This window comes from Arthrobacter sp. MYb227 (assembly GCF_002975435.1).
GTDB lineage: Bacteria > Actinomycetota > Actinomycetes > Actinomycetales > Micrococcaceae > Paeniglutamicibacter.
This window is the reverse complement of the sequence record NZ_PCPT01000011.1, coordinates 57,028-105,603: the sequence shown is the minus strand read 5'-3', so window position 1 is coordinate 105,603 and position 48,576 is coordinate 57,028. Positions and strand designations below refer to the sequence as shown.

Annotated in this window: 41 protein-coding genes, 1 tRNA gene and 1 pseudogene (1 of these 43 only partly in view); 32 read left to right on the top strand and 11 right to left on the bottom strand. The window is 58.3% G+C overall.

Translation table 11 applies throughout. The features are described from left to right. Nucleotides 1-603: hypothetical protein (locus CQ018_RS20350; RefSeq protein WP_219844076.1), on the bottom strand; the 603-nt coding region annotated here is incomplete at its 3' end. A gap of 12 nt (nucleotides 604-615) precedes the next feature. Between CQ018_RS20350 and CQ018_RS20345 the strand changes: the two genes are divergently transcribed. The 16 genes from CQ018_RS20345 (at nucleotide 616) to CQ018_RS16715 (ending at nucleotide 17,845) form a co-directional block, all read left to right on the top strand. Then, the gene (locus CQ018_RS20345; RefSeq protein ID WP_219844075.1) at nucleotides 616-1,560 is read left to right on the top strand and encodes a hypothetical protein; all 945 of its coding nucleotides are present in this window, start codon (nucleotides 616-618) and stop codon (nucleotides 1,558-1,560) included. Nucleotides 1,561-1,575: 15 nt separating this feature from the next. Beyond that, on the top strand, nucleotides 1,576-2,562 hold the full coding sequence (locus CQ018_RS16785) for an HAD-IIA family hydrolase (protein WP_105551163.1): 987 nt from the start codon (nucleotides 1,576-1,578) through the stop codon (nucleotides 2,560-2,562). An 18-nt stretch (nucleotides 2,563-2,580) separates the two neighbouring features. Continuing rightward, complete coding sequence (locus CQ018_RS16780; RefSeq protein WP_146111941.1) at nucleotides 2,581-2,796, top strand: hypothetical protein; 216 nt, start codon at nucleotides 2,581-2,583, stop codon at nucleotides 2,794-2,796. Then, nucleotides 2,790-3,599, top strand: coding sequence for a TlyA family RNA methyltransferase (locus CQ018_RS16775; protein WP_105551161.1), 810 nt, complete (start codon nucleotides 2,790-2,792; stop codon nucleotides 3,597-3,599). The genes CQ018_RS16780 and CQ018_RS16775 overlap by 7 nt, the downstream gene beginning before the upstream one ends. A 57-nt stretch (nucleotides 3,600-3,656) precedes the next feature. Then, nucleotides 3,657-4,691 (top strand): NAD kinase, encoded by a 1,035-nt coding sequence (locus CQ018_RS16770; RefSeq protein WP_105551160.1) that lies wholly within the window; start codon nucleotides 3,657-3,659, stop codon nucleotides 4,689-4,691. Then, the gene (recN, locus tag CQ018_RS16765) at nucleotides 4,688-6,421 is read left to right on the top strand and encodes a DNA repair protein RecN (RefSeq protein ID WP_105551159.1); all 1,734 of its coding nucleotides are present in this window, start codon (nucleotides 4,688-4,690) and stop codon (nucleotides 6,419-6,421) included. The genes CQ018_RS16770 and recN overlap by 4 nt, the downstream gene beginning before the upstream one ends. Nucleotides 6,422-6,507: 86 nt before the next feature. Next, nucleotides 6,508-8,196: a CTP synthase gene (locus CQ018_RS16760; RefSeq protein ID WP_105551158.1), complete on the top strand. Its 1,689-nt coding sequence runs from the start codon at nucleotides 6,508-6,510 to the stop codon at nucleotides 8,194-8,196. 4 nt (nucleotides 8,197-8,200) lie between these two features. Beyond that, a complete protein-coding gene (locus tag CQ018_RS16755; RefSeq protein WP_105551157.1) occupies nucleotides 8,201-8,866 on the top strand; it encodes an NUDIX hydrolase in 666 nt (221 codons plus the stop codon). A 12-nt stretch (nucleotides 8,867-8,878) separates the two neighbouring features. Beyond that, entirely contained in the window at nucleotides 8,879-10,015 is a 1,137-nt protein-coding gene (gene xerD / locus CQ018_RS16750) for a site-specific tyrosine recombinase XerD (RefSeq protein ID WP_258142668.1), read from the top strand. A gap of 10 nt (nucleotides 10,016-10,025) precedes the next feature. Then, a complete protein-coding gene (locus CQ018_RS16745) occupies nucleotides 10,026-10,583 on the top strand; it encodes an 8-oxo-dGTP diphosphatase (protein ID WP_181149960.1) in 558 nt (185 codons plus the stop codon). A gap of 47 nt (nucleotides 10,584-10,630) precedes the next feature. Then, nucleotides 10,631-11,161 carry an RNA polymerase sigma factor gene (locus tag CQ018_RS16740; protein ID WP_105551155.1) on the top strand — a complete coding sequence of 177 codons (531 nt, stop codon included), beginning with the start codon at nucleotides 10,631-10,633 and terminating at the stop codon, nucleotides 11,159-11,161. Beyond that, nucleotides 11,161-12,501: a hypothetical protein gene (locus CQ018_RS16735; RefSeq protein WP_105551154.1), complete on the top strand. Its 1,341-nt coding sequence runs from the start codon at nucleotides 11,161-11,163 to the stop codon at nucleotides 12,499-12,501. Before CQ018_RS16740 ends, CQ018_RS16735 begins: the two co-directional genes overlap by 1 nt. 115 nt (nucleotides 12,502-12,616) lie before the next feature. After that, entirely contained in the window at nucleotides 12,617-13,039 is a 423-nt protein-coding gene (locus CQ018_RS16730) for a hypothetical protein (protein ID WP_146111940.1), read from the top strand. Nucleotides 13,040-13,282: 243 nt separating this feature from the next. Continuing rightward, complete coding sequence (locus tag CQ018_RS20620) at nucleotides 13,283-15,334, top strand: caspase family protein (protein ID WP_258142667.1); 2,052 nt, start codon at nucleotides 13,283-13,285, stop codon at nucleotides 15,332-15,334. Between the two features lie 5 nt (nucleotides 15,335-15,339). Then, on the top strand, nucleotides 15,340-16,965 hold the full coding sequence (locus CQ018_RS16720) for a hypothetical protein (protein WP_146111939.1): 1,626 nt from the start codon (nucleotides 15,340-15,342) through the stop codon (nucleotides 16,963-16,965). 88 nt (nucleotides 16,966-17,053) lie between these two features. Next, the gene (locus CQ018_RS16715) at nucleotides 17,054-17,845 is read left to right on the top strand and encodes a hypothetical protein (protein ID WP_146111938.1); all 792 of its coding nucleotides are present in this window, start codon (nucleotides 17,054-17,056) and stop codon (nucleotides 17,843-17,845) included. 131 nt (nucleotides 17,846-17,976) lie between these two features. Here the strand turns inward: CQ018_RS16715 and CQ018_RS16710 are convergent, their stop codons facing one another. From CQ018_RS16710 to CQ018_RS16695, 4 genes are read right to left on the bottom strand one after another with little or no spacing between them, the layout of a single operon-like run. Continuing rightward, the gene (locus CQ018_RS16710; protein ID WP_105551150.1) at nucleotides 17,977-19,116 is read right to left on the bottom strand and encodes a bifunctional 2-methylcitrate synthase/citrate synthase; all 1,140 of its coding nucleotides are present in this window, start codon (nucleotides 19,114-19,116) and stop codon (nucleotides 17,977-17,979) included. 16 nt (nucleotides 19,117-19,132) lie between these two features. Next, complete coding sequence (prpB, locus tag CQ018_RS16705) at nucleotides 19,133-20,062, bottom strand: methylisocitrate lyase (RefSeq protein ID WP_105551149.1); 930 nt, start codon at nucleotides 20,060-20,062, stop codon at nucleotides 19,133-19,135. Next, complete coding sequence (locus tag CQ018_RS16700) at nucleotides 20,062-21,579, bottom strand: MmgE/PrpD family protein (RefSeq protein WP_105551148.1); 1,518 nt, start codon at nucleotides 21,577-21,579, stop codon at nucleotides 20,062-20,064. Before CQ018_RS16700 ends, prpB begins: the two co-directional genes overlap by 1 nt. Beyond that, complete coding sequence (locus CQ018_RS16695) at nucleotides 21,576-22,232, bottom strand: GntR family transcriptional regulator (RefSeq protein ID WP_105551147.1); 657 nt, start codon at nucleotides 22,230-22,232, stop codon at nucleotides 21,576-21,578. The genes CQ018_RS16700 and CQ018_RS16695 overlap by 4 nt, the downstream gene beginning before the upstream one ends. Nucleotides 22,233-22,404: 172 nt before the next feature. Here CQ018_RS16695 and CQ018_RS16690 point away from each other — a divergent pair, with 172 nt between their 5' ends. Then, a complete protein-coding gene (locus CQ018_RS16690; protein WP_105551146.1) occupies nucleotides 22,405-24,309 on the top strand; it encodes an AMP-binding protein in 1,905 nt (634 codons plus the stop codon). A gap of 98 nt (nucleotides 24,310-24,407) precedes the next feature. Here the strand turns inward: CQ018_RS16690 and CQ018_RS16685 are convergent, their stop codons facing one another. Next, a complete protein-coding gene (locus CQ018_RS16685) occupies nucleotides 24,408-25,121 on the bottom strand; it encodes a response regulator (RefSeq protein ID WP_105551145.1) in 714 nt (237 codons plus the stop codon). A gap of 108 nt (nucleotides 25,122-25,229) precedes the next feature. Continuing rightward, nucleotides 25,230-26,924 carry a sensor histidine kinase gene (locus CQ018_RS16680; protein ID WP_258142666.1) on the bottom strand — a complete coding sequence of 565 codons (1,695 nt, stop codon included), beginning with the start codon at nucleotides 26,922-26,924 and terminating at the stop codon, nucleotides 25,230-25,232. A 178-nt stretch (nucleotides 26,925-27,102) separates the two neighbouring features. Here CQ018_RS16680 and CQ018_RS16675 point away from each other — a divergent pair, with 178 nt between their 5' ends. The 9 genes from CQ018_RS16675 (at nucleotide 27,103) to CQ018_RS16635 (ending at nucleotide 35,918) form a co-directional block, all read left to right on the top strand. Continuing rightward, nucleotides 27,103-28,419, top strand: a complete 1,317-nt coding sequence (locus CQ018_RS16675; RefSeq protein WP_181149956.1) for a cation:dicarboxylate symporter family transporter — start codon at nucleotides 27,103-27,105, stop codon at nucleotides 28,417-28,419. A gap of 340 nt (nucleotides 28,420-28,759) precedes the next feature. Then, the gene (locus CQ018_RS16670; RefSeq protein ID WP_374954215.1) at nucleotides 28,760-29,656 is read left to right on the top strand and encodes a ParA family protein; all 897 of its coding nucleotides are present in this window, start codon (nucleotides 28,760-28,762) and stop codon (nucleotides 29,654-29,656) included. Beyond that, nucleotides 29,656-30,579 carry a ScpA family protein gene (locus CQ018_RS16665; protein ID WP_105551143.1) on the top strand — a complete coding sequence of 308 codons (924 nt, stop codon included), beginning with the start codon at nucleotides 29,656-29,658 and terminating at the stop codon, nucleotides 30,577-30,579. Before CQ018_RS16670 ends, CQ018_RS16665 begins: the two co-directional genes overlap by 1 nt. Beyond that, nucleotides 30,576-31,190, top strand: coding sequence for an SMC-Scp complex subunit ScpB (gene scpB / locus CQ018_RS16660; RefSeq protein WP_105551142.1), 615 nt, complete (start codon nucleotides 30,576-30,578; stop codon nucleotides 31,188-31,190). Before CQ018_RS16665 ends, scpB begins: the two co-directional genes overlap by 4 nt. A 38-nt stretch (nucleotides 31,191-31,228) precedes the next feature. Then, nucleotides 31,229-32,287, top strand: a complete 1,059-nt coding sequence (locus tag CQ018_RS16655) for a pseudouridine synthase (RefSeq protein ID WP_105551141.1) — start codon at nucleotides 31,229-31,231, stop codon at nucleotides 32,285-32,287. A 6-nt stretch (nucleotides 32,288-32,293) separates the two neighbouring features. After that, nucleotides 32,294-33,397 carry a prephenate dehydrogenase gene (locus CQ018_RS16650; protein WP_105551140.1) on the top strand — a complete coding sequence of 368 codons (1,104 nt, stop codon included), beginning with the start codon at nucleotides 32,294-32,296 and terminating at the stop codon, nucleotides 33,395-33,397. Further along, nucleotides 33,397-34,068, top strand: a complete 672-nt coding sequence (cmk, locus tag CQ018_RS16645) for a (d)CMP kinase (RefSeq protein WP_181149955.1) — start codon at nucleotides 33,397-33,399, stop codon at nucleotides 34,066-34,068. The genes CQ018_RS16650 and cmk overlap by 1 nt, the downstream gene beginning before the upstream one ends. A gap of 154 nt (nucleotides 34,069-34,222) precedes the next feature. Then, complete coding sequence (gene der, locus CQ018_RS16640) at nucleotides 34,223-35,758, top strand: ribosome biogenesis GTPase Der (RefSeq protein ID WP_105551138.1); 1,536 nt, start codon at nucleotides 34,223-34,225, stop codon at nucleotides 35,756-35,758. 86 nt (nucleotides 35,759-35,844) lie between these two features. Beyond that, nucleotides 35,845-35,918, top strand: a tRNA-Pro gene (locus tag CQ018_RS16635). A 178-nt stretch (nucleotides 35,919-36,096) separates the two neighbouring features. Here CQ018_RS16635 and CQ018_RS16630 read toward each other — a convergent pair. Further along, nucleotides 36,097-37,259, bottom strand: a pseudogene (locus CQ018_RS16630) (IS1249 family transposase). Between the two features lie 409 nt (nucleotides 37,260-37,668). Further along, complete coding sequence (locus CQ018_RS16625) at nucleotides 37,669-38,337, bottom strand: hypothetical protein (RefSeq protein WP_105551137.1); 669 nt, start codon at nucleotides 38,335-38,337, stop codon at nucleotides 37,669-37,671. Nucleotides 38,338-38,512: 175 nt separating this feature from the next. Between CQ018_RS16625 and CQ018_RS16620 the strand changes: the two genes are divergently transcribed. The 4 genes from CQ018_RS16620 (at nucleotide 38,513) to CQ018_RS16605 (ending at nucleotide 41,027) form a co-directional block, all read left to right on the top strand. Next, nucleotides 38,513-38,968 (top strand): FHA domain-containing protein, encoded by a 456-nt coding sequence (locus CQ018_RS16620; protein ID WP_105551136.1) that lies wholly within the window; start codon nucleotides 38,513-38,515, stop codon nucleotides 38,966-38,968. 12 nt (nucleotides 38,969-38,980) lie between these two features. After that, entirely contained in the window at nucleotides 38,981-39,730 is a 750-nt protein-coding gene (locus tag CQ018_RS16615; protein WP_105551135.1) for a MerR family transcriptional regulator, read from the top strand. 41 nt (nucleotides 39,731-39,771) lie between these two features. Next, nucleotides 39,772-40,254: a bifunctional nuclease family protein gene (locus CQ018_RS16610; RefSeq protein ID WP_105551134.1), complete on the top strand. Its 483-nt coding sequence runs from the start codon at nucleotides 39,772-39,774 to the stop codon at nucleotides 40,252-40,254. A 191-nt stretch (nucleotides 40,255-40,445) separates the two neighbouring features. After that, nucleotides 40,446-41,027, top strand: a complete 582-nt coding sequence (locus tag CQ018_RS16605; RefSeq protein ID WP_105551133.1) for a MerR family transcriptional regulator — start codon at nucleotides 40,446-40,448, stop codon at nucleotides 41,025-41,027. A gap of 204 nt (nucleotides 41,028-41,231) precedes the next feature. Here the strand turns inward: CQ018_RS16605 and CQ018_RS16600 are convergent, their stop codons facing one another. Beyond that, nucleotides 41,232-42,047, bottom strand: coding sequence for a ParA family protein (locus CQ018_RS16600; protein ID WP_105551169.1), 816 nt, complete (start codon nucleotides 42,045-42,047; stop codon nucleotides 41,232-41,234). A 293-nt stretch (nucleotides 42,048-42,340) separates the two neighbouring features. Between CQ018_RS16600 and CQ018_RS16595 the strand changes: the two genes are divergently transcribed. Beyond that, entirely contained in the window at nucleotides 42,341-45,790 is a 3,450-nt protein-coding gene (locus tag CQ018_RS16595; RefSeq protein ID WP_105551132.1) for a pyruvate carboxylase, read from the top strand. Between the two features lie 181 nt (nucleotides 45,791-45,971). Beyond that, nucleotides 45,972-46,793 carry a hypothetical protein gene (locus tag CQ018_RS16590; RefSeq protein ID WP_105551131.1) on the top strand — a complete coding sequence of 274 codons (822 nt, stop codon included), beginning with the start codon at nucleotides 45,972-45,974 and terminating at the stop codon, nucleotides 46,791-46,793. A 247-nt stretch (nucleotides 46,794-47,040) separates the two neighbouring features. Here the strand turns inward: CQ018_RS16590 and CQ018_RS16585 are convergent, their stop codons facing one another. Next, nucleotides 47,041-48,576: the 3' portion of a long-chain fatty acid--CoA ligase gene (locus CQ018_RS16585; RefSeq protein ID WP_105551130.1), read on the bottom strand. The gene runs 279 nt beyond the window's last position; 1,536 of the gene's 1,815 nt are visible here — the last part of the coding sequence; its start codon lies off the right edge, out of view — the gene reads right to left on this strand; the stop codon is at nucleotides 47,041-47,043.

Sequence of the window (48,576 nt, the reverse complement as noted above, 5' to 3'; positions counted from 1 at the left end):
GGATTCCAGGGTGGAGACCGTCGCGAAGGTGGCTTTAAGCCGCGCGAAGATCGCGGTGGATTCCGTGGCAACGATGATCGCCGCGAAGGCGGTTTCAAGCCCCGTGAAGATCGTGGTGGATTCCAGGGTGGAGACCGTCGCGAAGGCGGTTTCAAGCCTCGTGAAGATCGTGGCGGTTTCCGTGGCGGCAACGACCGTGGTGGATTCCAGGGTGGAGACCGTCGCGAAGGTGGCTTTAAGCCGCGCGAAGATCGCGGTGGATTCCGTGGCAACGATGACCGCCGTGAAGGTGGCTTCAAGCCGCGTGAAGATCGCGGTGGATTCCGTGGCAACGATGACCGCCGTGAAGGTGGCTTCAAGCCTCGTGAAGATCGCGGTGGATTCCAGGGTGGAGACCGTCGCGAAGGTGGCTTCAAGCCCCGTGAAGATCGCGGTGGATTCCAGGGTGGAGACCGTCGCGAAGGTGGCTTTAAGCCCCGTGAAGACCGCGGCGGATCTCGTGGCGGTAACGATCGTCGTGAAGGAAACTTCAAGCCCCGTCGCGAGGCCAGCACCGCTGACCTTGAATCGTTGCGCGATGAAGAGCAGGCTCGCCGTGCACACAACCCGGCGGACTTGCGCAGCTCCAACAGCCCAGAGCGTGGCCGTTCACCGGAAATCGATGATGATGTCACAGGCAAGGAGCTAGATCGCATTACCCGTGCCGAACTGCGCTACTTGGATGACACCAACAACGAGTGGGTCTCCAAGCACCTCGTTATGGCCGGCCGCTTGATCGACATCGATCCACAGCTTGCCTACGAGCACACCATCGCAGCGTCCCGCCGTGGCGGACGTGTGGCTGTTGTCCGCGAGGCCGTCGGCCTAGCTGCATACGCCGCAGGCGAATGGGCCGAGGCGCTTCGCGAATTCCGTACGCACCGTCGCATCAGCGGCAACAACCTGCACCTTCCACTGATCGCTGATGCCGAACGCGGTATTGGCCGTCCGGAGAAGTCACTGGAAATCGCACACAGCGAGGTCGTCGAAACTCTCGATACCAATGGCAAGGTAGAGATGGCAATGGTCGCCTCCGGCGCCCAGAACGATCTTGGCAACCTTGAAGCAGCAGTGGCAGAGCTTGAAATCCCGCAGCTGGAACTCAACCGTGCCTTCAGCTACAGCCCTCGCCTGTTCTTGGCCTACGCCAATGCACTAGACAACGTTGGCCGCACCGAAGAAGCAAAAACCTGGCGCAACCAGATCTCCGTTGCAGAAGAAGCACTGGGCACCGGTCAGTTCGAAGAGCCAGAGATCATTGATTTCGGTGAAGACGACGAAACCGATGAGCGTCGCCCCCGTGCCCGCGACATCGTAGGCCCGGAAACCGACCTCGAGGACCAGCCTTCGGAAGAAGCAACAGAGCTTTCCGACGAAGACGCGGTTACCGAAGTTGCAGCCGAATCGTTGGCCGATGAAGCAGGAGAAGAAAACCCAGAACTCGATGAAGAGGCAGCAGAGCCGATCAACGAGTCAGGTGCTTCACCGGTCATCGACCAGGACGAAAACGACGAAAAGTAGGAATTCGACTCATCCATGCTGATCTCAGGTTTTGACGCGCTACTTTCCGATCTTGACGGCGTCGTCTATGCCGGCAACGGTGCAATACCCCAGGCCATCGAGGCCCTGAACGGACTGAACGAACACGGTGTTTCACTGGCTTATGTCACAAACAACGCCTCACGTTCACCCAAGGCCGTTGCCGCACACCTGAGTGAGCTGGGAGCTCCGGCATCCGCAGAGCAAGTATTTGGCTCTGCGGATGCCGGAGCCGAACTCCTCGCCCAAAAAATTTCGCAAGGATCCAAGGTCCTTGTTGTAGGCAGTGCCTACCTGCGTGAGTGCGTCATTTCGTACGGGATGGAGCTTGTAACCAGCCACAAAGATGCTCCGCAGGCAGTGATTCAAGGATTTGACCCGGCCATTGGCTGGAAGGACCTAGCAGAGGCAGCATTCGCAATAAACCGCGGTGCACTCTGGGTCGCCACCAACACCGACCAAACCATTCCACGCGCCGAGGGTATTGCTCCCGGGAACGGAATGCTGGTCGCCTCGGTCCAGGCCGCAACCACCACCAAAGCACTGGTCGCAGGCAAACCCGAACCCTTACTCTTTCAACGTGCAGCAGAAGCCTTCGAAGCCACCCGCCCACTCGTGGTTGGGGATCGGCTCGACACCGATATCCTCGGTGGCAACGCCGCCGGCTTTGCCACGGTCTTGGTACTGACCGGGGTAGATTCCTGTGCCACTGCCCTGAGGGCATGTACAGCCCAGCGCCCCGATTACCTGATCAATGATCTCTCGGGGCTCTATCAGAGCTACCCCATCATCCAAGTCACCGGATATGGAATTCTCTGCGGTGATGCTCTTGCTGCTGTCAACGGGCAAACCATCACGGTCTCCGGGGACGAATCGGATATCAACGCTTGGCGTGCGGCATGTGCCGCATGGTGGATGGCCCACCCGCATACGGATGAAGAAACAGCACCCAGAGTGCTCTTCAAGCAAACCATCGGCAACTAGGGCTAAGCTCGCAAGACGATGATGAGCTCCAATAACATTCCGCGCCCAGGTGCCACGCACGCACCGGTGCCATGCGCACCACAGACAGCCTCAGGATCCGAAGGCACACCAACGGATCTTGGCATCCTCGAAACCCTTGCAGAACTTCCTGTGGCAGAACATCTGGCCATATACGAGGAGCTACACACACAACTTTCGGCAGACCTCGGAACAACCTCACAGGAGCAATGGTGAGCAGGCTCGACCAAGAACTGGCAACCCGCGGGCTTGCCCGCTCCCGCACCGAGGGAGCACGCCTCATTGTAGAAGGCCGCGTGCTGATCAACGGGGTCATACAAACCAAAGCGGCAAAGAGTGTTGATGAAAAAACTTCAATCAACATTTTGGCCACCGATGGTGAAGAGTTTGTCAGCCGTGCCGGCCACAAGCTGGCAGGTGCCCTTGAAGTGTTTAACGCCATCACTGTCAGCGGCAAACGCTGCCTTGACGCAGGAGCTTCCACCGGTGGATTCACCGATGTATTGCTACGCCGCGGAGCCGATCACGTTGAAGCGGTAGACGTGGGGCATGATCAGCTGGTGCCGGAACTTCGCGCCGATCCCCGAGTGCATGTACATGAGGGAATGAACGTGCGTTACCTTGACCCAACACATATCGGGGGAGCGGTGCAACTAGTGGTTGCGGATCTTTCCTTCATTTCCCTGACACTGGTCATGCAGGCATTGGCCGGAGCAACAGAGCCCGGCGGAGACCTTGTCTTGATGGTCAAACCCCAATTTGAGATTGGCCGCGAGCAACTTTCCCGTACGGGAGTAGTCAACAGCCCGCTCATGCGCCGCAAGGCAGTTGATACAGTATTGGCTTCCGGGCTTGAAGCAGGATTAGTAGTTAAATCGCTGGCCCGAAGCCCCTTGCCCGGTCAAGACGGAAACGTTGAGTTCTTCCTCTGGTTGCATAAGAGTGCTTCACAAAGCGAAACGCCACCTACACAAGCCCGCGTCGACAGCGGTGCTTGGCCCGGGGTTGACTATTCTTAGATTCGTTGGCATCTGACCCGATGTCCCTAACCTTCGGGCAACCGAGGAAAGGAACGCATGCGTAGGATTCTAGTCCTCACCCATACCGGCCGTGAAGATGCTCTTTCGGCCGCTGTAGATACTTGTTCACGTTTGCGCGAGGCCGGTTTGATCCCGGTGATGCGACGACTTGAAATGCAGGCAGTACGTAACACTCCCGAGGGCGAAAAGCTCCAGGTCGAGGTACTCGATGAAGACTCGGACCTTTCTTCCATCGAATTAGGCGTTGTCCTTGGCGGCGATGGAAGCGTATTACGCGCCGCCGAATTAGTGCGTAACGCTGGTGTCCCATTGCTGGGAGTAAACCTGGGCCACGTTGGATTCCTTGCCGAATCCGAACGCACAGCCCTGCAAGAAACAGTTCAGGCAATAGTCGAACGCTGCTACACGGTAGAAAAACGCATGGCAATCGACGTGCAAATTTGGCTCGGTAACCGGCGTATCGCCCACACCTGGGCACTGAATGAAGCAGCAATAGAAAAAGCCAACCGCGAACGCATGATCGAAGTGGTCATGGAGGTCGACGGACGACCGCTCAGCACCTTTGGTTGCGATGGTGTTGTCATGGCAACTCCCACCGGATCCACCGCCTATGCATTCTCCGCCGGCGGCCCGGTGGTCTGGCCCGAGGTTGAAGCGCTGATCATGGTGCCCATCAGTGCCCACGCACTCTTTGCCAAACCCCTCGTGGTGGCCCCCAGCTCCCGGCTTGCCATCGAGATCCTCACCCGCACCGACGCCGAAGCAGTTCTGTGGTGTGATGGTCGACGGACCATCGAACTTCCCCCCGGAGCCCGTGTGGAAGTGACCCGCTCGGATACCCCGGTTAAACTTGCCCGGTTGAACCAGACCCCGTTCTCCGAACGCTTGGTCAACAAGTTTGAACTTCCCATCCAGGGGTGGCGTGGCCCGGTCAAGGCAAGTGAGCAGATCACCGCAACTACCAGCCTGCCGATCATCACCCCACCATTGCAAGTCGTGGAACCACGACACCATGAACCAAAACCCGAACCCAGCTCCAGCGCAGGCAAGGAACACCGGAGGCTACTGTGATCCAGGAAATCCGCATTAATGACCTTGGCGTCATCTCTCAAGCCACACTTCCGCTAGGCCCGGGATTTAGCGTTGTCACCGGCGAGACCGGTGCCGGTAAAACAATGGTCATCACCGCCCTTGGACTGCTATTGGGTCGCCGTACCGATGCCGGGGCGGTACGCCACGGTTCCAAGCAAGCGGTAGCCGATGCCTCAATCATCCTGCCGGCCACCAGCAAGGTTCTTGAACGTGCCGAGGAAACCGGGGCAATCATTGAACGCTTCAACGACGAAGCAGAACTGATCATCACCCGCACACTCTCGGCCGAGGGACGTTCCAGGGCCTCAATTGGTGGCCGTGCAGCTCCCGTGGGAGTGCTTGCCGAACTTGGTGAAGACCTGATTGCCATTCATGGGCAGACGGACCAGATGCGCTTGAAGGGTGCTAGCACCCAGCGCGCATCGCTAGATAAGTTTGCTGGCGCACCCGTGGCCAAAGCACTGGGCGCCTACCAGGATGTCTTTGACCGTTGGGGGAGCGCAACTCATGAACTCGAAACACTCTCGGCGGCCTCCCGCGAACGCATCCGAGAAGCAGAATCCCTCCAGATAGCACTCGAAGAAATCGATGCGGTTGACCCGCAACCCGCAGAAGATATCAACCTTAAAAACGAATCCCTGAAACTCTCAAATGTTGAAGGATTGCGCTCTGCAGCAGATTTGGCCCACGAATCGCTCAATAGTGAAGCCTATGAGGCAACAAGCGTGATCTCCCTGGTGGAGACGGCAAAGCACGCACTCGAGCAGGTATCCGGCGAAGACCCGGAAATGAAATCGCTGGCCGAACGCCTTAATGAAATTGGCATCCTTGCGGCAGAAGTCTCAACGGATCTTGCCGCGTACCTCTCGGATTTGGATTCCGAGGGCCCCGATCGGTTGGCGGCGCTCGAGGAACGCCGTGCAGATCTGAACCGACTGATCCGCAAATACGCACCAAGCATCGATGAGGTCATGGCCTGGGCCGATGTTTCGCGCACCCGGCTGACCGAAATTCAGGGTGATGACGGGCGCATCGAGGCCTTGCAGCTTGAGACCGAGGCGCTGAAGAAGCAAGTAGGGGAGCTGGGCGCCAAGCTGAGCAAGCTACGAGCCAAGGCCGCCAAGGACCTCGCCACACGGGTTACCGCAGAGCTTGCTGCCCTGGCCATGCCAGATGCCAAGTTCGTTGTTGAACTCTCCGCTTTGGAAGCCCCGGGCCGCTACGGTGCCGATTCCATCGCCATGCTCTTACAACCCCACGCCGGATCGGCACCACGCCCACTGGGCAAGGGTGCCTCCGGTGGTGAACTCTCCCGCGTCATGCTTGCCATCGAGGTGGTGCTCGCCGCGGTAGACCCGGTACCAACGTTTGTCTTTGACGAAGTTGATGCCGGCGTTGGTGGTAAGGCGGCAGTAGAAATCGGCAAACGTTTGGCAATGCTTGCCAAGCATGTTCAGGTGATAGTCGTCACCCACCTGCCGCAGGTTGCCGCCTACGCAGACCGGCATATTAGGGTCATCAAATCCTCAAACGCCGCGGCAGCCGACGGTGCCGGATTTACCTCGAGCGATGTTGTCTTGCTCGAAGAATCCGAACGCGTGCGCGAACTGGCGCGGATGTTGGCCGGACAGGAAGATTCCTCAACCGCCCAGGCGCACGCCGAGGAATTACTTAGCGACGCACAACACTTGGTTAGCTCGCTTACCTAATACTAGTTTTTGGCTCATCGATTGCGGTGAGCCTGTAGAGTCTTTCTCAAATGGTCAACAACGAAATGGTGATAGGGTAGAACCCCGTGGTGCAACGTAATCTTTCCCGTGATTCCCGGTCGTCTGAAACGACAAAGCATATCTTCGTCACCGGCGGTGTGGCCTCGTCCCTCGGTAAGGGACTGACGGCTTCCAGCCTCGGTCACCTTCTTCGAGCACGTGGTCTTTCCGTCACGATGCAGAAACTAGACCCGTATCTGAACGTGGATCCGGGAACAATGAACCCCTTCGAGCACGGTGAAGTATTTGTCACCGACGATGGCGCGGAAACCGATCTTGATATCGGCCACTACGAGCGCTTCCTCGATGAGAACCTCACCGGCATGGCCAACGTGACAACCGGTCAGGTTTACTCGGAGGTCATCGAGAAGGAACGCCGCGGCGACTACCTCGGTAACACCGTACAGGTCATCCCGCACATCACCGACGAGATCAAGCGTCGCATGCGTCTGCCGGCCATCGATCCGGGCAAGGGCAAGAAGGCCCCGGATGTCATCATCACCGAAATCGGTGGAACCGTTGGCGACATAGAATCCCAGCCCTTCCTCGAATCCGCACGCCAGGTCCGCCAGGACATCGGCCGCGGCAACGTCTTCTTCGTCCACGTTTCCTTGGTGCCGTTCATCGGCCCGAGCCAGGAACTGAAGACCAAGCCAACCCAGCACTCGGTGGCTGCCCTGCGTTCGATCGGCATCCAGCCGGACGCCCTCGTGATCCGTTCGGACCGCGAGATCCCGCCCGAAATGCGCATCAAACTCGGCAAGACCTGTGACGTCGATCCGGAAGCAGTGATCAACTGCGCCGACGCACCGAGCATCTACGACATCCCGGTAGTCCTGCACTCCCAGGGCCTTGACGCGTACATCGTGCAGCACCTTGGCATGAAGTTCAAGGATGTGAACTGGTCCAAGTGGAACAAGCTCCTGGACGCGGTGCATAACCCCAAGCACCACGTGGAAATCGCGCTTGTCGGTAAGTACATCGACCTGCCCGATGCTTACCTCTCGGTCACCGAAGCCCTGCGGGCCGGCGGCTTCGCCAACAAGACCAAGGTAGCTATCCGCTGGGTTCCAGCCGATGACTGCTCAACCGATGCCGGTGCCAAGAAGGCACTTGCCGGTGTGGACGCCATCTGTGTCCCCGGTGGCTTCGGCATCCGTGGCCTCGATGGCAAGCTCGGCGCACTGAAGTTCGCCCGCGAAAACGGTCTGCCAACCCTTGGCTTGTGCCTGGGACTGCAGTCAATGGTTATCGAATACGCTCGCAACGTCGTGGGCCTTGCCGATGCGTCATCGACCGAATTTGAGCCGGAAACCAAGCACCCGGTCATCGCGACCATGGAAGAGCAGCTGGAGATTGTTGACGGCAAGGGCAACCTGGGCGGCACCATGCGCCTGGGCCTCTACGACGCAACGCTGACCGAAGGCTCAGTCATTGCCGAGACCTATGGCAAGACGGCAGTTGCCGAGCGTCACCGCCACCGCTACGAGGTCAACAACGCCTACCGCGACCAGCTTTCCGAGGCAGGTCTGGTCTTCTCCGGCACCTCCCCGGATGGCAAGCTCGTTGAGTTCGTTGAACTGCCCAAGGCAGTACACCCGTACTACGTCTCCACGCAGGCTCACCCCGAGCTCTCCAGCCGCCCGACCCGCCCACACCCGCTCTTCGCGGGCTTGGTCAAGGCCGCTTTGGAATTCCAGAAGGCTGGCAAGTAACACCATGGCTATGACAGACGGCGAGGTGCTGAGCGATTCGTTCAGCCCTCGCCGCCTGCTTTCATCCCAAACCGTCTACAAGGGACGGATCTGGGATGTCGCGCAGGAAGAATTCGAATACGCACCGGGCATGGATCCGCTGGTTCGTGACTTCATTAAGCACCCGGGCGCCGTTGCGGTTGTTGTGCTCAACGACGCCGATGAGGTGCTGATGATTAATCAGTATCGTCACCCGGTAGGCATGAAACTCTGGGAAATTCCCGCAGGACTCATGGACATCGAAGGCGAACCACCACATGTCGGTGCCGCGCGCGAACTCGCCGAAGAAGCAGACCTGATCGCTAGCGATTGGTCCGTCCTCGTGGACCTGTTCCTGTCCCCGGGCTCATCCTCGGAAGCTATCCGAATCTACCTGGCTCGCCATCCGGTTCCGGTTCCCGAAGATCAGCGACACGAACGCACCGATGAAGAATCGGATATGGAAGTGCGCTGGGTTCCCCTTGATGAGGCCGTAGACGCAGTCTTGGCAGGGCGTATCCATAATCCCTCGGCGGTGGCCGGACTTTTGGCCGCTGTGGCGGCACGTTCAAAGAACTATGCCTCGCTGCGTGCCGTTGATACGCCGTTTGATGCTCATCCGCTGTTGCGTTCCGCCGAGCCAAGGCTCTGACTTGGTGCCGGCATGAATACCGATGATGCTACACAGGAAATGAACACGCTAAGCGCACTGGACCAGCATGATGTGGTTCAGCCAAACCACGGCCAGAAATCTCTTGACCCAACGCTCAAGCTCACGGTGCTCACCTCCAGCTCGGCACCCGATGAAACACCGCAACAAGCTCTCGTTGCCGATCCGGTGCCAGTCCCCGGACCAGATCCGGCAACGTTGCCCATTGGGAAACACATTGCCACATACTTACAACATCTTGCGGTTGAACGTGGCATGGCCAAAAATACCGTCAGCGCCTACAAACGCGATCTCTACAGGTACGCACTATTTCTGCACGCCGAAATCGTTAACGCACCACGCCAAGTCACCCTGCAGCATCTGACAACTTTTGCGCAAGCGGTGCGCGATGGCGCCGATGGGGGAGCACCCCTTAGTGCCCGCTCCGCGGCCCGCACCATTGTTGCCGTGCGCGGGGTACATAAGTTTTGGGAACTTGAGGGGCTGGCTCCCACCAACCCGGCGGTAGATCTTCACCCGCCGACGGCTGGGAGACGATTGCCCAAAGCGATCAGCGTTGCCCAGGTAACGGCGATCATCGAATCAGTTTCTATTGATACCTCCGCGGGTCTACGAGACCGAGCCATCCTAGAATTTCTGTATTCAACCGGCGCTCGCATCTCCGAGGCCATCGGCCTTGATGTTGATGATCTTCATCTTGAACGCCCCGCCGACGGTCCGGCAGTGGTTCGGCTCTTTGGCAAGGGTTCCAAGGAACGCATTGTTCCCTTGGGCTCCTATGCGCTTGATGCGCTCAACGCTTACCTGGTGCGTGGCAGGCCCGAACTTGTCTCCAAGGGCAAGGGAACCGCAGCGCTTTTCCTGAACCAGCGCGGTGGCCGGTTATCTCGCCAATCTGCTTGGACGGTACTGACTAAGGCCGCGGAACGTGCGGGTGTTGAAGACGATGTCTCCCCACACACCATGCGCCACTCGTTCGCCACGCACCTGCTTGAAGGTGGTGCGGATGTGCGCGTGGTTCAAGAGCTTCTCGGTCACGCATCGGTGACCACCACCCAGGTCTACACGCTGGTGACTGCCGATACGCTGCGAGAAGTTTACGCCGCGGCACACCCGCGCGCACACAGTTAGGAGTGCTTTCGTGGCTACCGCCGAATCTTCGAACCCCACCCAGGTTGTCTTATGTCTACCGGTCTTACGCGGGCTGACGGGACAACAAGTCTTGTTGGGGCTCAAGCAACGAGGCTTTGGCGCAGGACGTGTTGTAGCACCTGGCGGAAAAATCGAGCCAGGGGAGAGCCCTGCCAAAGCAGCAGTCCGAGAATTACACGAAGAAACTGGGCTTGAGGCTAATGCGTTGACCCTTGAGCCGGCGGCTCGAGTGTTCTTTAGATTCCCGGATGCGCCCCTTGCCGACATGGACTGCACCGTATTTATCACCCACGACTTTAGCGGTATGGCCGTAGCATCTGATGAGCTTGTACCTGCATGGTATCCGGTGGATCACCTGCCCCTGAGCAAAATGTGGGACGATTCAGCGCTGTGGGTTGGGCAGATTCTGGCCGGTGAACGTTTTGATGCCCACGTGGTCTTGGCCAGTGATAACGAATCCGTGAGCCATTTCTCCACCAAGCAGTGGCCGGGAAATAAATTTCCAAGTCAACCTGCAACCAATGCGGATATGCCGGACATTACATAGGTAAAGGGTAGGCAACAACGCTGGCCCTGAACCTAGGGGAGGGGAACATGGAGACACGGACGCAGTCGGATGTTGATGCACCTGACAGGCCCGATGTGGAGGAACTCCATCGGCTGTACTCACAGAATGTTTACCGGTTTACGTATCGCAGGATCTTAGATATCGATTCTGCTCAGCAGATTACGAACGACGTATTTCGACTCGCTTGGCATCGGAATATCCCCTTGGGACCCGAAGCCTTGCCGTGGCTCTTGGTTACAGCCAAAAAGCTGGTCAGTAACGAACTTAGGGCCCTGAACCGCGAAAAGCAGCTGGCCCGTAAGGCCACAGAGCAGCACCTTGCACAACGGCCGGAGAACGGCTCAGAGCTAGGTGAACAGGTGCAAGCGATCCTCGAAACACTCCGTGAGAAGGACCGAGAAGTCCTCATGCTCACCTATTGGGATGGACTGTCTACAACCGAAATCGCGTCTGTACTAGGTTGTTCCCTCGAATCAATCAAATCGCGTCTTTTCCGGGCACGCAAAGCCTTTGAACGCAAGGCGCCATCGAGCATGCTGAAAGGTGGCAGCAACTAATGGATAACTTCGAAAATCTTATGACAAACGCGGACCCAGCCAAGCGCAACAACATCGGCGGCCCAGGTCCCTTGGATCTGCGAGACCCGGCACCAGTCTTCACCCAAAACCCTGTGTCAACCAAACGCAGCAAACGCACCAATGGTTGGCGGGCGTTTGTTATTGGAACTGCTGTTGCTGCAGTTACCGCCGGGATCATCGTCTGGTCCCCGTGGCAGGCGCCCTTAGATGCTGGCCCGGCTGGCCCCGCAATCAAAGAAACCGAAACTCCCAGTACGGGATCCACCCCCGAGGACTCGCTTCCCAATTCTCTAATCCCCGCTCATCCAAGCGTGTACTTTGAGGATTCGGCAGCGTGCAATGCCTTGGATTTGCAAACCATCAAAATCAAATTGGCCGATGGCACAGAAGAAGCGTTGCCGAACAATCCGAAAATGTTCCCCATCGCCGGGTGCGTAGAGGGGACTGCCGCGATTCAAACAAGCGACCTTGCCATCGCATGGCTCGAAAGATTCAACGGTGGCCGGGGCATCCTGATCGCCAAATGGAAGGACGAAACATGGAGAATCCTCGAAAAGGACAATCCAGGATCCATCCATGGAGATGGCTTCCCGCTCCTTTCGTGGCCACAGTTACGAGGCATGGGAAGCCTTGATAACTGGCCGATTAAGCCTGACCAAGCCGGTCGCATCAAAGATTTAGGACTCGATGAGACGATTATCAGGAAGCTGCTCGGTCCCGATACTCCTTCGTGGACGGGAAAGTTTGCCTCAACCGATTTTGAGACATACGAGAACAACGTGCTCTCGATGGCTCATCCGGGGTGGAAAGAACGCGAACTAATGTATGACTCAGACAAGAACCAGATGACAGGCCAGGCAAAAAACAGTCCCGAGAAAGCCGCCTGGTATGACTTGGAATTCTCTGATGCGCGCGGAAAAACGGTCGTTTCCATGACGATTGCCGACCCTGCAGAAATCGTAGGATCAGATCAATGTACCTCGACAGGAACGTATCGACTGGATGGTGAGTCACCTAGTGGTGTTGTAGCCGATGCGGGGCCGATGAAACTGGCGCTGATGACCTTAATCCCTTCCGATGGGAGTGCTCCGATATCGCAAGTTGGGCTGTTCCCCGGGGACTTGCCGGCCTCCGGCGATGACTGCGCTGTATATGGCTACTTCGTTGACATCCAAGGAAAAAAGGTAAAAGTCAGTGAGTGGATCGCCCCCATGGGATTTAAGAACCAGGCCGAACGGGATGCCTATCTGAACTCACCCGAGTACATGGACGCCCAGAAGGTTGCCGCCAGCCTAAAACTCAAGCCAAAAGCAGGCTGAGCGGCGCACTCACGACGCTAAACCCTCTGACGCCAAAGGTTCCTGCACAAGTTCACGCCACGTGCAGGAACCTTTGGCTCTGGCCAATAATCGCGTTCAAACGTATCCTGACGATATGAACCAGATACCAGCTCCCGATACGGAAATCGCCTTCCGGGTATCCCCAAAGTTCTTGAGGGAAACCCTCCGAGTACTGCTGATCTTGATGATTGTGGTGGCAGTTTTTGGCGGTTTGGCTTTGATGAGCGTGGTCAATGCACCCTTGCTGAATTCGGCAGGACTGGTGTTCGCCTTGGTGCTACTCATGTTGGTTTTTACTGTGCTGTTTCTACGCCGGAGCACGAACAGTACCTCACCCAAACACTTCGTCAAAGGGCACACAAGCGCAAAGCACCGGGTAAAGATCGTTGAACAGCGCGAACAACTCGGTGCACGTACCTTGGTTCAAGATCTGGCGCTGTTAGCGCAGCTTCATTCAAATGGACAGCTTACCGACGCGGAATTTTCTTCACTGAAATCTAAGCTGATGGGTTCCTAAATGGCGCGGTACGGGTCCGACCTTTCACCTCCTTCTGGTCTACCGACAGTAGCTGCAACGGGGGCCTCTCCTGTTATCCATAGTACGAGCCGCGTTATCAATACGGGACTAGCGCGGAACGTGGAAGGGCCCACTTCCTGCGCTTAGCTATACGCCACGCGGATCAATAATGCTCCGGTAATGCATAGATGGGCATACTCCTAGAGCGGTATCTGCCGCATTTCGCCCGAACGGAGTGGAGCAATGGTATTGCTAATCAGCGGGGCGAGCGGAGCAACGACGGATCGGGACGCGCTACGCGCACTTCCTGCCGGAATCGATCTCCAAGCCCTCAAACCACACCTGATTAACCTCGCCGATGGCAGGTTCTCAAGTGGTGGACAACTGCGTACGACCCCCGAAGACATCTCAGCGATCTTCGGTAGCCACCTACCGGAATTCGTGGCTGCACATGGGGGCCGAGACGTTCCCCTGATGTTCTGGGCTCATGGTGGTTTGGTCAACGAAACCGACGGACTCACGGGGGCTGTAGCTCAAATTCCTTGGTGGTTAGCCAATGGGGTCTACCCAATCTTCTTTATTTGGGAAACAGGTCTCTTTGATGCCATCGGTTCACTGCTGGGTGCTCCCTCGAGGGATATAGAACTCGGGATCCCTGAGGAACGTGGCTTCCTACAGGACGCGTGGAATAAGGCCTTTGAGCTGTTGGCTAGGCCAGTGGGACCCAAGATCTGGGGGCAGATGAAACTTAGTGCCGCCCAATCGGTAGCCGAAGATGGTGGTGCTCTATTTGTGGCGCGAGCACTTGCCGACTTCGTCTCAGCCAACCCGCAGGCAGTCCAACTCCATGCAGCGGGGCATTCGGCAGGGTCAATCTTCCACTCCTACTTTCTGCCAGCTTATGCGGGACTCGAAGCTGGTACCGGATTCACAACACTTCAACTACTTGCCCCGGCAATTACCGTAGGTGACTTCAAGGCACGCCTTATGCCGCTACTGGGCGCAGCACATGGAGTCGAGCAGCTCAGTATGTTTTCCATGAACGCAGAACTTGAAGAAGACGACAACGTCATCGGCGTATATAAGCGATCCTTGCTGTGTTTAATTCGTGCCGCCCTGGAAGTTGAACCAACCACCCCCATCCTAGGGCTGGCCGAATCGGTTGCGGCCGATAGCCAGCTCACCGGGCTCTTTGGCACGGCTCAAGCCGGTGCAATCTGGTCGCGCACAACCAGCGGCCCAAAATCTTCGCGCAGTGATGCCTCATCACATGGCTCCTTCGATAATGATGCCAACACCATGACCAGCGTTGTCTGCCGGGTATTGGGCCGCGAAGACGTCATTGACTACGCCGCAAGTAGACCCCTGGAAAGCCCCGAGAAGATCTCATCCCTGGCCTCGGTGCCAGTACCGGTATTCGCCAGTGCCCAACAGCTCCGTAAGGGGGATCGCTACGCATTGTGCGTGGGTATTAACGAATTCCAAAACCTTCCTAAAGGTTCATGGCTCAACGGTTGTGTCAACGACGCAAACGACTTTGCCGCGTTATTGGGGCAAGGCTTCGGCTTTGCCAATGACCAAATAGAGGTGCTCACCGACGCCGCTGCTACCAAGGATGCAGTCATGAGTCGGCTGGGGGCAGCCATGGAACGGGCCGAAAACGATGGGCTCAAACATATTGTCTTTACCTTCTCAAGCCACGGGACACAGATTCCAGATACCTCGGGAGACGAAACTGATCAAGCGGACGAGGCATTTGCCACCTATGACCTGAACCAGGCAGGAGACCAATGGGATCCGGCAACCCTCATTTCCGATGATGAGCTGCACGCACTCTTCGCCAGGAGCGCTCCTAACCTCTTGCTCGAAGTGGTCCTCGATACCTGCCACAGCGGTACGGGGCTCAAAGCCCTGGATCTGCTTCCCGGACGCCGTCCACGTTTCTTGCCCCCACCGACTCCGATCGGCCTGGACCTGACGGCAACTGCCGATCATCGGGCCTTCCGCGATTTGGTCTCTCGTACCTCGCGCGGCACTCGTCCGGTGCTGCTTGCCGGCTGCCGATCAGACCAAACCTCGGCCGACGCAGTATTCGACGGACGCTACAACGGAGCGTTTACCTACTATTTGCTTGAAGAATTGCGGAGCGACCCGGCCCGCAGCCGCCGTGCACTACTGGGAGTTGTCTCCAAGGCTCTGACCGCCGGGCGCTTCGATCAGCGTGCCCAGCTGGAAGGCCCGGTCGCGGCAAAGTCCACCCCATGGGGGAGCAGCTTTGTGAAGCTTGCGGGGTAAACCAAGTGCCAACCCTTGCTCCCCACCGTGCCGGGGACCTGAGCCCGCTGACGGTGCTGGCCCAAGGTCCACATTCACTCGATGCCACGGGGAAAGTGATGCAACAGGTATTACGGGTCCCCAACGAAAGGTTACTCACCGGACCGGTGGGAGCCCGGCTGGAAGTAGTGGTTGTAGGCGCACGCGGGCGCCGGGAAAACCAGATACTAGGAAACGGCGATTGGGGAGCCAGCGATGTCCCACCAGCACTAGAATCAGCGGGCTTGCCAATAGATCGGCGCTTCTTAGCCCAACAAGCCTACGCGGTTGCAGCACATACCCTTGCCTCCTTTGAACGTGCCCTGGGACGACGGATGAGCTGGGCCAATGGCGGACGACTCACGCTGTATGCAAATGACAAGATCGCCTACCAAAACACCGGATACACGCGATCCGACTGTTCCATCAGATTTGGCTTGATCGAAGATTCCCGGCACCAACATAAACTCCCCTTAGTGCTATACCGGGATTTGGTGGCCCACGAGGTAACCCATGCCGTGCTCGATGGTTATCGCCCACGCTGGGCCGATGCGCAGGCAGGGGCCGACCAACTTGCCTTACATGAAGCGCTCGCCGACCTTTTGGCAATGCTTGGGGTCTTTGCCGCCGAATCCGTGGTCGAAAAGCTGATTTCAAGCCAACTTGCCTTATCTGGGACGCCGTTAGAGTCAATTGATTCGATGCTTTTGGCCAGCGGGCTTTTCAGCTTTGCAGATAATCTCTTCAGCCACGGCCGGGCAGCACGCGATCCGCTGTCCGGCGTTCCTCCCACTAATTGGCGCACCGACGTTGAACCGCATCGGCGTGCCGCGGGAGTTGTTCATGCGGTATTGGCAACCGTCCTGCGATTGTGGCGCGCAGAGTTGGGCCGCCCCGGGGGACGGGCAAGCATCAATCAGGTGGCGCGCTCAGGTGCTCAGATCGGGCAGCGGGTACTGAACATGATCTTGCGTGGACTTTCCTATATGGCCCCGGTTGATGTGAGCTGGGAAGATCTACTGCGCGGGATCTTGGCAGCGGACGCTGTAGTGGTCCCGCAGGATGAACGTAACTATCGTGGCACCCTACGCGCCTGTTTTTCCGAGGTCGGCATCATTGTCGATCCACAGGTAACGATGGATGGTATGAGTGCGCTTCAGCATTTAAATTATCCGATCCGGCTCTCCGCACTGGGCGCGGATCCGGACGAGGTGTTGCGCTTCATCTGGGATAACCCGGTGCTCATGAATGCGGCAAAAATTGATCCGACGGCTCGGATCATCGTTGATCGAGTCCGTCCCAGCCTCCGGCTGAGCCCCGACGGGTTCACAGTTGCAGAAATTGAGGCATCATTCGTCCAAGAACTACGGCTCACCCAATCAGCGGCCCGCAAATTAGGTCTGCGTTGCTCATCTGCGGTATTGCTGCGTGGCGGTGGGATGTTGCGTTTTGATGAGGGCGGCCGTCTTTCGTTCGCTGCACTAAAACCGGTGCTTGACGTTCAGCGCCAGCAGCTGTTGATTGACGGTGCGGATGCCGCATTGATTGCCGCACAACGCATCGGTGCCTCAATGTTTCATCCTCCTGCCGAATCGGTTGCGCCAGCGTCTTGACCTACACTCGCGACGGGCGGACGATTCGAGTGGTGGTATCGCTTACAAAGGGGCCGATTGCGGTATAAAAGAGGGGGTGCGATACACCGTGAGTGTTGAAATCGATCGTGGTCTAACTGATTTTCGGCTACATCTAATGCCCTCGTGGGAACTGTGGGGCAATGACCGAAACATCGAAGTGTCTACGCGTCAGCAGCGGCTACTTGCCTTTTTGGCGGTGCAAGGAAGTTGCCGGCGTGAGCTCGTGGCAGGAATGCTATGGCCAGAATCGCCGGAGCACTGCGCACTTGATAACTTGCGCGTCAGCATCCACAAGGTGAGCAGTGAATTGCCGGGGCTGATTCGGGCGGATCGGCACGCACTGGGGCTGGCACCGCATGCGTGGGTAGACCTGCACCAGGAATGGCAAATACTGGGAAACACCAATACTCACGAAAGCTTACGGCTCCCGGGTACCGACTCCTTATTGTTGGGCTGGTATGAGGACTGGGTAATAGAAGAGCAGTCCCGATTACAGCGGGCCCGAATCACCTATTGGCACCGCGTGGCTCTTACGGCACTGGCTTGTTGCGACTACAACGCAGCGGTTGAATCCGCGGTTCAGGGTCTATACCTAGATGTGCTTGATGAAACGTCGCTTGAAATTATGGTGGTGGCGCACTTGGGCTTGGGCCAATGCATCTCCGCGTTGCAGGCAATCGTAGGATTTCGTCGCCGGGCCAACCTTGAGCTGGGGATTGCAGGTTCTCCGGCCTTGGACCGGCTCGAGGCACGGGTGCGTCTTGTAGCGCAGACACCTGTCCTCCCTTGCACGGGGAAAAAACCGGATTACGGATCGGCCACGCATTGGCCCGCTGGACGCACCCTTGGGGTGGCATAAGCATATTCAGCTATTGAGGACCAATGCATATGGGTGGGGTAGCAACCGGCGCGAGTCGGAGGGGGAAACATAAAGTAGGGGACAGAAACAAAGTTCCATCCCCTACTTTATGTTTGTTCGAGCGTCTCGATTTAGAAGGCTCGTTGTTCCGGGCCGTTGTAGGCCGAAAGCGGACGAATCAACGCGTTTGAGGCACGCTGTTCTGCAATGTGGGCCGTCCAGCCAACAATGCGTGAAGCAATGAACAGCGGGGTGAACATGTCCGTGTCAAAGCCCATCAGGTGATAAGTCGGACCGGCCGGATAATCGAGGTTTGGCTTGATGGCCTTGGCCTCATCCATCGCGGCTTCTAGACCGTCATACAAGCCCAGCATTTCGCCACGATCGTAGTAAGCGATCATCTTATCCAGTGCAGCCTTCATGGTCGGAACTCGGGAGTCACCGTTCTTGTAAACACGGTGGCCGAAGCCCATGACCTTCTTCTTGGCGGCAAGAGCTTCTTCCATCCAGGCCTTGGCCCGGGCCGCAGCATCCTCGCGAGACTCGTTTTTATCTATCCCGATTTCCTCGAAGGTGTGCATGACTGCCTCGTTGGCCCCGCCGTGGAGTGGTCCCTTCAAAGCACCAATGGCTGCGGTGACCGCCGAATGCAGATCCGAAAGCGTCGAGGTCACCACGCGTGCGGTGAAAGTCGAGGCATTGAATGAGTGCTCGGCGTAGAGCACCATCGAAACCCTAAACGCATCGACAACTTCCGGTGCTGCCTCCTCACCAAAGGTCATCCACAAGAAGTTCTGTGAATAGTCAAGATCTTCGCGTGGCTCGATGACTCCTAGGCCACGGCGACGGCGCTGATCGTAGGCGACAATCGCGGGGAATGCCGCGAACAGTTCCTTGGCCTTAATGAGCTCGGCCTCCGGAGAAGAATCCTGGGCCAGTGCATGGTTGGCACCGATCACCGAGACCGCGGTGCGTCCAACATCCATGGGGTGGCAATCGGTGGGCAGCAAATCAATTGCTGCTTTCACATTTGCTGCAAGTGCGCGTCCGGCACGTTCTGCAGCAACAAAGTCGGTGAGTTCGATTTCGCTGGGAAGCTCACCTGTCCACAGCAGCAGTGCTACCTCTTCAAAGCTCTTCGAAGCGGCCAGGTCTTGGACCGGGTATCCGCGGTAGAGCAGTGAATTGGTGTCCGGGTTGACCTTGGAGATTGCGGTGTAATCGACGACTACGCCGGCAAGGCCCTTCTTAATCTCTGTTGTTTCAGTCATCGCTCGCTCCTGTTTCCTACAGATTCGCGTTGTTTGAATCGATATCCAGATCCGGGACCTGGAAGTTGAAGATGCCGGTATCAAAGCGGTTGTACGCCTCATAGTCGACAAGTTCATATAGTCGTGCACGGGTTAACATTGAATCTACAGCCGATTCCTGCGTTCCGTGTGCAGCAATTGCATCAAGCGTACGTTCGGCTTCACCCATGGCGCTACGCAAAAGCGTGACTGGGTAGATCACCATGGCAACACCAACATCGGCAAGCTGCTGGCGGGTGAACAGTGCCGACTTCCCGAATTCGGTCATATTGGCCAGCACCGGAACATCAACCGCATTACACACGGCTTCAAATTCGGTGATGTCCTTCATGGCCTCGGGGAAGATGGCATCGGCTCCGGCATCAACCAGTGCCTTGGCACGATTGATCGCCGAATCCAGTCCTTCCACGGCGCGCACATCGGTGCGCGCCATGATCACGAAGTTAGGATCGCGGCGTGCATCGGCGGCGGCGGCAATGCGCTTGACCATGGTGTCTAGGTCAACAACGTTTTTGCCGTCCAGGTGGCCACAGCGTTTGGGGTTGAACTGGTCCTCGATATGGCAGCCGGCAAGGCCCGCGTGCTCGAGTTCCTGGATGGTGCGTGCCACGTTCATTGGCTCGCCAAATCCGGTATCAGCGTCCACCAGGGCCGGCAGGTCGCTCATGCGGGCGATCTGTCCGGCCCGGGTTGCCACCTCGGTGAGTGTGGTCAGCCCAATATCCGGCAGGCCCAGATCATTGGCCAGCACGGCACCGGAGATGTAGACACCGTCAAAGCCCTTTTCGCCGATCAAGCGCGCCGAAAGCGGGTTGAAGGCGCCGGGGAATTGGCGTGCGGCTCCCGGGGTGAGCATAGAGCGTAAAGCTACGCGTTTCTGCTCCGGGGTGATATGTGAGTACAACATTAGAACAGGCCCTTGGGTGCTGCGGCCAGGTCGATCAGACCCGGTGCTGCAATGATGTTCAGCTGATCCAGTTCACCTGCGCCGAGGTTTACAAGGTTTTCTGCGGCGGCGATGAAGCGGTTGATTTCCGCTTCCTCGACCAGGCCGGTGGCCAGGGTGCGGAACTTGTTGATGTACTGTTCGCGAGCGAATGGACGAGCGCCCAGCGGGTGCGCATCTGCCACGGCGATTTCATCGGTGATGACGGTGCCGTCGGTCAGGGTAATGACTACCGAGCCACCAAAGGCCTTTTCGCTAATATCCAGCGAGTGGTAGCGACGGGTCCACTCCGCGTCTTCCTCGGTGGTGACCTTGTTCCACAATTCCACGGTGTCCGGGCGCCCGGCACGCTGGGGGGCGTAGGAATCTACGTGGTGCCATGAACCGTCCTGCAGGGCCACGGCAAAGATGTACGGGATCGAGTGATCAAGGGTCTCGCGGCTGGCGGTTGGATCGTACTTCTGCGGATCGTTGGCGCCCGAACCGATCACGTAGTGGGTGTGGTGGCTGGTCTTGATCAGGATTGAGGCGACATTCTTGGCATCGGTGGCCTCGGGGTGTTCGCGGTTGAGCTTGCGTGCCAGGTCGATCCAGGCCTGCGCCTGGTATTCGGCCGAGTGTTCCTTGGTGTAGGTGTCCATGATGGCGCGCTTGGCTTCGCCAGCGGCCGGCAGTGGAACCTCGTAGGCGGCCTCGGTGCCATCGAGCATCCAGGCAATAACGCCGTCTTCACCCTCATAGATCGGCACCGGTGAGGTCTGGCCGCGCATGGCACGGTCTGCCGCCTCGACGGCCATTTTGCCGGCGAAGGCCGGAGCGTGGGCCTTCCAGGTGGAGATTTCGCCCTTGCGGGACTGGCGGGTGGCGGTGGTGGTGTGTAGGCCCTGGCCCACGGCCTGGAAGATGGTTTCGGTGTCCAAGCCCAGCAGGGTGCCGATGCCGGCGGCGGCCGAGGGGCCCAGGTGCGCCACGTGGTCGATCTTATGCTTGTGCAGGCAGATGGCCTTGACCAGGTTGACCTGGATTTCATAACCGGTGGCGATGCCGCGCAACAGGTCCTTGCCCGAGGCGCCGGTGTGCTGAGCCACGGCAAGAATTGGTGGGATGTTATCGGCTGGGTGCGAATAATCGGCGGCCAGGAAGGTGTCGTGGTAGTCGAGTTCGCGTACTGCAACGCCGTTGGCCCAAGCTGCCCACTCGGGGGAGACCTTTTCCGTGATGCCGAAGACCGAGGCGCCGCTGCCACCGGTTGACGGTGCGTGGGTCAGTGCCTGGGCACGGGCAGCGATGATCGGGCCGCGGTTCAGCGAGGCTACGGCGACAGAGGCGTTATCGATAATGCGGTTGATGATCATGTCGGTGACCTCGACGGTAACCTCTACCGGATCGGTGGCGACAACCGCGATCTTGTGTGCGAGCTGATCCTCGCGGGCAAGGTTTTCTTCACTGCGGTACACGCGTACTGGGTGGTTAATCATTTGGAGGTGTCCCTTTCGGAGCCGGCATGGTTTTTGATGTGTTCAAGGCTGTGGTGCAAATGCAGTTGCGTTGCTGCGACGGCAATCTGCGGGTTTTGTGCCGCGATGGCCTCGGCGATTGCAGCATGTTCGCTCGCCGAGGTGGCAAGGCGTTGGGGGTCGTCTTGGGCGAGTCGGCGTACGCGAGCTAGGTGGACGCGTAGTGAGCGCAGGGATTGTTCGATATAGCGGTTGTTGACGGCTTCATCGATGCACTGGTCGAGTTCGGCGGCCAGCAGGTAGTAGGACTCACGGTTGGCAGCTTGTCCAGAGATGCTGGATCTGGCTTCCAGGAACCGATCACGTAGTGAGGCGAATATCGCCGGATCTCCCTGGGTAGCGGCGATTCGTGCCGATTCAACTTCCAGGGCTCGGCGTAAGGCAAAGAGGTCATCGACGTGTTCAAAAGATACGTCGGAGACTACCGTGCCGCGTCCGCGCAGTTGAACGGCAAGTCCATCTGCGCTCAGGCGGGCCAGTGCCTCACGCAGGGGAGTGCGTGAGACTCCCAAGCGTTCTGCCTGCTCTACTTCGCCCAAAACCGTACCGGGACGTAGTCGCCATTCGACGATGTCCGTTCTCAGTGCCTCGTAGGCCTTATCGCTTGCCCTCATGCAACTCATTGTATACAGAAGTGGAAGATTGTCACGGGTTCAGTCCCACTCAGTGCGAGTAAGTCGCTTCAATGTATACAAAAGCGTTGAAAACTTGTGTCGTACGTCATATGCTCTTTGGTGAGTCAGTACGCACAAAAATAACAGCACCGAAGAACAAAGAGGTTCCACCATGGCAGCGACGTACGCACAAACCTATGCCGCAGCATGCGCTGACCCGGAAAGCTTCTGGCTCTCCGCTGCAGAACACCTGGACTGGGGCACCAAACCCACTACCGCCATCGACGAAACGCGCGCACCAATCTACGGCTGGTACCCCGATGGCATACTCAACATTTCCTACAACGCACTAGATAGGCACGTGCTTGCCGGGCGTGGAGCTTCAACGGCGCTAATCTACGATTCCGCGGTGCTCGGCATCAAGCAGCGATTCAGTTACTCAGAACTTTTAGCCGAGGTTGCCCATTTTGCCGGAGCGTTGCGCGCCCATGGCGTCAAGCAGGGGGATCGGGTGCTGATCTATTTGCCAATGATCCCGCAGGCGCACATCGCCATGCTTGCCTGCGCTCGTCTGGGTGCCATTCACTCGGTAGTCTTCGGTGGCTTCGCACCCAAGGAACTATCCGCTCGCATCGATGACGCAACACCTGCCGCCATCATTACCGCCTCTGGAGGTATCGAGCCAACTCGCCGGATCGAATACCTACCCGCCATCGAAGAAGCCATGAATCAGGCAACCCACAAGGTACCAACGGTTATCGTTGCCCACCGTGAGGGCTTTGCCCACGAGCGAACCGAATACTCTGAAAGCTCCGCTACCTGGCACGACTGGGAACAGCTGGTTGCCACAGCACAACCCGCAGACGCGGTTCCCGTTGCAGCAACCCACCCGCTCTACATTCTTTACACCTCCGGAACGACCGGCGCACCCAAAGGAGTAGTGCGCGATACCGGCGGATATGCGGTGGCCATGGACTACTCAATGCGCAACATCTACGGGGTCGGCCCCGGGGCAACAATGCTCACCGCCTCGGATGTCGGCTGGGTGGTGGGACACTCCTATATTGTGTACGGACCACTGATCGCCGGAGCCACCACGGTACTTTATGAGGGCAAGCCCGTGGGCACCCCGGATGCCGGTGCCTTCTGGCGCCTGATCGATGAGCACAACATTGATGTCTTCTTCACGGCTCCTACCGCCCTACGTGCCATTCGCAAGGCAGACCCGCAGGCGGACCTGCTGGCCGAACACAACACTGGATCCCTCAAGGCACTCTTTGTTGCCGGCGAGCGCCTAGACCCGGACACCTATGCTTGGGCTCGCGATGCTCTGGGAGTCCCGGTGATCGATAACTGGTGGCAGACCGAAACCGGCTGGCCCATTGCCTCAAACCCCGTCGGGCTAGAACTCATGGAATGCAAGGCCGGTTCGCCAACGGTTCCGGTCCCCGGATATCAGGTAGAAATTCTTGACTCCTTCGGCGAACCACTACCCGCCGGCGCGGAAGGGAACATCGTGATCAAACTTCCCCTACCGCCGGGAACCCTGGCCACCCTCTGGGGAAACGATGAACGATTCATCGCCACCTACCTCGAAGCCTTCCCCGGGTACTACACCACGGGAGATTCGGGATATCTGGATCAAGACGGCTACCTCTTTGTCATGGGCCGCACCGACGACGTCATCAACGTCTCGGGACACCGACTCTCCACCGGTGCCATGGAACAAATACTCGGTGCCCACCGGGCGGTGGCCGAATGCGCGGTCATCGGCGTTGTCGATGAACTCAAGGGCCAGCGCCCCTCCGGCTACGTGGTGCTCAAGAGCGGGGCGAGCAGCGACGAAGAAACCCTCAGCAGGGAACTCATCGCAATGGTTCGCAAACATATCGGCCCGGTCGCCGACTTCCGTGAGGTGCGCATCGTCGAGGCGCTGCCCAAGACCCGCTCGGGCAAGATCCTACGCAAAACCATGCGTCAGATCGCCGATGGCAAACCCTACGTGGTTCCCTCAACGATCGAAGATTCAAGCGTCATCGACGATCTTCTGCCGTTTCTGCGCCCGCAGGGCACCTAAGACTAGTAATCGATGAGAAAACAACCAGGTCACGAAGTCTGCTCCCACGGCGCAGCGCAGAGCATGCGCTCGCCGAGGGGGAGTTGGCTGTTTGTTGGTTAGCTGTTGACACGCCATCGATACTCGTATTCGGGCCGTCCCCGGGTGCCATGGCGTGGGGCCTTGCTCGCCTGGTTTGTTTCGGCCAAATGCTCGAGATAGCGCCGTGCGGTGACCCGGGAGAGGCTCAATGACTCGGAAACTTCGGTGGCCGAGAGCGCTACACTCGAGGTCTTGAGCACCTCACCTATGGCGCCAAGGGTTTCGGGGATCAATCCCTTGGGTAGGGGAGTGGGGCCCGCCGAACGCAATGCTGCAAACGCATTGTCTATCGAGGCCTGCGAGGCAGAAGCTCCGCCAGTTCCCAGATTGAGTCTAAATTCGCGGTAATTGGTGAGTTTCTCACTAAATGCGGCAAAGGTGAAGGGCTTGATCAGATACTGGGTAACTCCCGTGGCAATTGCCGTGCGCACCACGTTGAGGTCACGGATCGCGGTGATCGCGATGATATCGACGGTGTTTCCCTTGCCACGTACTCGCCTGGCAACATCGAGCCCATGTAAATCCGGAAGGTTCATATCCAGTAGCACTAGATCAATGGGTGTGCCGGCCTCGGTGGCGCTGGCCAGTGCGGCGAATGTTTCGGAACCGGTGTGCGCTATTGCGTAAACTTCAAAACCGGGAAGCCGCGAAACAAAGCTTGCATGTGCCTGAGCCGTGCTGATTTCATCATCGACCACCAGGACGCGGAATGCTCGTGTAGAAGAGTCCATGGCGGTGTGGTGAAATCCTTTCACGTCGTTGAATTTAGGTGGCGGGCCTAGCCGGTGCTGGGGGGGGGACTATTCTCGCCCAGGCACCCCTCTGATCCAAGGTGAAGTCTAACGCCGCTGGGCAAAGGGTCGGTTTAACTGCAGCGGCAACGTGACGGTAAAGATTGCACCGGCATCATTATCGACTTCAAGACTCCCACCCAATCGGGCAACCGCCTGGCGGACCAGAGCAAGCCCCAGCCCTCGAGACCCGCTGCCAGGAACTACGGGCTTAGATGAAGCGCCCAGCCTGAAAAATTCTTCAAGCAGATCCGTATCAAGCCCCGGCCCGGAATCGGCAATGGAAATTACCACTGTGTCTTCATCTGCGGCAAAATCCGCCCAGACCCGGCGCAATTCGGAACCCGCCGCGGCATCAAACGCATTATCAAGCAGGTTCCCGGTGATTGTCACAAGATCCTTGGCATCCAGGGCTCCCTTGGGGAGTAGACCCGATGCGCTCATGGTCAAGGTGATACCTCGTTCGTGGGACTGGGCTGCCTTACCCACCAATAACGAAGTCAGATACGGCTCGTCGATGGCTTGCACAAATTCATCGGTGAGCCGTTGGGATTCTTGTCTGTCGGCAACCGCGAATTCTAGTGCCTCGCGTTCGCGTCCCAGTTCAATGAGCGTGGCAACCGTGTGCAGGCGGTTTGCGTGCTCATGGGTTTGCGCGCGAAGCGCCTCGGCAAGTGTGGTCATTGATTCAAGCTCACCGGTGAGTTCTTGAACTTCTGTGTGATCACGCAGCGTGGCGACAGCACCCAGCGAGCTTGTCACTACCTTGCGACGGAGCGGCCAGCGTCCCTTCGATGCTATCGAGTCATCTGGTTGCATGGCTCGTTGTTGCGAAATAACTAGTACGCGGTCTTGGGTTAGATGAATTTCATCGGTGACCCGTCGGCCCGAGGCAAAGAGCTCTTCGATAGTTTCCGGCAGGCCAACCTTTTCCAGTGCCATGGGGCGCAGGGTTCCTGCCGGGGGTAAACCTAACAGCCGTGCCGCCTGATCGTTGTGGAGAACCAGACGGCCCTTTCCATCGATTAATACGAGTCCTTCGCGGAGCGAATGCAAGGCGGAGAAATAATAGGCGTAGAGCCTGCGTAGCTCTTCGGGCCCGTAACCAAGCGTCGCACGGTGCAGATAGCGGCTGAGCATATAGGCAAAAAGGGCACCGAGACCCAAGGCCAAGACTCCGGCCCCGAGAATCACGGGCACAATCGCCAGTTGAATGATGTTGAGGTTTTCCAACGTTAGGCCCACCGAAATAAGCGCAATAATCGAATTCTCGGCATCGATGATCGGAACTACAGCGCGCACCGAGGGTCCAAGAGTGCCTACAAAATCTTCAATGTGAGCGTTGCCGGCGAGTGCTTCTTTGGTGCTTCCCACATAGCTCTTACCGATTTCCCCGGGATTCGGGTGCGTATACCTGATTCCTTGGGGATCCATGATGGTAACGAAATCTACCGATGCCGTGGTGCGAATGAGCTCGGCATGTTTCTGCAGGGCGGGGGACGGGTCGGCGCCTTGCAAAGTGCCGATGATGAACGGGTCATTGGCAAGAGTTTCGGCAACCGATAGTACGCGTTTGGCGGCAAAATCATGTGCTTGGTTTCGTGTCGTCACGTAGCTTGCCGCGCTGATCAACAGCACAATGATCGTTACTAGGCCGATCTGCACGACCAAAATTCGGGCAGCAAGTGAGAATGAACCCTTGGGACGCGATTTGGACGTGGTGGCCGTGTTCTTGAGCGACACTATGCACCTTTCTGCAGACTTAAATATCTCACTGTTGGCTAACAAAGAGTTACCCGCGTATGAACAATATGAACACAAGCGAGATCTGCGTCACTGTCGACCCCAGTATTGGAAAGTACCCCCCCCCGGAACCCCGCGGCGGTGTCTTTTTAGCAAAACCTTCCAAAGGAGTCAGCGCATGGCAACGTCGCCAGCATCGACAGATGTTCTTGAACCAGAACCGATAGCCCCAGAACAAGCGCCGGTCAAGAAAGACCGCACGCACTGGCTCTACATTATGGTCATCATCGCCGTGGTGGCCGGGGCAACCATTGGTCTGGTGGCCCCGGAAGTTGGCAAGGCACTGAAGCCACTGGGCACCGGGTTCGTCGCCTTAATCAAGATGATCATCGCGCCGGTCATCTTCTGCACCATTGTTTTGGGCATTGGCTCAATCGCCAAGGCCGCAACGGTTGGCAAGGTCGGTGGCCTTGCGTTGCTGTACTTCATCACCATGTCAACCTTCGCACTGGCCATCGGCCTGGTAGTGGGTAACCTGATCCACCCGGGTGCAGGTCTGAAACTAGAAAAGTATGAGGCCGGCGGTGCTGGCGGTTCAAATGCAACCGTCGATTTCTTGCTGGAAATGATTCCCGGTGACATCCCGGTGCTTCCCACCTTGGTACTTGCACTCTTCGTTGGCTTCGCACTGCAGTCAATGGGTCAGAGCGGTGAGCCGGTGCTGACCGGCATCAAACACATTCAGGCAGTTGTCTTCCGCCTCATGATGATGATCATGTGGATCGCCCCGATCGGCGCCTTCGGTGCCATCGCCGCCGTTGTTGGTGCCACCGGCTGGGCGGCCATCGGCTCCATGGCAATCCTGATGGGTGCCTTCTATGCCACCTGTGCCCTGTTCATCGTGGTGGTTCTGGGTTCGCTGCTACGCGCCGTGACAGGACTAAACATCTTCGCTTTGCTGAAGTATCTGGCCCGCGAGTACTTATTGATCTTCTCCACCTCTTCCTCCGAGTCCGCGCTGCCGCGCCTGATCGCCAAGATGGAACACGTTGGTGTCTCCAAACCGGTAGTGGGAATCACGGTTCCCACCGGCTACTCCTTCAACCTTGACGGCACGGCCATCTACCTGACCATGAGCGCACTTTTCGTTTCCACCGCCATGGGAATGCCCATGAACCTCGGCGAACAGATCTCCCTGTTGGTCTTCATGATCATCGCGTCCAAGGGCGCCGCAGGTGTCACCGGTGCCGGGCTGGCAACCCTTGCCGCTGGTCTGCAGTCACACCGCCCCGAATTGCTCGATGGCATGGGGGTGATCGTGGGCATCGATAAGTTCATGTCCGAGGCCCGCGCGCTGACCAACTTCACCGGCAACGCGGTGGCAACGCTGCTGATCGGTAAGTGGACCAAGGAAATCGATATGGATCAGGCCCGCGCGGTGCTGGCCGGGGATCGTCCCTTCGATGAACTCTCATTGACGTCCAACGAACACTAATATCCACGCAACGGCCGTGCTCTTTCGTTGGCTGTCGTGCACCAGAACCGGTGCACGACAGCCAACGTTTTTGTGCTTGGTGTTCCCAGGCGCCGAGTTTCGGGAAACCGGGGCTGGGCGTAAGGGGGGGCGTTCAATGAGCACGCGCAATACCCTGTACGGTGGTAGAAGAGGGCTGTAGACCGGCAAACGAGCCCCCAACAGCATGAACATTGGACTTCAGCTTTAAGGTGAAGGCTCGCCGTGGCGCGAGCAAGGTGTCGGGCGCGATGACGCGCAAACGCTACCCTTAAAGCAAGAGGAATCAATTCCCACAACGAACGGAAGCGTGGTTAATACCGTGAGCGAGGAACAGGGCATCAGGCCCCGGGGCGCAGGACTGCTCAAGGAACCGACCCCAATGGGTCCCACGGGCCGACCGCAAAGCGAATTCCCCGAGCCGCAACCGCTGGAATCCCACGGACCGGCCCGCGTCATCGCCATGGTGAATCAGAAGGGCGGGGTTGGTAAAACCACCTCAACCATTAACCTCGCCGCGGCACTTGCCGAATATGGTCGCAAGGTTTTGCTCGTCGACTTTGACCCGCAGGGTGCACTCTCGGCAGGATTCGGAACCAACCCACACGAACTAGACGTCACCGTCTACAACGTATTGATGGACCGCAAAACCGAGATCCGCGACGCGATCATCACCACCGATGTTGAAAACGTCGATCTGCTTCCGGCCAACATCGACCTTTCGGCAGCCGAAGTTCAGCTAGTGAACGAGGTTGCCCGCGAGCAGGTGCTTGAGCGGGCGCTGCGTTCGGTCACCGATGACTATGACATCGTGCTGATCGACTGCCAGCCATCCCTTGGCCTGCTCACCGTCAATGCGCTAACCGCGGCCCACGGCGTGATTATCCCGCTGACCGCAGAGTTCTTCGCCCTGCGTGCGGTGGCGCTGCTGGTGGAAACCATCGAGAAGGTCCAAGACCGGTTGAACCCGGCGCTTTCCATCGATGGCGTGCTGGCCACTATGTATGATCCACGCACGCTGCACGGCCGTGAGGTCGTCGGACGCCTGGTCGAAGCCTTCGGTGACACGGTCTTTGAGACAGTCATTCGTCGCACCATCAAATTTGCCGATGCAAACGTTGCTGCCGAGCCCATCACCTCTTACGCGACAAATCACCCCGGCGCCGAGGCTTACCGCCAACTGGCCAAGGAACTCATAGCCCGTGGCGGCGCCCCGTAATGAGGGACCCCGCAGTACCTCAAGCCACCGCGCCGAATCCAGATCAGGAGTCGGCCGGTGGCTTTCGGCTTTCGCTGAACAACTTCACGGGCCCCTTTGACCTTTTGCTTTCGCTGATTGCCAAACGTGAAATGGATATCACGCAGATCGCGATGGCCGAGGTGACCGACGAATTCATCGCCTACATCAAGATCCTGCAGCAACAACCGGGCTCCAAGGCATTAGATGAAACGACGGAATTTTTGGTCATCGCCTCAACACTGCTTGACCTGAAAGCCGCACGGCTACTCCCGCGCAGCGAGGATGAAAACGACGAGGACATGGCGCTGCTTGAGGCCCGCGATCTGCTCTTTGCCCGTTTGCTTCAATACAAGGCGTTCAAACATGCTGCCGGTTGGCTAGGTGAACGATTTTCGGATGAAGCAGCATCGTTCCCACGCCAGGTGGGTCTCGAAGCACACTTTGCCGCGCTCTTACCTGAACTGATTTTCAACACGACCCCCGAGGCGCTTGCAACCCTTGCCCGTGCCGCATTAGAACCCAAGACCGCGGCACCGACCGAGGTGGGGATCGCTCACCTGCATGGGGGAAATGTCACAGTTCGTGAGCAAGCAGCAATCCTGAGCCTGCTGCTCCAAGAGAGCCACACGCTCTCCTTCACGGAACTCACCGCCGATGCCGAAAGTCATCTGGTGGTTGTCGTGCGATTCCTTGCACTGCTGGAAATGTACCGCGAGTCAGTCATTAGCTTCTCGCAAAACGCACCAATGGATACCCTCCAGGTCACCTGGAACCAAAGCCCCAGCAAAGCCGCGGCAAGCTGGGATATTGCAAGCCTGAATGACGACTACGGGGCAGCACTGCAAGGCGTGGAGCTAAAACCGCGAAGCGAACTAGAAGAACTCGGAGCGTACGGGGCATGAGCCAACCAGCAACACCCCTCGGGGATGCGGCCAGCGTGCCCGCAATCGATGAGCTGCCCGGGGGACTGAGCGCGGGAATCGAATCGATCCTGATGGTGATCGATGAACCCATCAGCGCCACCGCGCTTGCGCAGGTGTTCGAGGTCGGTGAGGAACGCGTCACAGCGGCCCTTATCGGCTTGCGGGCACAGTATGATGGAGGGGATACACAGCGTGGTTTTGAGCTACGCGAATTGGCCGGCGGATGGCGCATCTTCTCCAGGAGTGAATTTGCTCCCTTTGTTTCACGCTTCGTCATCGACGGTCAAACGGCAAGACTGACCCAGGCTGCCCTGGAAACTTTGGCAGTAATCGCCTACCGGCAACCCGTATCTCGCGGGAGAATTGCGGCGATTCGTGGGGTTAATGTCGATTCAGTGGTGCGCACCTTACTCACGCGCGGGCTGATCCATGAGGCACCCGATGAGGGTGAAAGTGGGGCCACGTTGTATCAGACCACCTCGTATTTTCTGGAAAGATTGGGGCTGGGTAGCGTTTCCGAGCTGCCCTTGCTTTCCCCGCATCTTCCCGGAGTCGGCGACATTGACGAATTTGACGTCGACTTACCTTGAGTAAGTCGATGAACCACGAAACAACATAAGGACAGATCATGACCCAGGGATCGCGCTCAGGCCGCGGCAACCAGCGTCCACAAGGTTCCGGCCAAGGCCGTGGACGTGGAGCAGCAGGCGCAGGCCGCTCGAACTCAAACCCGCGCTCCAGCTCCGAACGCGGCGACGAATCCTCACAGGGTTCATGGTCCAAGGCACACGGTGGCCCCAAGCAGGGCAAGAAGACCGGAGCCGGCACCGGCGGCAAGAAGTACAGCGGTCCTAAGGCCTTTGGCAAGGAACGCTTCGGACAGAACCTGGGCCCGGTCAAGCCGGCAAACCCCAACCGTCCAACTCATCGCGCCCGCGCACAGGCAGCACAGTCAGATCTTGAGGGCGTACGCCTGCAGAAGGTCATGGCCAACGCGGGAGTTGCCTCCCGCCGTGTCTGTGAGGAAATGATCCTTGCCGCACGCGTTGAGGTCAACGGTTCGCTGGTCACCGAGCTTGGCATTCGCATCGACCCCGAGCGCGACACCGTGCACGTGGATGGCATGCGCCTGCAGCTGAACGAAGAAATGAAGTACTACGTCTTCAACAAGCCACGCAACGTGGTCTCCACCATGGAAGACCCCGAAGGTCGCAAGTGCATTGCAGACTTCGTGCGCAAGCAGTCCCAGACGCGTCTTTTCCACGTTGGTCGTCTTGACTACCAGACCGAAGGTCTGCTGCTGCTGACCAACGATGGCGAGATGGCAAACCGCCTCTCACACCCTTCCTACGAGGTCCCCAAGACCTACCTGGTACAGGTTCGTGGCCCGATGGCCACCGGCATTGGAGCCCAGATGAAGAAGGGCATCAAGCTCGAAGACGGTTGGCAGTCGGTTGACTCCTTCCGCCTGATCGACTCGACCCCGGGTCACGTACTGGTTGAGGTCATCTTGCACTCGGGCCGTAACCGCATTGTTCGCCGCCTCTTTGATGCTGTTGGCCACCCGGTCACCCGTCTGGTGCGCGTCCAGGTGGGCCCGATCCGCCTGGGTGATCAGAAGCAGGGCACCATCCGTCCACTGGGTAACCAGGAAGTCGGACACCTGCTCTCATTGGTAGGGATGTAAGAACTTATGCCCACCACGCACCTGGCCGGACCCATTTTGGTCATCGGCACCGGGCTGCTGGGCACCAGCGTTGGGCTGGGGCTTAGACAGCGCGGACTAAACGTCTGGCTTTCCGATCCCTCGCCCAGCGCACAAATCGTCGCCCAAGACATTGGCGCCGGCACCATCCTCAACGCTGGGCGCCCGCTGGCTCCCGAGCTTGTGGTCGTGGGTGCCCCGCCCGATGTTACGGCCTCGGTGGTAGCTCAGGCACTGCTTGACTACCCGAGCGCAACGGTTGTCGATATTGCCAGCGTCAAGGAATCAATCCTTGCCGGTGTGCAGGCCGATCCACGGATCACCGATGAACACCTGACCCGCTATGTGGGCACCCACCCGATGGCCGGACGTGAAAAGTCCGGTCCGGCGGCGGCACGTGGTGAACTTTTCACCTCCATGCCGTGGGTCATCTGCCCACACACCGGTACTCGTGGCCAGTCAATCAAGACCGCCGAGGCGCTTGCCATTGACCTAGGTGCCTCGGTGGCACGCATGAATGCGCAAGATCATGACGCCTCGGTGGCATTGATCTCGCACTTTCCGCAGGTTGCCTCATCATTGATCGCCTCACGGCTGATGAACGCACCGGGTCACTCGCTGGCCCTGGCCGGTAATGGCTTGCGCGATACAACCCGTATTGCAGCATCGGATCCCAAGTTGTGGATTCAGATCCTGAGCCACAATGCTGGATCCCTGGTGCCCATCCTGCGCGGCATGCATGAGGACCTTGAACGCCTCATTGGCACGCTGGAAAACCCCACCGGACCCGGCGCGTTACTTGATCTTGCCCAGTTGATGGGGGAAGGCAATGCCGGTCAGGCCCGCATTCCGGGTAAGCACGGTGCCCCACCGCAGGCGTTCGCGCTTGTGACAATCGTGGTGCAGGATAAGCCCGGTCAGGTAGCCAAGCTGCTGACCGAAATCGGCGATGCGGGAATCAACGTAGAAGATGTGCGCGTGGAACACTCGGCGGGACACCAAGTGGGACTCGTCGATGTTTCGGTCATTCCGGGTCGACGCGAAGAATTAGTCACGGTGCTTAGCGCACTTGGATGGAAGGTAGTGCAGTAATGCAGAGAATCGTTGTAGCCATCGATGGCCCCTCGGGCAGTGGCAAGTCCTCTGTCTCCAAGGAGGCAGCACGCCGGTTAAACGCCGTCTACCTTGACACCGGTGCGATGTACCGCGCGGTGACCTGGCATGCACTTGATGCCGGCACCGATCTGTCCGACGCCGCAGCCGTTGCCGCTGCGGTCAAGGCGGCAGACTTGTTCATCTCGCTTGACCCGGATGTTGAAAAAATCACCATCCACGGCACCGATGTCACCGAAACGATCCGCGAGCCATTTGTCTCCGAGGCAGTCTCGGCGGTTGCCACGAACCTTGAGGCACGCGCGGAGCTTGTCGCCCGCCAGCGCGCCATTATCGAGGCCAACGAACGCATCATTGCCGAGGGCCGCGACATCACCACGGTGGTGGCCCCGGACGCCGATGCCCGCATCCTGCTCACCGCCTCCGAGGAGGCGCGCCTGCGCCGCCGTGGCATTCAGCTCGGTGGCACGCAGTCGGAGGCCGAACTCGAGGCCCAGGTGCTTGCACGTGATGCCAAGGACTCGACGGTAGTGAACTTCACTGTTGCAGCAGATGGTGTTGCAACAGTTGATTCCTCGGATCTTGACTTCGAACAAACGGTGCTCGCGGTCCTCGAGGCCATCACGGCTCAGGCAAGCACCAACGCCTAAAACTTTTGATCCGTGAGATTTTTCGCGGATCACTCACCGGCGCCACCGGCATTCCCGCCCATACGGGGGGTGTTTCGGGAAACGTCTGAGACATACTTAAACTGATATTGGCTTCCGCGTTTGGTGGAGGCACGCAACGCAAAGGAACCGCACCATGAGTGAGAACCTGATCACCGGCGAAGGCGAAGAATACGTGCCCTCAAACGAGGACCACATCGCCGACCGTCTGGCCGAGATCACCGAGGAAGAAGCCGAACAACGCGCCAACGTGTTGCTCGCCGGACTCGATGACTATGACCTAGACCCGGAAGACGCGGAACTGCTCGCGCACCTGGGCGATGACTTCGACGACGACGCCGACGAGGTCATCCCGCCGGTTGTCGCAATCATTGGCCGTCCAAACGTTGGCAAATCAACACTTGTCAACCGCATCTTGGGCCGCCGCGAGGCGGTAGTTGAGGACGTTCCGGGCGTGACCCGTGACCGCGTTTCCTACCAAGCCGAATGGAATGGCAAGAACTTCACCATCGTCGATACCGGCGGTTGGGAGCACGACGCCAAGGGTATCCACGCCCGCGTGGCAGAGCAGGCAGAAATTGCTGCCGACCTTGCGGATGTGATCCTCTTCGTCGTTGACTCGCACGTTGGCGCCACCGCCACCGACGAGGCAGTGGTCAAGATGCTGCGCCGGAAGAAAAAGCCGGTACTGCTGGTTGCCAACAAGGTTGATGACTTCAACCAGGAAGCCGAAGCCTCGTTCCTCTGGGGTCTTGGATTCGGTCAGCCGTGGCCGGTCTCCGCACTTCACGGCCGCGGCACCGCGGATCTTTTGGACGCGGTAGTTGAGAAGCTTCCTGAATTCTCCGCCTATGGTGGCATCATCCCGCGCGGCGGCCCACGCCGCATCGCACTGATTGGCCGTCCGAACGTTGGCAAGTCCTCGCTGCTGAATAAGATGGCCGGCTCCGAGCGTGTAGTTGTCGATAACGTCGCAGGGACCACTCGTGATCCGGTCGATGAGCTCGTTGAGCTCGGTGGCGAGGTCTTCCGCTTCGTTGATACCGCAGGCATCCGCCGTCGCCAGCACATGGCACAGGGCTCGGACTACTACGCCTCGCTGCGCACCCAGGCCGCCCTGGAAAAGGCAGAGGTTGCAGTTGTACTGCTCGCCGTCGATGAGGTGCTCTCTGAGCAGGATGTTCGCATCTTGCAGACCACCATCGATTCGGGCCGCGCCTTGGTCATTGCCTTCAACAAGTGGGACCTGATGGACGAGGATCGTCGCCGCTACCTGGATCGCGAGATTGAGCAGGATCTTGCTCACGTCGAGTGGGCACCACGCGTGAACATCTCGGCGAAGACCGGTTGGCACAAGGACAAGCTCGTTCCTGCGCTGCACACGGCCCTAGATTCATGGGACCGACGTATCTCCACCGGCAAGCTCAACACCTTCCTGGGCGAGCTTGTAGCGGCCCACCCGCACCCACTGCGCGGTGGCAAGCAGCCACGTATTCTCTTCGGCACCCAGGTCTCCGCACGACCACCACGTTTTGTGCTGTTCACCACAGGTTTCTTGGATCCGGGCTACCGTCGATTCATTACTCGACGCCTGCGTGAGACCTTCGGATTCGAAGGAACGCCCATCGAAGTTGCTATGCGTGTTCGCGAAAAGCGTCAGCGTACGAAGTAGCTTCAAAAATGGGGTAGGGTTATCTCGGAGCTTTTCGCAGACGGCACCCGAACTTAACTGATCGGGAGAACGGCTGCGAAAGCAACCGGGCTATGGCGCAGCTTGGTAGCGCGCCTGACTGGGGGTCAGGAGGCCGTGGGTTCGAATCCCGCTAGCCCGACCGGTTAAATCCCGTGATCACAGCATGTTTATGCAGCGATCACGGGATTTTCTGCGTCTATGGCGGTTTTCATACTTTCGTGTACCCCCACGGCAGTTAGCCGGTTCTCGGCTTATAGGCAAAAAAGTGTGTCTGCCCCGGGTGTGTCACCCGGGGTTTCCACGCTTTGATCTGGATTTTAGCAGGGTCTGCCGGCCCAGCCTTTCCTCACCCAAAGACCTTCGGTTTCACTCAGTGCAGTGCCCAAGAGTTCTGGCCCAATCTCTTCATCTGGAAGTTCTTTCACTAGAGGTTGAGGCTCATAGTGTTCTGGCCGGATCAGAGTATGAGGTTGGGCTGGTTTCTCACCGTGGGTATACAGCCACCATTCGATCGCACGCTTGGCATGAGCCGGCGGCATCCCCCGATGAGTTCGCAGCAAGGCACGCAGCTGGGTGTTGACTCCACCTTCAATGTGATTAGTCGTTGAAGCAACGTTGAGCCCCTCAAGGCGGGGTCCAAATAGGTGAAAAGTTCTCCGCTACGCACCAACCGTTCCAGAAGCTTGTACGCGGATCTGAGCCGAGTGTGGGTGTACCACCAGGTTTGGGTCGCTTTCACTCCCTTGGGTCGTAACCCACCCGGACCTAGAGGATAGGTACGTTCTTTGATCAGCTCCCCAAAGATGTGGTGCCATTGCTGCAGGGCTTGCATCCAGCTCGTGGCCTGCTCACGGGTGCTAATCCGTGTCAACGCCAAGGAAATACGCCGCAAGGCCCGCCCCGCATCGGTGCGCGGTCGCAGGGTCAGATAGGTGCGCACGTTGCGTTGAACATGCACCAAACAGCGCTGCACCCGCGTATCGGGCCATGCTTGAGCCAGAGCCGAGGCAAGCCCTGAACCACCATCAATGATCACCACCTGGGGCGCGGGGAATTGTTCAAGCAAGGCGATCCAGGCGACTTTCTTTTCGCTGTCACACCATTGCCAGCCCAAGGTCTTGCCGTTGGCGATAGCAATCAAGGCGCACCAGCCACGTCCCAGGTAGATGCCGTCCATTTGAATCTGCAGATGCACCTCACCGGTGGGCATCACGGCGGGTTCAACATTCCAACACCATCGGGTCTTATGCCTGAAGGTGCGACCCGTTTGGGCCGCATAAGTTGCCTGGTTTTGTTTTCCCAAAATCCATTGCAGAAACAGGTTCAGTTCGGCTCGACGTTTCAGATCGGGACGCCGCTTCACGCTGCTGGCCCCGCACTGAATGCATCTCCAGCGTTGGGTTCCTGCAGAGGTTTTTCCATTGCGTTTCAAGGCTGATTGGCATACTTCACATTGCTTCGATTTTCCAGAACCATTCACGGTTAAGGGCTCAAAGGTATAAGAAACCCTGTTTTACCGTGCAATCGTTGGGAAGTAAGCCTGTTGCAGACACACTTTATTGCCTATACGCCCAGTTCTCTGCATGATTCAAAGTGCCCACGATCTCGGCGAGCCTGCACCCGACGAAGTTAGTAGCGGCCCGGGGAATCGTCGGTTGATAATTGCGCATCTTCGCTGAGAGCCGAAGCGAACTATGCAGCTGCAATACGGCTCGAGGGCAGAATTCTCACATGCAGGCCGAGTCGGTTGTCGTATCGCTGGAAGCATGCGCCAGGGAACGGCTGCGGGGCCGTACGCGAACAAGCAAGCAAAAATACCCTATACAACGAAAAGTGCCCCTGACCACGTAGTCAAGGGCACTGAACGCAAGTTAACGCATTCTCGCGGGCTAGCGATCCTCAGGCGTTGGGGGATCAGTCGGTGGATACTCAAGATCTGGCGCATCGGAGGGCCGTGGTTCAGGTTCTGAAATAGTTGCATCGGGCCCGGTTGACGCGGAGGCAGGACGTGACTTCAAGTCTTGCTTGAGAGCCTTCATTTTCTTCCCTCGTGACCGCCACATGTGCCAGAACACTGCGATACCCGCAAAGAGCAAGACTCCCAGTACTGCGCCGATAATTGTCCAAGACGGGAACCAAGTGGCCGTCGTATCGATAGTCAATTGGGCCTTGCGAGCCGCACTGGAAGAGTTCAGGTAAATGCCAAGCGTCATCAGGTTCGGGGAAGCAGCGGCCAAGGCAAGGACGAGGATGACGCCCTTCCAGGGCCAAGAGATCTTTTTGTAACGCATCTGCCAGCCGATCAGCAGTGGCACAAAGGTGAAAATGAAACCGTAGGCCAGTCCAAGTAACACGCCGCCGCTCAGAGACCCCTGAGTTTGATTTGAAATTCTGGTGGCCCACCACACTGGCAGGAACAGCCTGAAGATGAAGAATATTGCAACCAACAAGATCGCGGCGCAAGCACCCAATCCAATTCGCAAACCCCAACGAGGTTTGGGTTGTGCACTGGATGCCGTTGGCGCGGCTGGCTGAGCCGAGAATTCAGAATCTTCCATGGGTGCATCATCCCATGCCGAGGCGGAATAGGCAGTTATTTAGCCTTGATGTAAATACGAAATCTTTAACCGCCGCCAGTAGGCTAATCTGGTATTAGGCGTATCATCCGGGCAACTTAGTCGGGAGATCACGACCCTAGAGCTATTTAAGTAAGAGTTATTGGGAGGACCGGACATGGACGAAACTCAGGTGCCACACGAGCAGCGTGAGGTATCAACCGATACAACGGGTATCGCCCTGCCTCCAGTGCATCATGAACCAGTGGTTTTCTATGCGCTGAGCCCCGAAGAGCGTGCCGCTGTCTCGGCCTTGCCCGCTGGATCTGCATTACTGATTGCCCACTCGGGACCAAACCAAGGTGCGCGCTTCCTGCTTGACCAGGATGTCACCCAGGCTGGCCGTCATCCTCAGGCAGATGTCTTCCTCGATGACGTTACCGTCTCACGTAAGCATGCCCAGTTCCGTCGCGATGCCGAAGGGTTCACACTCGTGGACTCCGGGTCACTCAATGGAACCTACGTCAATAACGATCGCGTCGACCAAGTACGTTTGGCCAACGGGGCAGAAGTGCAGATCGGCAAGTTCCGCTTGACCTTCTACGTTGAACTGCCAAACAACCCTGCCAACTAATCAGGAACTCTCGTGACATATCTGGCCCGTAATCCGCGGCTCTCCGTAGTAGGCGGTGATGTTGCGCGCCCGGTTGCGCTGAACATTGGTGAAGTGCTTTCGGAACTGCAAGTGGAGTTCTCGCAGGTTACGGCGTCAAAGATCAGGTTTCTTGAAGAAAAGGGCTTACTGACCCCGCAACGTACCTCGGCCGGATACCGCAAATATCTGCCCGATGATGTGGGGCGCTTGCGCTTCATCCTGGGTTTACAGCGTGATCAGTACCTGCCGTTGAAGGTCATTAAGGACTATCTAGACGCAGTTGATCGTGGTGAACGTCCGGACCAGCTTCCGGGGGGCCATACCTTGGCCCCCCGGAGCATCACCGAACAGATGACCCAAGACCTGGTCGCTCACGCTCGTCCGGTCACCAAAGCAGAGTTACAGGGACTGTGCGGGTCAAGTACCGATCTCATTGAGGATCTAATCTCCTTTGGCATGATCACTGCATCAAACGATCGTTTTGACGAACATGCGCAAAAGATTGCGGTAGCCTCTGCGGCACTTGCCGCGCACGGCATTGAACCACGTCACCTGCGCGCCTTCCGTGCGGCAGCAGACCGCGAGGTAGGACTCGTGGAAAGTGTCGTGGCGCCCCAGATGAGTCGGCGAGATGTTGCCTCACGCGCCCGTGCTGCGGAAACCGCAAGGGAAATTAGCGATGCCTGTATGGCGTTACATGGTGCGTTAGTCAACGGTGCCATCGCTAAACTGGATCACTAAATACAGCAGAGGCATCACAGCATCGAGCAAAGGAGCGAACCATGCAAGAGCTAGAAGTTGTCGGAGTTCGCATAGAACTTCCCTCAAACCAGCCACTGGTATTGCTTAAAGAACTAAATTCCCGCCGCCATCTTCCCATTTGGATTGGTGCGCCGGAAGCTTCGGCCATTGCCATGTTCCAGCAAGGCATCGTTCCACCACGCCCGCTGACGCACGATCTGATGATCGCAACGCTGCAGGCATTACACGCGCCACTGTTGCGTGTGGAAATTGTCTCAGTGCTCAACGCGGTGTTTACCGCGGAACTTGTTTTCGCCAACGACGTTCGGGTTGATGCGCGCTCATCGGACGCCATAGCCCTAGCACTACGTGCCCAATGCCCAATTCTTTGCCAAGAACACGTACTTGACGAGGCGGCGGTGCTGGTTGCCGACGACGAGGAAGCGGCCGAAGGCGAAGAAGAACAGGTGCGGGAATTCAGGGAATTCCTCAACGAGATCGAGCCGGAAGATTTCGATAAATAAACGACCGTCGACGACACGCCTCAAGCAAAGCTTGAAGGTCTTTGACGAAGGCCCCTTCAAGTCGTACCGTCGAAGCATAAGTTTCCCAAGGTTTGCCTACAGCGGATGCCGATTACACTCGCAATGAAATCGTTCCTCGCTCCTGCGCAAGCCACCTTCCCTCACGGGGATGCTTGAGCAAGGAGATTCGGATGAATCCCATAGATGATCAACGCGCGGCCGGACCTCGGCATGTTGCGTCGCGAGGCAATACCCAAGGCCTACTCTTCACCGAGGACCTCCCAGTGCTCGACGAAGATGCAGGATACCGTGGCCCGATCGTCTGCAAGGCCGCAGGAATTACTTACCGACAGCTCGACTACTGGGCGCGTACAGGTCTTGTCGAACCGGCGGTTCGTAACGCCAATGGTTCGGGCTCACAGCGACTCTACGGCTTCCGCGACATCCTCGTGCTCAAGGTGGTCAAACGTCTGCTCGATACCGGTGTATCACTGCAGCAGATCCGTACCGCCGTGGAACACCTGCGTGAACGAGGCGTCGAAGACCTTGCCCAGATCACACTCATGAGTGATGGTGCCTCGGTGTACGAGTGCACCTCGGCCGATGAAGTCATCGATTTGGTCCAGGGTGGCCAGGGAGTCTTTGGTATCGCCGTGGGGCGTGTCTGGCGTGAGGTTGAGGGATCTCTTGCCCAGCTGCCAAGCGAGCGTGCCTCGGATTTTCCTGTTGACGAACTAGCGATGCGCCGCGCCGCAAAACGCACGGCAAGCTAGCTCAGCACCCCCCCCTTCAGCATAAATTACTGCTCACCGCTCTATGGCCGCTCTTCCGGGCTACCGAGCGATGAGCAGTATTTTTTTGCCCTCGTTCCTATATGCCAATTACGGGCACTTGGCCCATTGCTGTAGCAAGAAAAAGACCGGTGCTTTCTGGTTATCCCAAAAAACACCGGTCGGTAAACACGAAGAACTATGAAGCTACTTGGCAGCCAGCTTGGGGGCCTCGGTAATATTTCGCAACAACGAGTCAAAAAGCTCCGAGGTGCGTTTGGCGCCCTTACCCGGCCATTGGTGAACCGAATACGCGGCACCCTGGATCTGCTGCCACTCACTGAACTCTGGAAGCTCCGGGGTCAGTACCGAGGTACCAAACATCGAACGCATCTCCGTCAATCGGAAGGCATGCTCGGCTGAGTCCTTGCGCACACGGTTGACAACAACATCGATCGGGCCCAAATCCGGCGCGTATTCCTTACGGAACATCTCAAGTGCACGTTGGGTGCGTTCGGTGCCGGCAACAGAGAACAGGCTCGGCTCGGCAACCAACACAACCCGGTCACTCGCGCTCCAAGCCATGCGGGTTAGACCATTCAAGGATGGGGGGCAATCGATGAGTACAAGTGAGTAGCCTGAGGTGCGCGAGAGCAACTGGGTTAGTCGACGCAAATCCCGAGCACGCAAGTCAGGTCGGTCGTAGATGCCGGTGTAGGCATCGCCAACTGCAACATCTAAGACTGGTACACGGGTCAGTGAACGCTTCGAAACGGCCTTCGACTGCCAGGAGCTGGAGACGATGTTTCTTGAAAGATCCGCTTTACGCGCAACCTTCAACATCCGACCAATGGTCAGCTTGTCATCGGCCCGCACTCCCAGGCCGGTGCTGGCATCGGCATGCGGGTCTAAATCGATCACTAGGGTGGGGATGCCTGCTGCCAGAGCGGCCGAAGCGAGCCCCAACGTAACGGAGGTTTTTCCTACGCCACCTTTAAGGCTGCTAATGCTCACTACCTGCACGGAACGGACCACGCCCTTTTCTACAGTTGATTTCACTTGATGTAACGATGAGTTCCCCTACATATCATAATCGGGTTCGCAGCTCTTCGCCGACACCGTGACACTCAACATAGGAACCACTGAGTGAGACCACTGTTTCGTACCCGCCGCAATGTTTTGCCAGCGGTGCTGCGCATCACGGTATGGTGTCACCTTGGAAGCCTGATCACTTTGCTTCTACACCGCAGACAAGAGTTTCTACCCCCTGACTCCGTGTGCGTAAACCATCCTTATTATCATTTTGCAGGAGCGCCATGTTTACGAAGATCTTGGTAGCCAACCGTGGTGAAATCGCGATTCGTGCTTTCCGTGCCGGCTATGAGCTGGGCGCGAAGACCGTCGCCGTGTACCCGTACGAGGACCGCAACTCGATCCACCGTCAGAAGTCCGATGAGGCCTACCAGATCGGCGAGGAGGGCCACCCGGTCCGCGCCTACCTGGACGTCGAAGAGGTGATCCGCGTCGCCAAGGAAGCCGGCGCGGATGCCATTTACCCGGGCTATGGTTTCTTGGCCGAAAACCCGGATCTTTCCCGTGCCGCGGCAGAAGCTGGCATCAAGTTCATTGGCCCGGCCGCCGAAGTTCTGGAACTCGCCGGTAACAAGGTCGAGGCCCTGCGCGCCGCTCGGGCAGCAGGAATCCCAGTTTTGAACTCCTCGGAGCCCAGCTCTGATGTCGAGTACCTCACCGCCGAGGCCGATAAGATTGGTTTCCCCGTCTTCGTCAAGGCGGTTGCCGGTGGTGGCGGACGTGGCATGCGCCGGGTGGATACCCGAGAAACGCTGGCCGAATCGCTTTCCGCGGCGATGCGCGAAGCAGCTAGCGCCTTTGGCGATGACACAATGTTCGTTGAACAGGCGGTGTTGCGTCCACGCCACATCGAAGTCCAGATCCTGGCCGACGAGCACGGAAACGTGGTCCACCTCTTTGAGCGCGACTGCTCCCTGCAGCGCCGCCACCAGAAGGTCATCGAAATTGCTCCGGCCCCGAACCTTGACGAGTCAATTCGCCAGGCGCTGTATGCAGACGCCGTGAAGTTTGCCAAGGCACTGAAGTACCAGAACGCCGGCACCGTGGAATTCTTGGTGGATACCGAGGGCGAACGCGCCGGACAGCACGTGTTCATCGAAATGAACCCGCGCATCCAGGTCGAGCACACGGTCACCGAGGAAATCACCGACGTTGACCTGGTTCAGGCACAGATGCGCATTGCCGCTGGCGCCACCCTTGAAGAGCTTGATATTCGTCAGGAAGACCTCAAGATCCGCGGCGTTGCCATGCAGTCGCGCATCACCACCGAGGACCCGGCCAACGAGTTCCGCCCCGACGTCGGAACCATCACCGTCTACCGTTCGGCCGGTGGCTCGGGTGTGCGTCTGGATGGTGGCACCATCTACACCGGTGCCGAGGTTTCCCCACACTTTGACTCGATGCTGGTCAAGCTCACCTGCCGTGGGCGCGACTTTGCTACGGCGGCGGCCCGCCTGCGCCGTGCGCTGGCCGAATTCCGCGTCCGCGGAGTCACCACCAACATTCCGTTCCTGCAGAATGTGCTTGACGACCCGGCCTTCCTGGCCGGCGAGGTAGCCACCGACTTCATCGACAAGCACCCGGAGCTGCTGGCCGGGCGCAAGTCCCAGGACCGCGGCACCAAGGCCCTGTCCTTCCTGGCCGACGTGACGGTCAACCAGCCCAATGGCGAACGTGTTGACGGCATCGACCCGCGCAAGAAGCTTCCTTCCTTCCCGGGAGATAAGGCATCCGAGCCGGACCGCAGCCCCTTTGATGGTCCATCGGATCAGGCACCGGCCGATGGCTGGCGTCAGCGTCTGCTGGAATTGGGTCCGGAGGGCTTCGCCAAGGCACTGCGTCACGAAACTGCCGTGGCCGTCACCGACACTACTTTCCGCGACGCCCACCAGTCGTTGCTGGCAACCCGGGTACGCACCCGAGACCTGCTCGCCGCGGCCCCGGCCTACGCCCATGTGATGCCGCAGCTGTTCTCCATGGAGGTCTGGGGCGGGGCAACCTACGATGTCTCGCTACGCTTCCTGGGCGAGGATCCGTGGAAGCGCCTGGCGCTGCTACGTGCCGAGCTACCGAACATTCCGCTGCAGATGCTGCTGCGCGGTCGCAACACGGTGGGTTACACCCCGTACCCGACCGAGGTCACCGACGCATTCGTGAAGGAAGCCGCAGCCACTGGCATCGACATCTTCCGCATCTTTGATGCACTGAATGATGTTTCGCAGATGGCCCCGGCCATCAAGGCAGTGCGTGAAACGGGCACCGCGGTGGCCGAGGTAGCCCTGTGCTACACCGGCAACCTGCTGGATCCCAACGAGGATCTATACACCCTTGACTACTACCTGAACCTCGCTCAGGAAATCGTCGATGCCGGTGCCCACATCCTGGCGATCAAGGACATGGCCGGGCTCCTGCGTCCGGCGGCCGCAGCGAAGCTTGTCACGGCGCTGCGCGAACGCTTCGACCTTCCGGTGCACCTGCACACCCACGACACCGCCGGTGGCCAGCTGGCCACCCTAATGGCCGCGATCAACGCGGGCGTCGACGCCGTGGACGTTGCCGCAGCCTCGATGGCCGGGACCACCTCCCAGCCCTCCTCCTCGGCGCTGATTGCCGCATTGGAGAACACCGAGCGCGATACCGGCATCTCTTTGGAGGCAGCAGCCTCCCTGGAACCGTACTGGGAATCGGTGCGCACCATGTACGCACCGTTCGAATCCGGCCTTGCCGCCCCGACCGGCCGCGTCTACCGCCACGAAATTCCCGGTGGTCAGCTCTCGAACCTGCGCCAGCAGGCCATTGCACTGGGCTTAGGTGAGCGCTTCGAGGCCATCGAAGACATGTACACCGCGGCGAACCACATCCTGGGCCGCTTGGTCAAGGTCACTCCATCCTCCAAGGTCGTCGGAGATCTGGCCCTGCAGCTGGTGGGCATGGGCGTTGACCCGGAGGAATTCGCGAAGGATCCAAAATCCTTCGACATCCCCGACTCGGTCATTCAGTTCCTCTCCGGCGAACTGGGAAACCCTCCCGGTGGCTGGCCGGAGCCGTTCCGTTCCAAGGCGCTCGAAGGCCGTGTGATTCGTCCGCACGTTGAAGAACTCGATGCCGCCGACGCCCAGGCACTGCAGGGGGACTCGGACACCCGCCGGGCCACGCTGAACCGTTTGCTCTTTGCCGGTCCCACCCGGGACTTTGAGGCTACGGTTGAAGCGTACGGCGATGTTTCAACCCTGCACACCCGCGATTACCTCTACGGGTTAGTCAAGGGCCGCGAACACGTGGTCTCGCTGGGCAAGGGCGTGCGCCTGCTGGTGATCTTGCAGTCGGTCTCCGAAGCCGATGAAAAGGGTATGCGGACCGTCACGGTGCTGCTCAACGGTCAGTCACGTCAGCTCAGCGTCCGCGATGCCTCGGTGGAATCCACGGTTGTCGTCGCGGAGAAGGCCGATGCCACTAACCCGGGACATGTTGCTGCACCATTTGCCGGAGCGGTAACCTCAAAGGTTGCCGTTGGTGATGTTGTTGAGGCAGGTGCCACGGTGGCAACCATTGAAGCCATGAAGATGGAAGCCGGCATCACCACCACGAGTGCCGGGACCGTCTCACGCATTGCCATTAATGGCACCGCCCAGGTCCAGGGCGGCGATCTGCTGATCGTCATCGATCCGGCCTAAAACAGCAAAATATTCTGCAACCGCTCACTGACCGCGGATGCTGCTTGAGCTAACACGGTAGCGAGGTTCGATGCCCCACTTGGGGCTTTGAACCTCGCTACCGTGTTATGGTGCGTTTCATCGCTTTGTTTTTTGTTTACTTCGGCATTGGGGTAACCACTGTCATTTAGGAGATGGGTTCATGACCAGGGATTCAGCGGGGTTTTTTGCCCGACTCTTCGGTAAACGCACCGTGGTTGGAGAGCCGGTGGAACCGGGAACATCCGACGCGCACTCCACCGAGGAAAAATCTTCACCGCCCGCCGCGGCAGATTCCCCGCATGTCGATCTCGCAACCACCCAGCGGGACGATGACGCACGTACTGGCGAACATGTCGAAAACACGGCACAAGAATCTTCCGACGCAGGTCAGGGCGCTACACAAGACGCCGAAGTAACTCCAACACTTGAAAACGCAGATCCGGAAGATGCTGGGCCGATACGTGTTGACCCGGAAACTGTAGCCTTATCAGGTCAAATACCGAGACAACTTCCCAAAAGCAAGGTAGTCACGGTTCTCTCGCTGGTTCCCGACGCCGGGTTAGCAACACTATGTGCCGCCCTTGAGCATCGTTATGAAGACCAAGGGCTTACGATCCGTGCGGCCGGTCCGGGGCTCATGCGTGCGGCTTTTGCCGGTGCGCTGAGCGAAAGTGATGCATTGGTCATGGTGGCACCCGCGGATCCGGAAGTCACTGCCGAGTTCGCCGAAAAACTATCCTGGCTTGAAGCCAACGGGCGCACCAAATTGGTGGGGCGCAGTATTTTTGTTGTGAATTACGGTGTGGTCAAGGGCGATCAGGCCTTGCAGCTGCCGGCCGACTTGCCACGACCTGTCGTAGTGCTTCCGTTTGATAATGCGTTGAGCCTGCCGACAAGCGTGCAACGAGCCCCCAGGCGGGCGGCCCGGCATGCGCTGAGCCAGATTGTCGAAGAGCTCAATATTATTCTCGAACTCACCTGACAGTTCACTGCGGCAGTCTCTCTGCACCTATCCGCAGGGTGCACTAGCTTCGGGTTACAGCCAAAAAGCAGCTTAAGTTCAGCTGGCGGTTCACTTGCCCAGCGCCAGAATCAGCGTGATCCGGGCAGCAGTGCTCCGTGTATTTGGTGAACACGATACTAACGAGGCACCGGACATGAACAAAGCGATGGGGGTTAGCACCCACTGGTGCCAACCCCCACCGCCTAGAGGACCGCGTCACAACGCATTATGCGCGTGGCTTGGCTCCTGCATAAATTTCCTCGACTACCGCCTCGAAGTCCTTGAGCACCTGGGCGCGCTTGATCTTCAACGATGGAGTGAGGTGCCCGGATTCTTCGGTGAAGTCGGTCGGGACAATACGGAACTCCTTGATGGCCTCGGCGCGCGAAACACTTGTATTCGCCTTCTCCACCAATGCCTGAATTGCCTGGTTCACTTCCGGCAACGTGGCTGCCTGTGCGGCCGTGGTGCCTGCCGGCAGCTGATGACGTTCCAGCCAGCCCGGCAGTGCCTCCTCGTCGAGGGTGATCAGTGCCGAAATGAACGGACGGGCATCGCCCACCACCACGCACTGGGAAACTAATGCGTCGGCACGGATCTGATCCTCGAGCATTGCCGGAATCACGTTTTTTCCGCTGGCGGTGACGATGATTTCCTTCTTGCGGCCGGTGATGCGCAGGAAGCCATCGGCATCCAGTTCACCAATATCCCCGGTACGGAACCAGCCATCAACAAAGTTTTCTTCGGTCAGGTCCGGGCGGTTGTAATAACCACGCATCACACAGAAGCCCTTGGCAAGGATTTCCCCGTCGGCGGCGATCCGCACACCATTACCCGGCAGTGGGCGTCCCACGGTGCCGATCTTGATCTGCTTCGGGGTGTTCACAGTGATCGGCGCGGTCGTCTCGGTCAGGCCGTAGCCTTCAAGAACCGTCAGCCCGATACCGTGGAAGAAGTGCCCCAAGCGTTCGCCCAGCGGGGCGCCACCGGAGACCGCGTGGACAACCTTGCCGCCCATTGCCTCACGAATTTTCGAGTAGAGCAGGACGTCGAAGAGCTTGTGCTTGAGTTTGAGGCCCAGCGGGACCTTGCCGGTTTCCAGCGCACGGGAGTAAGCAATGGCAGTATCCGAACCCGCATGGAAGATCTTGCCCTTGCCGCCGTCTTCGGCCTTGAGCATCGAGGAGTTGTAGACCTTCTCGAAGACGCGAGGCACCGCAAGAATGAAGTTGGGCTTGAACGATTGCAGATCGCCCATCAGATTTTTCACATCTGGGGTGTGTGCGACCCTGACGCCGGCCGCGACGCTGAGCACCGAGATGTAGCGTGCGAAGACGTGTGCCAGGGGCAGGAACATGATCGTTGAGGCACCGGGGTAGACGCATTCGGGAAGTGCCATTGCTGCGTTATCGCTGAGTTCAACAAAGTTGGAGTGTGTGAGTTCGCAGCCCTTGGGACGCCCGGTGGTGCCGGAGGTGTAAATGATGGTGGCCAGGGAGTCGAGACCGGCGGCCGCACGACGCTCCTCCAGAACCTCGTCGCTGACACCCTTGCCGGCTTCGCGCAAGGCATCTAGACCATCGCCATCGATCTGCCACACGTGGTTTAGCTCGTCGAGTCCTTCTTGATGGGCCGCCTGACGTATCACGTTCTCGTGGCGCACCGCCTCAACAACTACCGCAGTTGCATGGGAATCACCCAAGATCCAGGCGACCTGGCTGGGGGAGGACGTCTCATAGACCGGGACCGTGACGCATCCGGC

Coding starts and splice junctions, on each gene's coding strand:
- CQ018_RS16785 (WP_105551163.1), top strand. CDS start 1,576: ATGCTGATCTCAGGTTTTGACGCGCTACTTTCCGATCTTGACGGCGTC.
- CQ018_RS16780 (WP_146111941.1), top strand. CDS start 2,581: ATGATGAGCTCCAATAACATTCCGCGCCCAGGTGCCACGCACGCACCG.
- CQ018_RS16775 (WP_105551161.1), top strand. CDS start 2,790: ATGGTGAGCAGGCTCGACCAAGAACTGGCAACCCGCGGGCTTGCCCGC.
- CQ018_RS16770 (WP_105551160.1), top strand. CDS start 3,657: ATGCGTAGGATTCTAGTCCTCACCCATACCGGCCGTGAAGATGCTCTT.
- CQ018_RS16755 (WP_105551157.1), top strand. CDS start 8,201: ATGGCTATGACAGACGGCGAGGTGCTGAGCGATTCGTTCAGCCCTCGC.
- xerD (WP_258142668.1), top strand. CDS start 8,879: ATGAATACCGATGATGCTACACAGGAAATGAACACGCTAAGCGCACTG.
- CQ018_RS16740 (WP_105551155.1), top strand. CDS start 10,631: ATGGAGACACGGACGCAGTCGGATGTTGATGCACCTGACAGGCCCGAT.
- CQ018_RS16735 (WP_105551154.1), top strand. CDS start 11,161: ATGGATAACTTCGAAAATCTTATGACAAACGCGGACCCAGCCAAGCGC.
- CQ018_RS16730 (WP_146111940.1), top strand. CDS start 12,617: ATGAACCAGATACCAGCTCCCGATACGGAAATCGCCTTCCGGGTATCC.
- CQ018_RS20620 (WP_258142667.1), top strand. CDS start 13,283: ATGGTATTGCTAATCAGCGGGGCGAGCGGAGCAACGACGGATCGGGAC.
- CQ018_RS16710 (WP_105551150.1), bottom strand. CDS start 19,116: ATGACTGAAACAACAGAGATTAAGAAGGGCCTTGCCGGCGTAGTCGTC.
- prpB (WP_105551149.1), bottom strand. CDS start 20,062: ATGTTGTACTCACATATCACCCCGGAGCAGAAACGCGTAGCTTTACGC.
- CQ018_RS16700 (WP_105551148.1), bottom strand. CDS start 21,579: ATGATTAACCACCCAGTACGCGTGTACCGCAGTGAAGAAAACCTTGCC.
- CQ018_RS16695 (WP_105551147.1), bottom strand. CDS start 22,232: ATGAGGGCAAGCGATAAGGCCTACGAGGCACTGAGAACGGACATCGTC.
- CQ018_RS16690 (WP_105551146.1), top strand. CDS start 22,405: ATGGCAGCGACGTACGCACAAACCTATGCCGCAGCATGCGCTGACCCG.
- CQ018_RS16685 (WP_105551145.1), bottom strand. CDS start 25,121: ATGGACTCTTCTACACGAGCATTCCGCGTCCTGGTGGTCGATGATGAA.
- CQ018_RS16675 (WP_181149956.1), top strand. CDS start 27,103: ATGGCAACGTCGCCAGCATCGACAGATGTTCTTGAACCAGAACCGATA.
- CQ018_RS16665 (WP_105551143.1), top strand. CDS start 29,656: ATGAGGGACCCCGCAGTACCTCAAGCCACCGCGCCGAATCCAGATCAG.
- scpB (WP_105551142.1), top strand. CDS start 30,576: ATGAGCCAACCAGCAACACCCCTCGGGGATGCGGCCAGCGTGCCCGCA.
- CQ018_RS16655 (WP_105551141.1), top strand. CDS start 31,229: ATGACCCAGGGATCGCGCTCAGGCCGCGGCAACCAGCGTCCACAAGGT.
- CQ018_RS16650 (WP_105551140.1), top strand. CDS start 32,294: ATGCCCACCACGCACCTGGCCGGACCCATTTTGGTCATCGGCACCGGG.
- cmk (WP_181149955.1), top strand. CDS start 33,397: ATGCAGAGAATCGTTGTAGCCATCGATGGCCCCTCGGGCAGTGGCAAG.
- der (WP_105551138.1), top strand. CDS start 34,223: ATGAGTGAGAACCTGATCACCGGCGAAGGCGAAGAATACGTGCCCTCA.
- CQ018_RS16625 (WP_105551137.1), bottom strand. CDS start 38,337: ATGGAAGATTCTGAATTCTCGGCTCAGCCAGCCGCGCCAACGGCATCC.
- CQ018_RS16620 (WP_105551136.1), top strand. CDS start 38,513: ATGGACGAAACTCAGGTGCCACACGAGCAGCGTGAGGTATCAACCGAT.
- CQ018_RS16610 (WP_105551134.1), top strand. CDS start 39,772: ATGCAAGAGCTAGAAGTTGTCGGAGTTCGCATAGAACTTCCCTCAAAC.
- CQ018_RS16605 (WP_105551133.1), top strand. CDS start 40,446: ATGAATCCCATAGATGATCAACGCGCGGCCGGACCTCGGCATGTTGCG.
- CQ018_RS16595 (WP_105551132.1), top strand. CDS start 42,341: ATGTTTACGAAGATCTTGGTAGCCAACCGTGGTGAAATCGCGATTCGT.
- CQ018_RS16590 (WP_105551131.1), top strand. CDS start 45,972: ATGACCAGGGATTCAGCGGGGTTTTTTGCCCGACTCTTCGGTAAACGC.